This window comes from Dialister succinatiphilus YIT 11850, assembly GCF_000242435.1.
GTDB lineage: Bacteria > Bacillota > Negativicutes > Veillonellales > Dialisteraceae > Dialister > Dialister succinatiphilus.
Window position 1 is genome coordinate 941,092 of record NZ_JH591187.1, and the last position, 57,671, is coordinate 998,762.

Annotated in this window: 49 protein-coding genes, 1 tRNA gene and 1 riboswitch (1 of these 51 running past the window's edge); of the genes, 4 read left to right on the forward strand and 46 right to left on the reverse strand. The window is 47.8% G+C overall.

Translation table 11 applies throughout. The features are described from left to right. Positions 1 to 215 precede the first annotated feature (215 nt). From HMPREF9453_RS04100 to hslV, 21 genes are all read right to left on the reverse strand, one after another. Positions 216 to 755 (reverse strand): DUF2815 family protein, encoded by a 540-nt coding sequence (locus HMPREF9453_RS04100; protein ID WP_008859312.1) that lies wholly within the window; start codon positions 753 to 755, stop codon positions 216 to 218. A gap of 15 nt (positions 756 to 770) precedes the next feature. Continuing rightward, complete coding sequence (locus HMPREF9453_RS04105) at positions 771 to 1,034, reverse strand: hypothetical protein (RefSeq protein ID WP_008859313.1); 264 nt, start codon at positions 1,032 to 1,034, stop codon at positions 771 to 773. A gap of 17 nt (positions 1,035 to 1,051) precedes the next feature. Then, a complete protein-coding gene (locus HMPREF9453_RS04110; RefSeq protein WP_008859314.1) occupies positions 1,052 to 1,432 on the reverse strand; it encodes a hypothetical protein in 381 nt (126 codons plus the stop codon). Continuing rightward, positions 1,429 to 2,031, reverse strand: coding sequence for a GH25 family lysozyme (locus tag HMPREF9453_RS04115; RefSeq protein ID WP_008859315.1), 603 nt, complete (start codon positions 2,029 to 2,031; stop codon positions 1,429 to 1,431). The genes HMPREF9453_RS04110 and HMPREF9453_RS04115 overlap by 4 nt, the downstream gene beginning before the upstream one ends. A gap of 360 nt (positions 2,032 to 2,391) precedes the next feature. Beyond that, positions 2,392 to 2,865 carry a phage holin family protein gene (locus HMPREF9453_RS04120; RefSeq protein WP_008859316.1) on the reverse strand — a complete coding sequence of 158 codons (474 nt, stop codon included), beginning with the start codon at positions 2,863 to 2,865 and terminating at the stop codon, positions 2,392 to 2,394. Positions 2,866 to 3,624: 759 nt separating this feature from the next. Continuing rightward, positions 3,625 to 5,958: a virulence-associated E family protein gene (locus tag HMPREF9453_RS04125; RefSeq protein WP_187368040.1), complete on the reverse strand. Its 2,334-nt coding sequence runs from the start codon at positions 5,956 to 5,958 to the stop codon at positions 3,625 to 3,627. A gap of 1,035 nt (positions 5,959 to 6,993) precedes the next feature. Continuing rightward, positions 6,994 to 7,221 carry a DUF1659 domain-containing protein gene (locus tag HMPREF9453_RS04130; RefSeq protein WP_008859318.1) on the reverse strand — a complete coding sequence of 76 codons (228 nt, stop codon included), beginning with the start codon at positions 7,219 to 7,221 and terminating at the stop codon, positions 6,994 to 6,996. 112 nt (positions 7,222 to 7,333) lie between these two features. Next, positions 7,334 to 7,540: a DUF2922 domain-containing protein gene (locus HMPREF9453_RS04135; RefSeq protein ID WP_008859319.1), complete on the reverse strand. Its 207-nt coding sequence runs from the start codon at positions 7,538 to 7,540 to the stop codon at positions 7,334 to 7,336. Positions 7,541 to 7,649: 109 nt separating this feature from the next. Continuing rightward, a complete protein-coding gene (locus HMPREF9453_RS04140; protein ID WP_008859320.1) occupies positions 7,650 to 8,216 on the reverse strand; it encodes an RNA polymerase sigma factor in 567 nt (188 codons plus the stop codon). A gap of 780 nt (positions 8,217 to 8,996) precedes the next feature. Further along, entirely contained in the window at positions 8,997 to 10,646 is a 1,650-nt protein-coding gene (locus HMPREF9453_RS04145; RefSeq protein ID WP_008859321.1) for a nucleoside kinase, read from the reverse strand. 101 nt (positions 10,647 to 10,747) lie between these two features. Then, positions 10,748 to 13,216, reverse strand: coding sequence for a leucine--tRNA ligase (gene leuS / locus HMPREF9453_RS04150; protein ID WP_008859322.1), 2,469 nt, complete (start codon positions 13,214 to 13,216; stop codon positions 10,748 to 10,750). Between the two features lie 602 nt (positions 13,217 to 13,818). After that, on the reverse strand, positions 13,819 to 14,376 hold the full coding sequence (locus HMPREF9453_RS04155) for a gamma carbonic anhydrase family protein (RefSeq protein ID WP_008859323.1): 558 nt from the start codon (positions 14,374 to 14,376) through the stop codon (positions 13,819 to 13,821). Positions 14,377 to 14,583: 207 nt separating this feature from the next. Then, positions 14,584 to 15,861, reverse strand: a complete 1,278-nt coding sequence (locus HMPREF9453_RS04160; protein ID WP_008859324.1) for a diaminopimelate decarboxylase family protein — start codon at positions 15,859 to 15,861, stop codon at positions 14,584 to 14,586. 467 nt (positions 15,862 to 16,328) lie between these two features. Beyond that, a complete protein-coding gene (locus HMPREF9453_RS04165; protein WP_232217317.1) occupies positions 16,329 to 17,198 on the reverse strand; it encodes a transporter substrate-binding domain-containing protein in 870 nt (289 codons plus the stop codon). A gap of 249 nt (positions 17,199 to 17,447) precedes the next feature. Further along, complete coding sequence (locus HMPREF9453_RS04170; protein WP_008859326.1) at positions 17,448 to 18,293, reverse strand: transporter substrate-binding domain-containing protein; 846 nt, start codon at positions 18,291 to 18,293, stop codon at positions 17,448 to 17,450. Between the two features lie 30 nt (positions 18,294 to 18,323). Further along, positions 18,324 to 19,175, reverse strand: a complete 852-nt coding sequence (locus HMPREF9453_RS04175; RefSeq protein WP_008859327.1) for a transporter substrate-binding domain-containing protein — start codon at positions 19,173 to 19,175, stop codon at positions 18,324 to 18,326. Between the two features lie 205 nt (positions 19,176 to 19,380). Then, positions 19,381 to 20,160 (reverse strand): type III pantothenate kinase, encoded by a 780-nt coding sequence (locus tag HMPREF9453_RS04180; protein ID WP_008859328.1) that lies wholly within the window; start codon positions 20,158 to 20,160, stop codon positions 19,381 to 19,383. A gap of 314 nt (positions 20,161 to 20,474) precedes the next feature. Further along, positions 20,475 to 21,044 carry a biotin transporter BioY gene (locus tag HMPREF9453_RS04185; RefSeq protein ID WP_008859329.1) on the reverse strand — a complete coding sequence of 190 codons (570 nt, stop codon included), beginning with the start codon at positions 21,042 to 21,044 and terminating at the stop codon, positions 20,475 to 20,477. A 110-nt stretch (positions 21,045 to 21,154) separates the two neighbouring features. Then, positions 21,155 to 22,144 (reverse strand): biotin--[acetyl-CoA-carboxylase] ligase, encoded by a 990-nt coding sequence (locus HMPREF9453_RS04190; protein ID WP_008859330.1) that lies wholly within the window; start codon positions 22,142 to 22,144, stop codon positions 21,155 to 21,157. A 248-nt stretch (positions 22,145 to 22,392) separates the two neighbouring features. Beyond that, positions 22,393 to 23,748 carry an ATP-dependent protease ATPase subunit HslU gene (hslU, locus tag HMPREF9453_RS04195; protein WP_008859331.1) on the reverse strand — a complete coding sequence of 452 codons (1,356 nt, stop codon included), beginning with the start codon at positions 23,746 to 23,748 and terminating at the stop codon, positions 22,393 to 22,395. Continuing rightward, complete coding sequence (hslV, locus tag HMPREF9453_RS04200; RefSeq protein ID WP_008859332.1) at positions 23,748 to 24,278, reverse strand: ATP-dependent protease subunit HslV; 531 nt, start codon at positions 24,276 to 24,278, stop codon at positions 23,748 to 23,750. Before hslV ends, hslU begins: the two co-directional genes overlap by 1 nt. A 316-nt stretch (positions 24,279 to 24,594) precedes the next feature. Here hslV and HMPREF9453_RS04205 point away from each other — a divergent pair, with 316 nt between their 5' ends. Further along, complete coding sequence (locus tag HMPREF9453_RS04205) at positions 24,595 to 25,065, forward strand: PaaI family thioesterase (protein ID WP_008859333.1); 471 nt, start codon at positions 24,595 to 24,597, stop codon at positions 25,063 to 25,065. Between the two features lie 734 nt (positions 25,066 to 25,799). Here the strand turns inward: HMPREF9453_RS04205 and HMPREF9453_RS04210 are convergent. From HMPREF9453_RS04210 to HMPREF9453_RS04270, 13 genes are all read right to left on the reverse strand, one after another. Beyond that, on the reverse strand, positions 25,800 to 27,083 hold the full coding sequence (locus tag HMPREF9453_RS04210) for an O-acetylhomoserine aminocarboxypropyltransferase/cysteine synthase family protein (RefSeq protein ID WP_008859334.1): 1,284 nt from the start codon (positions 27,081 to 27,083) through the stop codon (positions 25,800 to 25,802). 557 nt (positions 27,084 to 27,640) lie between these two features. Further along, positions 27,641 to 28,261: a phosphoribosylanthranilate isomerase gene (locus HMPREF9453_RS04215; protein ID WP_008859335.1), complete on the reverse strand. Its 621-nt coding sequence runs from the start codon at positions 28,259 to 28,261 to the stop codon at positions 27,641 to 27,643. An 8-nt stretch (positions 28,262 to 28,269) separates the two neighbouring features. Next, the gene (locus HMPREF9453_RS04220) at positions 28,270 to 29,103 is read right to left on the reverse strand and encodes an Asp23/Gls24 family envelope stress response protein (RefSeq protein WP_008859336.1); all 834 of its coding nucleotides are present in this window, start codon (positions 29,101 to 29,103) and stop codon (positions 28,270 to 28,272) included. A 136-nt stretch (positions 29,104 to 29,239) separates the two neighbouring features. Then, on the reverse strand, positions 29,240 to 30,148 hold the full coding sequence (murB, locus tag HMPREF9453_RS04225) for a UDP-N-acetylmuramate dehydrogenase (RefSeq protein ID WP_008859337.1): 909 nt from the start codon (positions 30,146 to 30,148) through the stop codon (positions 29,240 to 29,242). Between the two features lie 204 nt (positions 30,149 to 30,352). Continuing rightward, on the reverse strand, positions 30,353 to 31,270 hold the full coding sequence (gene rbsB / locus HMPREF9453_RS04230; RefSeq protein WP_008859338.1) for a ribose ABC transporter substrate-binding protein RbsB: 918 nt from the start codon (positions 31,268 to 31,270) through the stop codon (positions 30,353 to 30,355). Positions 31,271 to 31,283: 13 nt separating this feature from the next. Beyond that, the gene (locus tag HMPREF9453_RS04235) at positions 31,284 to 32,222 is read right to left on the reverse strand and encodes an ABC transporter permease (RefSeq protein WP_008859339.1); all 939 of its coding nucleotides are present in this window, start codon (positions 32,220 to 32,222) and stop codon (positions 31,284 to 31,286) included. A 4-nt stretch (positions 32,223 to 32,226) separates the two neighbouring features. Continuing rightward, positions 32,227 to 33,708, reverse strand: coding sequence for a sugar ABC transporter ATP-binding protein (locus HMPREF9453_RS04240; RefSeq protein ID WP_040379579.1), 1,482 nt, complete (start codon positions 33,706 to 33,708; stop codon positions 32,227 to 32,229). 19 nt (positions 33,709 to 33,727) lie between these two features. Continuing rightward, positions 33,728 to 34,132 carry a D-ribose pyranase gene (gene rbsD, locus HMPREF9453_RS04245; RefSeq protein ID WP_008859341.1) on the reverse strand — a complete coding sequence of 135 codons (405 nt, stop codon included), beginning with the start codon at positions 34,130 to 34,132 and terminating at the stop codon, positions 33,728 to 33,730. After that, positions 34,120 to 35,010, reverse strand: a complete 891-nt coding sequence (rbsK, locus tag HMPREF9453_RS04250; RefSeq protein ID WP_008859342.1) for a ribokinase — start codon at positions 35,008 to 35,010, stop codon at positions 34,120 to 34,122. The genes rbsD and rbsK overlap by 13 nt, the downstream gene beginning before the upstream one ends. 287 nt (positions 35,011 to 35,297) lie before the next feature. After that, positions 35,298 to 36,683 (reverse strand): class II fumarate hydratase, encoded by a 1,386-nt coding sequence (gene fumC, locus HMPREF9453_RS04255; RefSeq protein WP_008859343.1) that lies wholly within the window; start codon positions 36,681 to 36,683, stop codon positions 35,298 to 35,300. Positions 36,684 to 37,157: 474 nt separating this feature from the next. After that, complete coding sequence (budA, locus tag HMPREF9453_RS04260; RefSeq protein WP_008859344.1) at positions 37,158 to 37,892, reverse strand: acetolactate decarboxylase; 735 nt, start codon at positions 37,890 to 37,892, stop codon at positions 37,158 to 37,160. Positions 37,893 to 37,953: 61 nt separating this feature from the next. After that, positions 37,954 to 39,321: a phosphohexomutase domain-containing protein gene (locus tag HMPREF9453_RS04265; protein ID WP_008859345.1), complete on the reverse strand. Its 1,368-nt coding sequence runs from the start codon at positions 39,319 to 39,321 to the stop codon at positions 37,954 to 37,956. Further along, positions 39,321 to 39,629 (reverse strand): YerC/YecD family TrpR-related protein, encoded by a 309-nt coding sequence (locus HMPREF9453_RS04270; RefSeq protein WP_008859346.1) that lies wholly within the window; start codon positions 39,627 to 39,629, stop codon positions 39,321 to 39,323. The genes HMPREF9453_RS04265 and HMPREF9453_RS04270 overlap by 1 nt, the downstream gene beginning before the upstream one ends. A 249-nt stretch (positions 39,630 to 39,878) precedes the next feature. Further along, positions 39,879 to 39,980: riboswitch (SAM riboswitch) on the forward strand. Between the two features lie 52 nt (positions 39,981 to 40,032). Between HMPREF9453_RS04270 and HMPREF9453_RS04275 the strand changes: the two genes are divergently transcribed. From HMPREF9453_RS04275 to HMPREF9453_RS04285, 3 genes are all read left to right on the forward strand, one after another. Next, positions 40,033 to 41,070, forward strand: a complete 1,038-nt coding sequence (locus HMPREF9453_RS04275) for a methionine ABC transporter ATP-binding protein (RefSeq protein WP_008859347.1) — start codon at positions 40,033 to 40,035, stop codon at positions 41,068 to 41,070. Next, positions 41,051 to 41,704: a methionine ABC transporter permease gene (locus HMPREF9453_RS04280; protein ID WP_008859348.1), complete on the forward strand. Its 654-nt coding sequence runs from the start codon at positions 41,051 to 41,053 to the stop codon at positions 41,702 to 41,704. Before HMPREF9453_RS04275 ends, HMPREF9453_RS04280 begins: the two co-directional genes overlap by 20 nt. A gap of 95 nt (positions 41,705 to 41,799) precedes the next feature. Next, a complete protein-coding gene (locus HMPREF9453_RS04285; protein ID WP_008859349.1) occupies positions 41,800 to 42,642 on the forward strand; it encodes a MetQ/NlpA family ABC transporter substrate-binding protein in 843 nt (280 codons plus the stop codon). A gap of 105 nt (positions 42,643 to 42,747) precedes the next feature. Here HMPREF9453_RS04285 and HMPREF9453_RS11030 read toward each other — a convergent pair whose 3' ends face one another. The 12 genes from HMPREF9453_RS11030 to miaB form a co-directional block, all read right to left on the reverse strand. Continuing rightward, the gene (locus tag HMPREF9453_RS11030) at positions 42,748 to 43,335 is read right to left on the reverse strand and encodes an SGNH/GDSL hydrolase family protein (protein ID WP_008859350.1); all 588 of its coding nucleotides are present in this window, start codon (positions 43,333 to 43,335) and stop codon (positions 42,748 to 42,750) included. A 231-nt stretch (positions 43,336 to 43,566) separates the two neighbouring features. Then, the gene (locus HMPREF9453_RS04295) at positions 43,567 to 46,704 is read right to left on the reverse strand and encodes an efflux RND transporter permease subunit (protein ID WP_008859351.1); all 3,138 of its coding nucleotides are present in this window, start codon (positions 46,702 to 46,704) and stop codon (positions 43,567 to 43,569) included. 9 nt (positions 46,705 to 46,713) lie between these two features. Then, the gene (locus tag HMPREF9453_RS04300; RefSeq protein ID WP_008859352.1) at positions 46,714 to 47,901 is read right to left on the reverse strand and encodes an efflux RND transporter periplasmic adaptor subunit; all 1,188 of its coding nucleotides are present in this window, start codon (positions 47,899 to 47,901) and stop codon (positions 46,714 to 46,716) included. A 157-nt stretch (positions 47,902 to 48,058) separates the two neighbouring features. Beyond that, positions 48,059 to 48,532, reverse strand: a complete 474-nt coding sequence (locus tag HMPREF9453_RS04305; RefSeq protein ID WP_008859353.1) for a NanQ anomerase/TabA/YiaL family protein — start codon at positions 48,530 to 48,532, stop codon at positions 48,059 to 48,061. Between the two features lie 94 nt (positions 48,533 to 48,626). Then, positions 48,627 to 48,703, reverse strand: a tRNA-Val gene (locus HMPREF9453_RS04310). Between the two features lie 344 nt (positions 48,704 to 49,047). After that, entirely contained in the window at positions 49,048 to 50,289 is a 1,242-nt protein-coding gene (locus tag HMPREF9453_RS04315; protein WP_008859354.1) for a methionine gamma-lyase family protein, read from the reverse strand. A gap of 9 nt (positions 50,290 to 50,298) precedes the next feature. Beyond that, on the reverse strand, positions 50,299 to 50,499 hold the full coding sequence (gene hfq, locus HMPREF9453_RS04320) for an RNA chaperone Hfq (protein ID WP_008859355.1): 201 nt from the start codon (positions 50,497 to 50,499) through the stop codon (positions 50,299 to 50,301). Continuing rightward, a complete protein-coding gene (gene miaA, locus HMPREF9453_RS04325; protein ID WP_008859356.1) occupies positions 50,484 to 51,413 on the reverse strand; it encodes a tRNA (adenosine(37)-N6)-dimethylallyltransferase MiaA in 930 nt (309 codons plus the stop codon). Before miaA ends, hfq begins: the two co-directional genes overlap by 16 nt. Continuing rightward, on the reverse strand, positions 51,410 to 52,189 hold the full coding sequence (locus tag HMPREF9453_RS04330; RefSeq protein WP_008859357.1) for a class I SAM-dependent methyltransferase: 780 nt from the start codon (positions 52,187 to 52,189) through the stop codon (positions 51,410 to 51,412). The genes miaA and HMPREF9453_RS04330 overlap by 4 nt, the downstream gene beginning before the upstream one ends. After that, positions 52,186 to 54,099, reverse strand: coding sequence for a DNA mismatch repair endonuclease MutL (gene mutL / locus HMPREF9453_RS04335; protein WP_008859358.1), 1,914 nt, complete (start codon positions 54,097 to 54,099; stop codon positions 52,186 to 52,188). The genes HMPREF9453_RS04330 and mutL overlap by 4 nt, the downstream gene beginning before the upstream one ends. Continuing rightward, a complete protein-coding gene (gene mutS, locus HMPREF9453_RS04340; RefSeq protein WP_008859359.1) occupies positions 54,099 to 56,660 on the reverse strand; it encodes a DNA mismatch repair protein MutS in 2,562 nt (853 codons plus the stop codon). Before mutS ends, mutL begins: the two co-directional genes overlap by 1 nt. A 112-nt stretch (positions 56,661 to 56,772) precedes the next feature. Further along, positions 56,773 to 57,671: the 3' portion of a tRNA (N6-isopentenyl adenosine(37)-C2)-methylthiotransferase MiaB gene (gene miaB / locus HMPREF9453_RS04345; RefSeq protein ID WP_008859360.1), read on the reverse strand. It continues 445 nt past the right edge of the window; the window shows 899 of its 1,344 coding nt (coding positions 446-1,344); its start codon lies off the right edge, out of view — the gene reads right to left on this strand; the stop codon is at positions 56,773 to 56,775.

The window sequence follows — 57,671 nt, forward strand, 5'->3', positions numbered from 1 at the left end:
AATGGCGCCGAAGGCGCCGTACCTCGCCAGCGCAGCGATACTATATAACTCCCGAGGGCGAGAGCCCTCAACCCGCCTGTAAGGCGAAGCCGATCACAGGCAGAACCCTTGGCGCCCAGGGCCGTCAGGCCCGGCGGCGCCATCAACCCTCGCGGCGAAGCCGCGTCAACCTTCGGGAATACCGGAAAGCACCGCCCAGCCACCAGCCACCATTCTCACCCAAAAATCTCATCCCCAAAATCTTCCTCCGGCGTACTCCAATTTCCCAGCACCGGTCCGTCTGCCAGTTTCTGCAGATTGTTCAGCCCGCAGGCGATGCCCATTTTCCCATCATAGTTGAAGGCATAGAAGTGAATGGAGGCCCTGCCGTAGCAGCCGGAATAAAAGCCGGATTTTTCGGTTATCCTGTTCAGGCTTCCATCTACAATGCCCGGCGGCATATCGCTTCTGGCGTTGATGTAGTAGGCATGGTGGTAAACGGAATCTTCCCTTTTATCCATATCGCCGTCACGAAGCGGGAGGGTTAGGCTGGAAAGGGCCGCTGTCTTTCCATTGACTGTCAGTTTTTCCTGTCCCTGCCGGTAGGCTTCGGCTATGGCTTTCTCCACTTTGGAAAGGGTCTCTCCGTCTTCTTTGGGAATGATGAGGCAGATGGAGTATTTTGCCCTGTCTCCCTTGAATTTTCTGGGTTCCCATACGTTGGCATAGGAAAATCTTGTTTTCGGTCCTGTCACCACTTTCGTCAAGTCTTTCATGTGTGCTCCTTTTCGTCATAATGCTTCTATCTTTTCTGCCAGCTCTTCATAATGCTCAGGCAATACATCCGTCAGTTTTTGGGCTCCGTATGCTGCCAGAAGGGACCTCACTTCGTCCTTTTTTCCCAGGTTCCATTTCTCTGCCATAAGCCGGCGCACATCCGCCATGGTGACTGGCGGCTTTTCTTCCTCTTTTTGTGTCATCATTCCGCGGATTTCCTTTTCCAGCTCGTCAAGCTGCACGCGGATGACTGCAAGCTGGTCTATGAGATTGTCCATTTTGTCTCCTTTCTCCTTTATTTCCCTGCTGCCAATGCCACTGCCAGAAGCCCTACCAATCCCAGGGCTGCATTTTTCTCTCTTCTAAGTCTCTTCTGTTTTTTCTGCTCCTCTCTGGCGTACTCTTCGAAGGATTTCCTTACCGTCTCTAAGGCTTTCTTCCTCTCTTCCGATTGATTCTCCAAGGTCCTGAGCTGTTTCCTGAGCCTCTCTGACTGTTCTTTCTGTTTCCCCTTCTCTTCCAAGGCTCTGTCCAAGTCCGATTCCAGCCTGGAAAGCTCTGTTTCCGTGATCCGGTACGTTTTCTCCGAGGAAAATGGTGAGGCCGCATCCACCGGCAAAGCCCAAAAGAAAAGTAAGAAGAAAAGGCAGAAGGCGGCGGCACAGTGTTTCATCATTCATCACCATCCGTCTTCTCCAGGATCCTGTTTCCGTCAAAGATCTGCCCTGCCACTTCCAGATGGTCCGTAAACTGCCAGATTCCCGCTTCCTTTACGGTGCATTCCTTCCACCACTGGGCCGCCCAGAGGGTATGTCCGCCAAATTCCGCCGCTTTGATGCAGCTTTGAAGCCAGCTGGCACTGGCGTAGATGCCAGCCCGATAGCCCGCATCCACCGTTCCTTCACAGAAGGCGTGGCACATCCGGTTAATCACCCCCGGCCTTGGAAACTCCCTTCCCCGATAAGAATCTTCTTCCACATCCCAGAAGACACCCAGGGGAAGATGTTTGGGCAGGAGACCGCAGTCCTTGAGGATGGAGAGGAGGAAATTTCTTTCCACCTCCAGCTCTCCCCCATGACGGGCATAGCCGAAGTGGTACACCCCCAGTTTCAGTCCCGCATCATGGGCTCCATTCACGTTCTCATAAAATCGGCTGTCAAGATATGCGCTTCCATAGCCTGCCCGGATGATGGCAAACCTTATGCCCTCTTCCGAAACTTTCTTCCAGTCGATTTCTCCATTGTGCTCTGATACATCTATTCCGAGTTGAGTCATTTGTGCTCCTTTGCTTTTGAGTCAATTACGTTGATAGGGTTGACGGCCCTACGGGCCGAAGGTTCTTAAGGTTCTAAAGTTTGACGGCCTTTCAGGCCGAGGGTTGTGGATAGCCGCCTCGCGGCAATGCTTATAAAGTCAGCGTTACGGGAATGCCTTCCGGTTACATAACCCATTAACCATAGCGATGCGTTAGCCACCTCCGGTGGCTTTTTTTCCCCCCGCCCGCCAGGGCAGTTGTACGGTTTTATACAAACTGGCGGCGCAGCCGCCTACCACAACCCTCACAGCCGCAGGCTGTGTCAAACCTGAGAACCCTCAGGGCGTCAGCCCTGTCAAACCTCGGCCCCTCAGGGGCCGTTAAACCTTTTTGCGCAGCTTGTCTGCAAGATGCGCAAAATCCCCGACTCCCGCTTCCGACAAATTTTCAATAATGGACAGGATTTCCGTTACGCTCATATAACCTACGATGAAACTGGTCATCCAGGCCGGTGTGCCAAGGACACCGAAAATCATATCGCAGGATGAGGCGGCCAGTGTGCAGAGAAGGTAGAGAAGAAGTTTATCCATCCCCTTTCTCATGTCGAAACTCCGTATCAGCCCTTTCCTCCTGGCTGAGGGTATGCCCCAGAGAGCTGCCGCCAGCGTTGCTTTTCCGTTCTTTTCTGCCAGGCTTTTGAAACTGATGGCTGTCCATCTTGTGAGGCAGTCAATCACCACCAGCAGGGCAAAACAGAGGAAGAGGACTGTTCTTGCATCCATGAGGAAAATCAGCAGCACCGTGCTTACGGTTTTCAAAGGGTATAAATCAATCAGTTTTTCAATGTGATCCATATCGGCTCCTTTCGTTGCGTAAATGCTTTTGTGCCACTAACGGTCAGTGACTGTAATCCCATGGGTTGACGGCCCTTCGGGTCGAAGGTTCTTAAGGTTCTTAGGTTTGACGGCCTTTCAGGCCGAGGGTTGTGGTATCGCCCTCTCGGGTGATGCTTATAAAGTCAGCGTTACGGGATTGGCTTTCTTTGTCATATAATTCACCCTAAATATGGAGGTGAGTCAGCCACCTCTGGTGGCCTTCCCCCGCCCGCCAGGGCGGTTGTACGGTTTTATACAAACTGGCGGCGCAGCCGCCCACCACAACCCTCACAGCCGCAGGCTGTGTCAAACCTAAGAACCCTCAGGGCGTCAGCCCTGTCAAACCTCAGCCGCAAAGCGGCTGTCAACCTTCCCTCCATGACTTCGTCATGGAGGGTGCCAGCACAAAGGCATGACTCTTAACAGCACCGGCCCATGGAACAAGCTCCTCGCGCGCGTATATATATATCGTACATATGCCATTTACACCCCTCTTTTCTTTTGTATATCTCTATAGGTAATATCTTGTTCCACTTGTTCCATTGGCCTGTTTTACACGATGGTGACTGAAAAATTCGGTGGAACAAGCGGTGGAACAAGATGGGACAAGCTGGAACAACTTCATAAAATCACATAGGTGAAAATCTGTTCCTGTGGAACAAGCTGGAACGAGTTGGAACAAGCTGGAACAAGAATATATGTTGTCTTGTTCCACTTGATTCAGTAAACAATTATTCCTTATTCCTTTGCATAAAATCTCTGCCGTCCATAGGGTGTGCACTTCTTGCTAGCTGCTTTCTTCCATCCCTCCATTTTGCTCATGATGGAAGAAATGTCGTAGCTGTCCTGTTTCCTCATACGGGCAGGATCCAGCCCGAAGCATTCCGCGTAGATTTCCATATGGGTGACAGTATCCCTTACCATGGCGCCCGGTTCTTCCGGCAGGCCTTCTGCGCCGGAAAGGTAAAGCCTCCTTTCTGTTAAATCCATGGTGTCCCATTTCCTGGGCAGTTTGGTTTCCAGATATTTTTTGACCAGTCCTTCCCTGTCGTCTGTTTCCATGGCGGCCTGCTGCTGTTTCCGGGCAGCGGAAAGGAGTTCATTTTCAAGATACAGCGGTTCCCTGGCTTTCCATATGGTTATGGCCTCGGCCCAGATCTGGCAGATTTCATTCATCGTCAAATGCCAGGGCTTTTTCATGGTCATTCCGCTGACCGCCACGGGCCAGAAGCGCCGGTTTCCTGTGACGTCACGCAAAAAGCCGTTTTCAGCGTTGGTGGTGCCCACGATGACGCACTGCCTTGGATGGCTTTCCACGGTAATACCGTAGCTGGCCCGGTACTTGTCGTCCCTTCTGGAAATAAAGGATTTCACCGTTTCAATATCCGCTTTTTTCATGCCCGCCAGTTCTCCCAGTTCCAGAATGAAATAGCCCTGCAGCTTTTCCGCCGCGGCCTTGTCCCTCATGTCCGTCAGTGTGAGGCTGTCGGAAAACCATTGTCCCCCGAGACGGGAAAAGAGGGTGGATTTACCGATCCCCTGGCTCCCGTTGATGATCAGGACAGAGTCAAATTTCACCCCCGGCTCATACACCCTGGCCACGGCGGCGGCCAGAGTTTTCTTTGTAACCGCCCTTGTGTATTCGCTGTCTTCTGCGCCCAGATAGTCCACCAGCAGCGTTTCCACCCGCTTGACTCCATCCCAGGGCGGCAGGGATGCGAAAAATTCCCTGATGGGATGGAACTGGCGCTCGCTGGCCACGGTAATGAGGGCGTCTTTGGATTTCATAGGCGCGTAAATGCCATAATGGCTGGAAATATAGGAATTGAGCTGGGCCATGTCATTGTCCGACCAGCCCGGTTTGATCCGGGGCCATGGAAGGGAGCCTCTCACGTCTACGGAGTCCGTCAGAAGGTTGTAGGAAATGGGCCACAGCTTCTCATCCATGCGAAGAATGGTCAGAAAATTGGTAAGGCAGTTGTCCACGGTGCCGTCAGACCGGAATTTCAGCCTTGCCGTAAGGCTCTTCACTGTCCCTGCTTTCGCTGCTATGGGCACAGGCACCTTGAAATCCTCTTCCGCTTCCCGGGCCTTCTCTTTCAAAATCTCTTCCCGAACCCGCTCATCCTTTTTAGCAAAGTCAATCATAGCCCTGTATGATGGCAGACGATCCACCTGAGTGCCGGCATCGGTATCGGCATCGAGATGCCCAAAACGGGTAAGCCGCACGGCGTCAAAAGCATTCAGAAGCCTTCCCGAAAGGGGATCCGTGGCGTGGAAGGAATACATGAATTTCCCGTCATACACCACCAGCCCCGCCGATGAATCAGCAGGCTTATAGTCATAGCGGCCCGGAATGACAGATGGCTCATAAAGGTCGGAAAGGAAGGTACGGATTACATCGTCCATGGGCCAGGCACGGCAGAAAGCGCCTACCAGTCCCCTCTTCCCACAGGGATCCTCCGCTTTGGCCAGGGTGGCGGCTGCTTCTTTTCCCTCTGCACATGGCCACGATGAAACGTCCGTCCAGTCCCTGTACTCCTTCAGCACAGTATCCGGATCCAGCAGCTCCCTTTCCTGCCCTTCCGCCACATACTCCCCGTCCTTTGAAACGGATCCCCAGTACATCAAACGCTCCGGCTCAAAGGTGGTTGGGTCAAAAAGCGCCATGCCCAGTTTCTCGGCCACCTTCCGCGAAATGGCTCCATATTCCGCAGCGCTCACATCACGAGAAAGAGGAATCACCAGACGAAGCCTTGGCTTCTCAGGACTGCTCTTATGGGTGGAGTAAAGAAAACAGGTACAGGAAAGTTTTCCTAATACATCCTCCACAACGCCGGGATACCCATAGTCCATGTCAAGGGTCAGAAGGGATCTTAAAAGCACATGGCTCTTCTTCCGGAGCCCGTCCTTCAGCGCCCCGCCTACAAATCCGCCTACATCCTTCACATCCGCCTGCCGGGCCCTCGGCATCTGCCGATACTCCGCCGCCGTCTCCCCCGTCCTCACAGGGCGGATCATCCGCTCCACCAGCTCATGCCAGGTCATAGACCGGTTTTCCCAAATTCTCACTTTACGGTTCGAAGCTAAGGCAATTTGATAGGATCTTTCCATGGTGATAACCTTTCGTTGTAATACAGGAATTATTGAGAAATAAATAGAATATGAAAGTTAACATGCAGCAGGCAGAAACTGGAATCCAGCGGCATAGGACAGCAGCCGGATCCAATCACTCCCCAGTTATTCTGTCAGATGATATGACTACCTATCCCCCTTCCTTAACTTCCGCAGGAAAATCCCACAGGAAGATATTAAAAGAAGGAGAAGCAGAACTTGTTTTTGCCGTTGTCTCTTTACATTTCTGCCATTAGATGCTATTGTCAAATTTTTGTAGAAATCATTAAAGTACCTCATAGACCAACTCCTTTTCTGACTGATATATAACAGGAAAGTACTCCGGTTCCATAATTGGAATGAGTCCAATCCAAAATAAAGACAAAAAATTGCAAGAAAAAGACCGGGCACAAGCCCGGTCTTTATAGGTCTATAACAAGAGCCAGGCATGTAAAAATCTTTTCTGTTTAACAACAGCGATCTTACATGCGGCATTTGAATTGTAAAGAGACAGATGTATTTAATCGTATCCCCTTCTCATGGCAGCTGAGCCGGAAACGGCAATAACCGGCATTTCCAGTGCCCAGGGCACGAAACATCATAATTATTTTATCAGATACATAAATGTTATGCAATAATAAAATTGAGTTTATCAAATATATTTTTCGCATGAATAAATACCATTTCCTCAATAAAAGTAGATAATAAATTTATACTTTAAGCTGGTTAATGATATGAAATATATTTGAAATAAATCTCTATCCATTTACCTACTAACTCACAGATTGATACAAATACGGATATCATAAAATGGAATAACAAAAATTACCTTATTAAAAAACAGAACTGCCTTGAAATCTCTATCGGACATCAGCAAATCTGGAAAGGTTTTATCTAAATGGCACCGTTTAAATGTTAGGCACCTGCCAAGCTCTTTGCTCCTATAAAATCCAAAAGCCGTCCCATCAGGGGACGGCTTCTGGGATCACCTCCTTAACCGTTATCACTCATATCATTAGTCAGTACGCAGCGGATTCCAGCCAGCGGGTAATTGGTCATACCCACAATCGCCTTGCCTGCATCCATCAGCTCCTGGTCAGTAGCATCCAGTTTGATATTGGAATAGCTCAGGCTTTTGATTTTTGCTGCCCCTGCAGATGTAGTGCCATCTGCTACACGAATCTGGAGTTTCAGGTCCGTAAGTTCCTTTGCAACAGCCATAGGTTACCTCCTTTCTTTATTCTTATACTCATGGGATATGATTTCTGTAGAGTCATTTTCGAGAGTGACCCGGCAGCTAGTGACTAACTGCCAGCCACTCTCTCCATCCCCTTTACTCTAATTCCTCTTCCGTAGTGTTCACGATGACTGCTTTCTTAAAGCCGGTAAGCGCCGCGCCGGAGCGGGTCACCATGATGGGCTGGATCTTTGCCACAGCCGCTTTCACTTCATCCAGTGTCAGCCCGTCTTTCGGATTGGCAATGGTGAGAGTGGAAGTTGCATTGGATCCTGCCGCAAACACAAGCTGCAGTGTCTTCATTCACATTCCTCCTTCCAGGGCACTTCGGATTTTTCATCCCGGGCCCTGGGATGTTCCGTTCATTTCACCCTCTACTATATAAATAACGGCAGGTTCCATTTTTTGAAAATCAGGCAAAAAAACTTTCTCGAAATTCCTGATTTCCTGCACATATAGACTGGATCCTTCCCATGTGATAGTAGATATTACGCAAAGATTCCCTGTTTTCAGAAGCCATATCCTTATAGCTTTTTCCGGAAAGGCGCTGCCTCACCATATGTCTCTGTTTATTTGAAAGACTGCATTTCTCCAGCACTGACTCCGTTTCTCTTTCCGTCAGCTCCTCTCCCCTTTCCAGCCGGCTTGAGCGGCAGGGCAGTTCTGTAAACTCACTGGTATACTTTTCATCCAACTTTCTGGAACGGTAAAAATTCAGCAGTTTCCATCTCAAATATTTCAGCGCATAGTAACGGAAATGGATTTTCCTTTCTTTCCGGTACGCCAAAAGGCATTCCAAAAAGCAAACCCATAAATCCTGCTCCGCGTCTTCCGCATCCCAGCCCTGCTGGTAGGAGCGGGACAGGTTATGGATATACTTTCTGAAATGCCTGCATAAAACTTCTTTCGCTTCCGGATTTCCTTTTCCGGCCTGCACTGCCAAATCATCAAAACAGCTATTCATGTCAATTTTCTGCATAAGGAACACCCTTTTCCCCGATAAGTATCGGAAAAACACCGGTGGTCCGCTTTTTTCATCTAATCAGCAGTGTCTCTATTCATCTCAAGCGTACCGGTATTCAGTTGTATTTAAATTTATTGTATACGATAATACAAGAAATTGGCAAGAGCCAAGCAGCTTGGCTCCCACCACCACAAAGAAACCCGGTGCCTTCCCATCCCCTATGCCCAATGAGTTCGGTGTCTGCATGGTCTACGGCCGCTGCTGTACGAGGTACGACGGCGCGCGCCATACATGAGTCTCCCGTCATTTCTGCCGAGATAGATGTTAAGTCCTGGATTTCTCTGCTATTTTTTCAGTTTACACTGATTTTTTACCATTTTCCGGAAATGGTGAGGGAGAAAAGCGGTACCATTTTCTTCTTTCCATCACTCCATAGAATCATTTCTTATGGCCAACTGGGAAACATATGGAGTGATATCCGGTAGAACCGCGGGCTTTTCGTGCCCCTCTACTATATAAATAACGGCAGGTCCCGTTTTTTGAAAAGAGTAGAAAATATTTTACTAAGAATCTTAAGGAAGCACTGATTAATTCATAGAGTTTTCTTTTATAAGAATTTTTATGCACTGTTTCGTCATGGGCTTCCTTAAATAGCTCGCTATTCGCGTCAGCCCATTCCTCGCATTGCATAAAAATTCAAGAATAAAAGCAAACAATGATTTAATCAGCGCTTCCCTAAGGATTAAATCCAAAGCCAATACAAGATAGGGGTTGGGAAGCAAACAGCTGGCGTCCCTACCGGTTCAGGAAGGATTTCCCCAGCCCTTTATATCCCACGAATTCACGGAGGAGGGATTCTCCCGGCACGATGGAGCTGTCCAGTTCTCTGAAGGGCATAAGGAAGGAGAGCATTCTTTTGGCTTCGGAATAGGCAGGACTGTCCCTTCCTATACTTTCCAGAAGAGGCCGGGCCAGTTTCTTGAGTACCGGGATTTCATAAAGGAGGGCCGTATTGAAAACCACATTGGCCCTGTCCTGGTACTGAAAGATATTGCGTTCTTCCCCCTGTCTTACATTGTCCCACACCATAAGGGTATGCTCCGGACCGTTGCCGCGGAACTGGAAGTCCCGGACTAGGCGGCGAAGAAGGCGGCTGTCGGAGGTGGAGATGCGGTTGTGATCGTTGATGGTGAGCTGGGTTAATGCAGAAAGATAGACTCGTATGCACTGATAGCCTGGCACGAAGTAGGTCAGTCTGGGGTTCAGGGCGTGGAGACCTTCAACCAGAATAGGCTGTTCTTTTCCCAGACGGATAGCCTTTTTATCCCATTCTTTTTTGCCGGTAATGAAATTGAAATGGGGTAGATGCACTTCCCTTCCTTCCAGAAGAGCAGAGACCGTATCTTCAAAAAGGGTTAAGTCCAACGCTTCCAGATTTTCCCAGTTTTCATTTCCCATTTCATCGCGATTTCGGAAATAATCATCCAGCGAAAGCATCACCGGTTTCACACCGTTGACCCAGAGATGAACGATAAGCCTTTTCATGAAAGTCGTTTTGCCGGAAGAAGAAGGGCCTGCCATACAGACGAGACGGATAGACGGTTTCTGGCGGCAGATGGTATCTGCCAGTTCAGCCATTTTCTTTTCCTGCAGCGCTTCCGCTGTGGCCACCAGGTCGTAAATCCGTCCGGTGTCAATGGACCGGTTCAGTTCTTCCAGGTTATGGCAGCCAATGAGTTCACTCCAGTTCTGAGACTCCAGAAAGACCCGGGCATAGAGGGGATCGTCTTTTCCGGGAGTCAGCTCTGTTTCTCCAGGTCCCGGCAGCTGCAGGAGGAAACCGGGTGCATAGGAATGAAGAGCAAAGGCATGAATAAATCCCATGTCCGGCAGCATGGGGCCGAAATAGTAATCAATCAGACTGCCGCACTGATCCACATTCAGTTCAGAAAAATCAAGCTGGGACAAGAGCTCTGCATCTTCATTTCTTCCTTTCATACGCAGGAAAGCAATGGCCCTGTTTCTTCCTACCACCAGTTTTGTAATTTTTCTTCTTTCTGATACAATCTCCTTCATTTTATTCTCCAGGATGGAGAGTTCTTTCTGCAGCGGTGTATGACCGTCCTTGAATTCGCAGTAAATGGATTTTCCAAGGGAGTGTTTCACTTTCACATCAGCTTTTTCCCCATAGATTTCCTTCACGCCGCATACCAGAAGCATTATGGCAGTGCGGCGATAGGCCTGGTAGGCCTGTTTAGACGACAGAGGAATCCATCGAACAGTACAATCTTTTGAAAAAGGGGTCTGGAAATCGAGGATATCCCCGTTGCAGTCTGCAAGGACTGCGTCATTTCTTCCCCGCTCTCCCCTCACAATGTTCCAGAGGTTCTGGGGCGAAGCGCCGTCAAAGAAATCAAAGCTTCTTCCTTCACAGGTAATATGCATAGAAGTCACTCCTTTAAAGCCAACCAAAAGCCATAGCACTCTTTTTTATTTTAACACAGCCATAAAAAAAGAGTCCCCGTGAGGACTCTTTTTCATTTGGATTATTTGACTACGATGTTCACAATGCGCTTGGGAACTACGATAATTTTCACAATCTTCTTTCCGTCGGTGAATTTTTTCACTTCCGGCAGTTCCTTTGCTTTTTCTCCGATTTCTTCACGGCTCATAGCTACAGGAACAGTGATGGCAGCACGGACTTTGCCGTTTACCTGTACACCCAGTTCCACTTCATCCACCACCAGGGCCGATGCATCGCAGGAAGGCCAGGAAGCTTCGTGAACACTCTTTTCCTTTTCGCCCAGTCCCTGCCACAGTTCTTCGGTAATGTGGGGAACGAAGGGAGCCAGCAGGATAAGAAGATTCCGCAGCAGTTCATGAGCCAGACTATCTTCAATGGCATCATGGCTTTCTACAAAGCGGTACATTTCATTCACCAGTTCCATAATGGAGGAAATCGCCGTATTAAAAGCAAATTTTCCATCCAGGTCTTCGGTCACTTTGGAAATAGTCTGGTGCAGTCTCCTGCGGAGTGCAAATTCATCTTCCGACAGCTTGCCTTTGTTTTCCTTCTTGAAATCCTGGTATTTACCGGTAATGGCCCATACTCTCTTCAGGAAGCGGTAGGAGCCTTCCACACCCTGGTCAGACCATTCCAGATCCTTCTCCGGAGGAGCAGCAAAGAGGATGAAGAGACGGGCGGTGTCAGCGCCGTATTTCCCTACAATTTCTTCCGGGGAAACTACGTTTCCTACGGACTTACTCATCTTGCCGCCATCTTTCAGCACCATACCCTGGCAGAGCAGGTTGGTGAAAGGTTCCGGATAATCTACCATGCCTTCGTCCTGAAGTACTTTCATAAAGAAACGGGAGTACAGCAGGTGGAGAATGGCATGTTCAATACCGCCGATATACTGGTCCACCGGCATCCAGTAATTTGCCTTTTTCTTATCAAAAGGCTCTTTTTCGTTGTGGGGATCACAGTAGCGGAGGAAGTACCAGGAAGAATCAATAAATGTATCCATGGTATCCGTTTCGCGGGTAGCGTCAGCACCACACTGCGGGCATTTCACATGGAGGAAGGTTTTGCTTGTTTCCAGAGGAGAGGTAGCACCGGCCACAAAATTTACATCCGTAGGAAGTTTGACAGGCAGATCTTTTTCCGGTACCAGTACATTGCCGCAGTGAGGGCAGTGGATAATCGGAATCGGGCAGCCCCAGTAACGCTGACGGGAAATCAGCCAGTCACGGAGACGGTAATTAACCTTACCCTTGCCGATACCCATATCCTCAAATTTCTTTGTAATGGCTTCCCTGCCTTCTGCAGAAGTCAGGCCATCGAATTCACCGGAGTTAACCAGGTATCCGTCGGCATCATAGGCTTTATCCATATCTTCCAGCTTCAGGTCATGAGCTTTGTTCTGCACCACCAGCTTCATGGGAAGATTGTATTTCTTTGCAAATTCAAAGTCGCGCTGATCATGGGTCGGAACAGCCATGACAGCACCGGTACCATATTCATAGAGAACATAGTTGGCAATCCAGATAGGCACTCTTTCGCCGGTCAGGGGATGGATGGCATAGCTTCCGGTGAACATACCCAGCTTCGGTGCATCTTCTGCCGTACGGACAATGTCGTTCTGGTTTCTCATTTCTGTAATGAAAGCTTCCAGTTTATCCTTTTCTGGGTTGCCGGCAATCAGCTTTTCCACCAGCGGATGTTCCGGAGCCAGCACCATGTAGGTCACACCGTAAACAGTATCTACACGGGTGGTATATACAGGAATGGAATCATCCATGCCTTCCACTTTGAAGGAGAACTGGGTACCGGTGGAGCGGCCAATCCAGTTTCTCTGCATGGTCTTAACTCTTTCCGGCCAGCCCGGCATATGGTCCAGATCGGCCAGGAGACGGTCAGCATAGTCGGTGATTTTCAGGAACCATTGGGACAGGTCCTTCTTTACTACCGGATTCTTGCATCTCCAGCACCGGCCTTCTTCTACCTGTTCATTAGCCAGCACAGTATGGCAGGTGTCACACCAGTTTACCTTGGCTTCTTTCTTGTATGCCAGACCTCTCTTGTAGAAAATTTCAAAGAGCTTCTGGGTGTGTTTGTAATAATCTTCCCGGCAGGTAAGAACCTTCCTGTCCCAATCGTAGGACAGGCCCAGTTCCTTCTGCTGACGAGTCATATTGTCAATGTTGGAATAAGTCCATTCTGCCGGCGGAGTGCCATGCTTAATCGCTGCATTTTCTGCAGGCATGCCGAAGGCATCAAATCCCATGGGATGGATAACGTTAAATCCCTGCATTTTCTTGAAGCGGGCCACCACATCACCGATGGAATAGTTTCTTACATGGCCCATATGAAGGTTACCGGAGGGATAAGGAAACATCTCCAGAACATAGTATTTCTTTTTAGAAGGATCCGAGTGAGTCTCGAATGCCTTTGTATCCTCCCAGATTTTCTGCCATTTTTTCTCAATCTGCTGAGGAACATACTTTTCACGCATAATTTCACCTTCCACAAAAACAATGATACATCATCATTTTTTATATAGTTGATACTTATTATATAGCTCATAGTGGGAAATAGTCAAATGTGACCGTGATACCGGTAAGCATGCAATGGATTCAGCCCCTCCTGGAGACGCAAGAGGCGTCAGCGGCGGCCGCTTTCATACTGCATCCTCTGGTGCCGCCGGCATACAGGATTTTAAATCTGCTCACTCCTTTTCGCTGCTGCATGACTCTCTTTCCCACTAAAGGACGAGATGGTGTATTACCATGGAAGTCCTGATTTCAGCCTCAATTTCAGGGAAGCACTGATTAATTCATAGAGTTTTCTTTTATAAGAATTTTTATGCACTGTTTCGTCATGGGCTTCCTTAAATAGCTCGCTATTCGCGTCAGCCCATTCCTCGCATTGCATAAAAACTCAAGAATAAAAGCAAACAATGATTTAATCAGCGCTTCCCTAACAGCACCAGAGGTGCTCCTGTTTTCTCATGTGGCACCTTGTTATATTATGACCCATGACTGACCATTTCCCATTCCATAAAAAATCACCCCGGGAAAAATTCCCGGGATGATTTTTGTATCATGATTCAATTCATTACACAATCTTTTCGCCGTGATAAAGTTCACCGTCAATATCCGGTTTAGCGCCATAGCCGATAGCCCATTCGCATTTATACTTGATGGCCTGGGCATGGATATTCTTTACACGGTCAATGGTGCGAATCACTTTAGCAGGAACACCGGCTACCAGAGAGTTTGGTGGAATGACAGTTCCTCCCAGTACGACAGCTCCGGCTGCTACAATAGATCCTCTTCCAATCACAGCGCCATCGAGTATAGTAGCATGCATACCGATGAGCACATGATCTTCTATGGTGCAGGCATGAACCACTGCGCTGTGTCCAATGGTTACATAGTCGCCAATAATACAGGGATGATCATCGGCTACATGAAGGCAGCAGAGATCCTGTACGTTGGAGCATTCTCCTACGGAAATATAGTTCACATCACCTCTGGCTACCACACCTGGCCAGATGCTGGCATACTTACCGACTCTGATATCGCCGGAGAGGAATGTGTGGGGAGCTACAAAAGCATTAGGATCAATCTGCGGAATTTTTCCATTAAATTCTACAGTAGATAAAGTATACATATGAATGCCTCCTAAAATATTAAATGCATTTCGATACTTCTATATTGATATTATACAATAACCCGTTTTTTGGCGCTATGATATTTTTAGATTTTTCTCAATCCATATAACCTGAATACATAATTAGATAGATTTGCCGCCGGAAATCAAAAAACCGCAGGATAGATACCTGCGGTTTCATACATATAATATCTTATTTCTGACTTATTATTCCTTTGTTACCTTGGCCGTATTTTCTTTCAGGTTCGGGAAATCGAGGGTAGCAAACAGGTCAAAGAGGGTCTCATTACGGCGGATCTGCTGTACGCTGCCGTTTTCATGAACCAGAATCTCCTGATGGCGAAGGCGGCCGTTATAGTTATAGCCCATGCTGTGACCATGAGCACCGGTGTCATGAATGACGATGAGGTCTCCCGTTTTAATTTCCGGAAGAGGCCGCTGAATAGCAAATTTATCACAATTTTCGCAGAGGGAGCCTACCACATCATACACATGGTCCTTAGGTGCATCAGCCTTACCAAGTACGGTCACATGATGGTAGGCACCATACATACCTGGACGCATGAGATCCGCCATGCAGGCATCCACGCCGATGTAATCGCGATAAATATGTTTATAATGGATAGCTTTGGTCACCAGGAATCCATAGGGACCGGTAATGGCGCGGCCGCATTCGAAGCAGATACGAGTATGGTCAAAGCCTTTCATCTTTTCTTCAAAGAGCTTTCTTGCGCCCTCTCCAAGGCCTTCAATGTCCACGGGATTCTGTTCCGGGCGATAAGGAATGCCGATGCCGCCGCCGAAATCGATGAAGCTGACAGTCACGCCCTTTTCATTTCTGATTTCATTAGCCAGATCAAACATCATGGCAATGGTGCCAAGAAGCCCCGGCAGTTCCAGTTCTGCGGAAATCACCATGGTATGGATGCCAATGTAGGAAATGCCCTTTTTCTTAGCCCAGTCCACGCAGGTCATGAGCTGTTCTTTAGTCATGCCGTACTTTGCTTCTTCCGGCTTGCCGATGATGGCATTGCCCCTTGCCAGTTCAGGGCCCGGATTATAACGGAAGCAGATTTTTTCAGGAACAATATGAAGCCTATCCAGGTCATCCAGATTGGATACATCATCCAGGTTGATAATGGCTCCCAGTTCATTGGCTTTGATAAATTCTTCATCAGGCGTATCATTGGACGAAAATACGATTTCTTCTCCTCTGATGCCCACGGTTTCGGAAAGTACCAGCTCTGCCATGGAACTGCAGTCAGAGCCTACGTTTAAAGTTTTAAGGCTTTTCATAATCCAGGGATTCGGTGTGGCTTTCACTGCAAAGTATTCATGGAAATTGGGGTTCCAGGAAAAAGCTTTCTGCAGCCTCTTTACATTATCAAGAATCCCCTTTTCATCATAAATATGAAAAGGTGTGCCATACTTGGCTGCTATATCACGGATTAATTCATCGGAAAACGGAATAGTTTTTTTATTCATGGATATAAGCCCCTCTTTCTTTAAGAAAGCACTGATAGAATCAGACCACTGAAGTATCGGCGCTCCCCTATCAGGTAAAATCATCTGAAGTTAGCTAATTATAACATACACTCATATTCTTGACCATATCTATATTCATATCTTTCTTTAAAAGTTAATTAAAACCTCTATTCAGAATTTCCAGTAGTAAGACCGGAGTCACTCATAGGTATTAAGGAAGCACTGATTAATTCATAGAGTTTTCTTTTATAAGAATTTTTATGCACTGTTTCGTCATGGGCTTCCTTAAATAGCTCGCTATTCGCGTCAGCCCATTCCTCGCATTGCATAAAAATTCAAGAATAAAAGCAAACAATGATTTAATCAGCGCTTCCCTAAGCAGTCATAGGCTGGAGAAGTCTGTATTTCTAAATCAAAACCCTGCCGTGTCTCAATGACACTGCAGGGTTCTTTCACTTATTTCTCACTTATTTATTATCTGCATTGGATACAGCTTTCTTGCTGTATTCTTCTGTCCATTTCTTGAAGTTGCCATTATCTGTGTTTTCTTTAATCACTTCATTAATCACAGCCAGCACATCTTCATTTCCCTTCTGTACGGCAGCAGCAGAGTTCTTGACAGCTCCCGGGAACTTGATATCTGAGAACATGAGATCATCATTGAAGATAACGTACTGCTCACCTACAATGCCTTCTACCACCAGGCCGTCTACCTTGCCCTGCTTCAGTTCCAGTACCACCTCCGGTACATGAGCCAGACCTACGATTTTTGCATCTTTAATCTTTTCCTTGGCCAGGGCTTCCTGGGTGGTGGACTTCTGTACGCCGATAGTTTTCCCGTAGAGATCTTCTACGGTCTTATACTTATCAGCATCCGCTTTACGGATAATCACCTTCTGTTCCGTGGGCAGATAGTCAGCGGAGAAATCCATGGATTTCTTTCTTTCATCTGTGGGGTTGATTCCTGCAATGGCCACATCCACCTTGCCGCCGGTCAATGAAGAAAGGAGGGCCTGGAAGTTCATATCCTGTACTTCCAGCTTCACACCCAGCTTATCAGCCACCTTCTGGGCCAGTTCCATATCGATACCGATGACTTTCTTTTCACCGGCAGATGTATCTACGAATTCATAGGGAGGATAGCCCGATGCAGTGCCTACGACCAGCTTACCGCTGGATTTAATTTTCTGCATGAGGGGACTTTCTTTCTGGGTCTGGGAAGAAGCGCTCTGACTCGAGCCAGAACCACCGCCGCAGCCTGCCAGTCCGAATACAGCAGCTGCTGCCATACCTAATGCCATCATTTTCAGTAAATTTTTCTTATTCATCATGTTCATACACCCTTTCGCCTTTAAGAATGGAGTTCTTTTCTTAACTTGCATAGAGTTTAGCATATTTATGCGTTAGTGTCAATAATTATTCATAAACTTTTTGGGAATTTTCTTTTTAATCTTATTTCAAAATGTTCTGTAATCATAATATGCTCGACAGTTACTATATATTTCCTGCTTCCTCATTGGAATATGAGGCATTTAATAATATGCATAAAAAAACAGCAGGCCATGAGTCTGCTGTTTTTTGAATTCTTATTTTCCTGCCTTTTCAATGGCAATCCTGCTGTATTCATCCACCCACTTGTCAAACTGCCCGGACTCTGTATCCTGTTTAATCACATCGTTAATTATTTTCAGCACATCATCATTCCCCTTCTGAAGAGCTACGGCAGATACCTTCTTGGCACCATCAAACTGTACATCAGCCAGGGCCAGATCATCATTGTATACCAGATACTGCTTCGATACGACTCCTTCCAGAACGATGCCATCCAGTTTGCCGTTCTTCAGCTGAAGCACGGCGTCGGGCACACTGGAAAGACCAATAGCCGTAGCTCCTTCCACCTTCTGGGCTGTAGCTTCCTGGGTGGTGGATTTCTCTGCACCCAGGACTTTGCCTTTTAAGTCTGCCAGCGTTTTAAATGTATGCTGGTCTTCTTTTCTTACTAAAAGCTTCTGCTCCGTAGGAAGATAGAGGTCTGAGAAGGCCATGGCTTTTTCCCTCTCCGGTGTAGGAGATACACCACCTACCGCAATATCCACCTTCCCGGCAGTAACAGAAGACAGGAGAGCAGAGAAGCTCATATCCTGTACTTCCATAGGAACACCCAGTTTATCGGCAATCTGTTTACACATTTCCATATCAAGGCCGATGACCTTTTTATCCGGAGACTCTGCATCTACAAATACATAGGGCGGATAACCGGAGGACGTGCCTACAATCAGCTTTCCTCTCTGTTTGATCGTCTGCATAAGTTTGCTCTGGGACGAACCGGAAGCAGCACTGCTTTTGGAGGTAGAAGAATCTCCGCAGCCGGCAGAAATCATGGCAGCTGTCAAAGCCGTTCCTAAAAGTATGACTTTCATGGTCTTATTCATAACAGATTTCCTCCTTCAGGAAAAAGGCAGTTACTTGGACTGCGCGTTGGCCACTGCTTTCTTTGTCATTTCATCCACCCATTGATCTATGTTTCCATTGTCCTGGTTTTCCTTTATGACCTCATTAATCACAGCCACCACATCATCGCTTCCCTTAGGTACTGCCACAGCAGAACCTCCACTGTATTTGTCAAAATAAATATTCGTAGGTGCCAGGTCCTCATTAGTGACCAAATACTGTCCACCTACAATATTCTGCACCGGTACAGCATCCACTTTCCCCTGTTTCAATTCCAGCAGGGCATCAGGCACCTTGGCCAGAGCCACGATCTGGGCATCCGGAATCTGCTCTGAAGCCAGTTTTTCCTGAATCGTGGATTTCTGCACTGCAATCTTCTTACCGGAAAAATCTGCCAGTGATTTATACTTTCCCTCATCCCCCCTGCGAATAAGAAGGGTCTGTTTTCCCTCCAGATAGTTATGGGAGAAATCAACAGTCTTCTTTCTTTCATCAGTGGGATTGATGGCAGAAATAGCTATGTCCACCTTCCCTGTAGTAATGGAAGAAAGAAGGGACTGGAAGGTCATATCCTGCACCTCCAGCTTCACCCCCAGCTTCTGCGCCACCGCTTCTGCCAGCTTCATGTCGATACCATCGATCTTCTTCTGATCCTTTACAGAGGTATCCAGAAATTCATAAGGTGGAAATCCGGAAGCTGTACCTACAACCAGTTTACCATCCTTTTTGATTTTCTGCATGAGCGCACTTTGAGATGAATTTCCTGCCGAAGACTTCGCCGGCTGGGAACTTCCGCAGCCCCCTGCCATTACCATACCTGCCGCTGCCAGTGCTAAAATCGCCGCTTTCATCATTTTCTTCATATGCCTTTCCTCCTGTAACGATGATTTATTTTTTATAAATATACATCCTTATGTATTAAAATGCAAGAGGAAAAATTTTATCTGTCCGATTTCTGAAGTGTGTTTCATACCGGCAGGAATCCGTTTACAAGTGTTTTCATTTTATAAAACAACGACGTGCTTCCTGCAGCAAAAAAGCGAACCGGTTTCCCGATTCGCTTTTTTCTTACCTTCTGTCATTTTTATTTTTTTCGTAAAGCACCAGAAGACCTTTCAGCGTAAGCATAGGATCTACTACATCAATAGTTTTGGAAGACTTGGCAATCAGAGTAGCCAGACCACCGGTAGCAATGACTTTCACATTGGGCTCATTCAGTTCTTCCTTAATACGATTTACGATTTCATCAATCTGGCCTACAAAGCCGTAGTAAATGCCGGCCTGCATGGCAGATACAGTGTTGCGGCAGATAATTTTTGGCGTTTTCACCAGTTCAATCCGAGGGAGCTTGGAGGCTCTCTGGAAGAGGGCTTCCATAGAAATACCGATGCCCGGCGCCACGGCGCCGCCCAGATAATTGCCCTTGGTATCTACCACGCAGAAAGTGGTAGCAGTGCCCATATCAATAATAATAAGGGGGCAGTCATATTCCGCAATAGCGGCCACAGCATTGACAATACGGTCGGCACCCAGTTCCTTTGGATTGTCATACAGGATATTAAGACCTGTCTTGATCCCAGGACCTACCATGATGGGTTTCGTGTGAAAATAGCGCTGGCTCATGGTTTCCAGAATCGGAATGATTGGCGGAACCACGGTGGAGATGATAATGTCTTCCACGTCCTTAAAGGCAAGTCCACTCAGCTGAAACAGCGTACCCAGAAGGGCTGCATACCCGTCAGCGGTCTGCAGGGTATCTGTAGCTACCCGCCAATGACGGATCAGTTTCCTTTCTTTGTATACACCGCATACAATATTCGTATTTCCCACATCAAAAGCAAGAAGCATGTGAATCTCCTCCGGAACCGGCTCCCCTATGACTTCTCAAATTCTATTCCATCAGCCATACATTGAGGTGCCTTTAAAATTTCATCAAGTGTATAATGCAACAAAGTTTCCATTCTGTCAAGGGAAATCATAACAAATAATAGAATTTTTACAGATAACCATATGAGTGGGCCTATTCATATATTTTAAGCTATAAAGAAAGCGCCGCCCTAAAAGCAGCGCTTTCTATCCCCTTTATAAGGAATCTACTGATGAAGCAGCATATAAATATTTTAATATCAGTACTTATGTACGAATCAGTTCGTTTGGGAACTTCAATGTTCCATGGTGGGATAATAGCCTGCCTGATTCAAAGACTGGCGAATCCGGGTACCGCAGATAACACCCAGAATGACTTTGATGAGGTCAAAAGCCACAAAGGGGAATACGGTAAGAGTCAATGCCGTCCACAGGGGCATTTCTTTTCCAAGGCCAAAGTGGAAATATCCCATGAACCAGACCGTGCCCAAAGCGTAGCAGCAAATGAGGCCAAGCACGGCGGAAGAAACCTGGCGGAGAAAATGACCCTTTTCTGCCAGACGGAAGCCGGATACCCAGGCCATAACCACAAATCCCAGATAATAGCCGCCTACAGGGGAGAAAAAGATGCCGGCACCAGCCTTGCCCATGGTAAGGATAGGAATGCCAAGAAGTCCCAGTAGAAGCCATACGCCGATGGAGATAGCCCCCCATTTCCTTCCCAGCACACCGCCTGCCAGGGCGCAGACAAAACTCTGCAAAGTAATGGGAACCGGTCCGATGGGGAACGTAAACTGCGACAGCACTGCCATGATGGCTGCAAATATAGCTGCACTGATAATATTGTGCATTTTTCCTTTTTCCATAGTTATCCTCTTCTCCTATTCCTATAACCGTCCGTGTATCAGACATGAAGAGAGAAATGCCCGGAACGGCTGAAACATAACTTCCAAACGCTCAAAGAAATGAAATGATCTTATCTCTTTGGAAGGGGCGCATCAATGGGACGAATAGATACGTCACCGGCAATGACTCGGGTTACATGGGATCCTGTATCTACCAGAAGGCATCCATCCTTATCGATATCGACAGCCTTGCCTGTGTAGCTGTCATTTCCGAAAATGACCCGTACTTCCTGTCCCAGAGTAACGGAAAGGGTCTTCCAGTCTTCCAGCACCTTATCAAAACCTTCAGTCTGAGCCATATGATATTCCTTCTCCAGTTCTGCCAGAATGGCCGCCAGAAGATCTTTGCGGGATACGTCGATGCCTTCATTGAGGAAGGATGTGGAAGTCTCGCGGAAAGCCTCAGGAAATTCGCTTTTCTTCATGCCTGTATTGATACCGATACCCATGATAATATAATCAATTTTTTCCATGGATGCAGACATTTCTGTAAGAATACCTACCATCTTTTTGCCATGGTAAAGGATATCATTCGGCCATTTGATACCGGCATCTTTCAGTCCCAGACGTCGGATGCCCCGGCATACGCCAATGGCAGCAAGAAGGGTACATTTGGATGCTTCCATGGGGAAGAACTTCGGCCGAAGAATAAGGGAAAACCAAATGCCCTTGGCAAAGGGGCTGTAGAATCCGCGGGTAAGCCGCCCATGACCGCCGGTCTGCTCCTCTGCCACCACAATGGTCCCTTCCTCCGCCCCTTCCCTGGCGATTTTCTTTGCTTCCTCGTTAGTGGAACGGGTGGAAGACATGTACACCACATGACGTCCAAAAGTTTCCGTATGGAGGGCACTGTCGATTTCCAACGGCGTCAACAGATTGGGAGCATAAATGAGCCGATACCCTTTTCGTGTACTGGACTCAAAAATATAGCCCCTCTCCTTTAGTACTTTGATATGCTTCCAGATGGCTGTACGGGAAACGTGGAGATCTTTGGAAATCTGTTCTCCTGAAACAAATTCCCCATTCGCCTTCCTGAAGTAATCCAGGATTTCATTTCGCATAAAAGCGCCTCCTATGATAAACAGCGACAGAATGTTAGAAAAAACAGACTTGTAAACTGCCTTTTCTGTAATGCCTTGGAACAATACTTCCTTAACTCTTTTCCTATTATAGCCAGTTGTAAACCATTCGTCAACCTACATATATTATTGTATTGACATTTTAGGGCATAAAAGTTTTTTCCACCCTGGTCCTATTGAAATCCCGCCAAAAAACAAAAAGCCGGCGGCTTCAGCCGTCGGCCTTATACTTATAGAATATAGTTGGAAATATCGATATTTTCCCTGATTCTGCCCAGTTTCTCTCTTACATAGTCACTGTCTACCACCATTTCCTTTTCTTCCATATCCGGAGCATCAAAGGAGAGGTCTTCCAGCACTCTCTCCAGTATAGTGTAAAGCCTTCTGGCACCAATGTCTTCTGTTTCCAAATTAACCTCCGAGGCAATTTCTGCAATGGTATCCAGTGCATCTTCTGCAAAGGTTACATGAAGGCCTTCCGTATCCAAAAGGGCGGTATACTGACGAATCAGAGCCTGCCGAGGTTCTGTCAGGATTTTCCGAAGATCTTCTTTCGTAAGACTGGAAAGCTCTACGCGGATAGGGAAACGGCCCTGCAGTTCCGGAATCAGGTCACTGGGTTTGGACACATGGAACGCACCGGCCGCCATGAAAAGAATATGGTCTGTTTTCACCTGACCATACTTCGTTTTCACCGTAGCTCCTTCTACAATCGGAAGGATATCCCTCTGCACCCCTTCCCGTGATACATCAGGGCCGCCGGAAGCACCGGTTCTGCCGGCAATCTTATCAATTTCATCAATAAAGATAATGCCTCTTTCTTCCGCATAATGGATGGCCCTGTCCTTCACCACTTCCATATCCACCATTTCATCGGCTGCCTCTTCTGTCAGAATTTTCTTTGCTTCCCGAACGGTAACCTTCTTTTTCTTCATCTTTTTGGGCATCATACCGGCAATCATGACGGAAATCTGGTTTGCCTGCTCATTATCCGACTGGGGCGCATTGCCTTTGTCTTCCACCTTGATCTCAATCTGCCGGTCATCCAGTTCGCCGCTTCGGATTCTTTCCACCAGTTCTTTGCGCCGCTGTTTTTCTTCCTGATTTTCCGGCTTATCGGCCTGCTTTTCACCGAAAATAATATCCATGGGGCTTCTTGTCTCCGGCTTTTTAGAAGGCCACATAACTTCGGCAATGCGATGCAGCGCTTCTTCCTCCGCGTCCCTGCCGTGGCGGGCGGATTCCTCTTTCTTCACAAGACGCACCGCTTCTTCCACCAGGTCCCGCACCATGGACTCTACGTCCCTTCCCACGTAACCTACTTCGGTGTACTTGGTGGCTTCCACCTTCACAAAAGGTGCATGGGTCAGGGAGGCAATCCGCCGGGCAATTTCTGTCTTGCCTACGCCGGTGGGGCCAATGAGAAGAATATTCTTGGGGCTGATTTCCCTGGAAATATCCGGTGGAAGCTGTCCTGCCCGCCAGCGGTTCCGAAGAGCTACTGCCACAGCCCGTTTGGCATCCTTCTGCCCGATAATGTAATGGTCCAGATATTCTACAATCTTACGGGGTGTTAATTCTTCCATCAGATTTCCTCCACAATAACATTATGATTGGTGTATACGCAGATATCTGCTGCAATATGAAGTGATTTTTCCGCTATTTCACGGGCAGAAAGATCCGTATTCTGTGACAGTGCACGGGCAGCAGAAAGAGCATAGTTGCCGCCACTTCCAATGGCCAGAATACCATCATCCGGCTCAATCACTTCTCCGCTGCCGGAGACAAGGAAAAGATGCTCTCCATCGGTGAGAATCAAAAGGGCCTCCAGTTTCTGGAGCACCCGGTCACTGCGCCAGTCCTTGGCAAATTCCACGGCCGCCCGCACCAGATTGCCATTGCAGTCTCGAAGTTTGGCTTCAAATTTATCAAAAAGAGAAAAGGCATCTGCCACGGAACCGGCAAATCCTGCAATAATCTTCCCATGATACAGCCGCCGCACTTTCCGGGCCGTATTCTTCATTATTACCGCATTTCCCATGGTGACCTGCCCGTCACCAGCCATGGCTGTATGGCCGTCCTTCTTCACCGCCAATATGGTTGTCGCTGTAAACATAACTCCTCCTTCTATTTGAATGCTATAAAAACACCGCCTTTCGGCAGTTCTCCATTTCTACTTATATTATACGTTACAGAGAAAACAATGGGTAGAGGAAAGCGCCCGGCGGATTTAAAAGTTCCAATGGGCCCGGCATTGATGCTCCTAAACGAGATCCATTTCTATAAACAGCATTTCCTGCCTGACCCTGGTATACGGGGTTGTAAAGAAAAATGGGAATCCCTGAGAAATCTATTCCGCCTCCCATCTTGCAATCTTTCGCTATCGCCGTTATCATGAGGAGTAACAGAACAATTGAGAAAAGGATGGGACCATGATGGATACCAATATAAAACAGCTGAAAGATCCGGAGGAAATCCGGCAGCACATCCGGAACATTTATAAGAAAAACCGGTTCATGGAAGATTATTTCCATATCCACATTGATGAAATTCACTGCGGTAGTGTCACCGTCAGCCTGAAGACAGACCCACTGAAGCACAACAATCACAGGGGCCGCCTCCATGGCGGTGTGCTGGCTGCCCTGGCCGATTCCGTCACCGGTGTCACCAGTGCATCCGTAGGAGCTTCCGTGGTTACTGTAGCCATGACCATGAATTTCATCCGTACTGCCAAACCGGGAGAAACCATCCGTGTCACCAGCCATATCACTCACAACGGTCACTCCACCATTGTCATAGAAGCGGATATGTTTGACGAAGAGGATCATCTCATGTCTAATATACTGGCCACCATGATGGTGGTGGACCGGTTCACAGAAATACCGCGGCGCTGGAATGGTTGATCGGAACTGCCGCTTCGCGTCTCTAAGGAAGCGCTGATTAAATCATTGTTTGCTTTTATTCTTGAATTTTTATGCAATGTGAGGAATGGGCTGACGCGAATAGCGAGCTATTTAAGGAAGCCCATGACGAAACAGTGCATAAAAATTCTTATAAAAGAAAACTCTATGAATTAATCAGTGCTTCCCTAATATAAAAGATGTCGAAGGCAGCGGCAGTTTCACTGTATTTTTTCCCTTTTATCCCAAACAGGAAAATGAAACTATCCTTTGGCAAAAAAATAAGACCTTTCCATATAGAGTTCAAGAGTCATTGGCAGTCGCCAGGCGCAGCCTGCATACTGACAGTTCTAGGGAAGCGCTGATTAAATCGTTGTTTGCTTTTATTCTTGAATTTTTATGCAATGCAAGGAATGAGGCGACGCGAATAGCGAGCTATTTAAGGAGCCTCATGACGAAGCAGTGCATGAAAATTCTTATAAAAGCAAACTCTATGAATTAATCAGTGCTTCCCTAGGCACCTTTCACCATGAATCCTGCTTTACAGGCTTTTCCTGGTATAACTTGAAACCTTCAGTGGATATCACTGCTTCGTCAACGATATCGGCTCCAGCAGGAAGGCAGTTTCTTTCCTTCATAAACTCCAAGCCCAATCAAAAACTCTCCCCAGTTCGGGAGAGTTTTTGATTGAGGCCGCCCCATTTCCAGGCAGCTCCTTTTATGAAGTTTCTAAAAGATCAGATTTTGGAAAGTGCCTGTTCCACATCTTCCAGAAGATCGTCAATATTTTCAATGCCCACAGAAATACGGACAGTGCCGGGAGTAATGCCGGCTGCACGCTGGGCTTCTTCATCCAGCTGCTGATGGGTGGTGGAAGCAGGATGTACCACCAGGGACTTGGAATCCCCTACATTGGCCAGGTCCGAGAAAATATCCAGGTTATCGATAAAGTCTCTGGCTGCCTTGAATCCGTCCTTCAGCTCAATGGAGAAGATAGAGCCTGCGCCTTTGGGCAGATATTTCAGCTGGAGCTTATGATAAGGAGAGGATTCGAGGCCCGGGTAGTTAACCTTGGCTACCTTCGGATGTTTTTCCAAAAATTCTGCCAGTTTCTGGGCATTGGACACATGACGTTCTACGCGGAGAGACAGGGTTTCCAATCCCTGGATAAAGAACCAGGCAGAGATGGGGGAAATGGCTGCACCTGTATCACGAAGAACCTTGGCACGGATGCGGGTTACAAATCCTGCGCCTGGTACATCGGTGGCAAAGTTGATACCATGATAGGAAGCATCGGGGTTAGCAAAGTGAGGATATCTTTCCGGCTGATTCCAGTCGAACTGTCCGTTTTCGATAATAGCACCGCCCAGGGTAGTTCCATGACCACCAATAAATTTAGTGGTCGAATGAATAACTACATCAAGGCCATGTTCCAATGGCCGGAAGAGGTAGGGGGTGGCAAAAGTATTGTCGATAAGTACCGGCAGATGATGGGCGTGAGCAATGTCGCGGATTGCATCAAAATCAGGAATATTGATAGCCGGGTTGCCCAGCGTTTCAATGTATACAGCCTTTGTCCTGTCGGTGATGGCTGCTTCAATTTCTTCCGGATGATCAGGATTTACGAATTTGGTATGAATACCCAGCTGGGGAAGTGTATCGGTGAAAAGTTCATAGGTACCGCCATAAAGAGTGGATGCAGAAACGATTTCATCACCGGCACCGGCAATATTAAGGATAGAATAGGTTACTGCCGCTGCGCCGCTGGCCACTGCCAGACCTGCAGTGCCGCCCTCCAGGGCAGCCAGTCTCTTTTCCAGTACATCCTGGGTCGGGTTGGTAAGACGGCCATAAATAAAGCCCGGTTTACGAAGAGCAAAGAGATCTTCCCCTTCCTGCGCATCGTGGAATACATAGGAAGTGGTCTGATAAATAGGAACAGCCCTGGCTCCTGTGGTGGGATCCGGTACCTGTCCTGCATGCTGCTGAAGAGTTTCAAAACGATATTTTTTGTCTGCCATAATAATTGCCTCCGTATTTTGTATTAAGTAAAGTTAAATGCTGATTTCTCTATCATGCTGCACATTCGACATCGTATCCCTGCCATATCCTATTCCTCCTCTTTTCAGGAATTTTTCAGGAAATTTTCCTGTCCGGACTCTGCCGTGAAGGTACGTTCCTGTACCCCTGCGCTGTATCGGGCGTCTCCCGGATATGTACACACGGTCTCTCAGAAAAGACGGTTAATAAATAAAAAAACTCCCGTCCTTACCAGGACGAGAGACTCGTGTTTCCACCTAATATTTCCGCCTATGTCTCCATAGACAGCTCATGAAGTACTTGGTTATGCCGCATACCCGCGCTCTATATCGGGAGTTCCCGGGAAGGCCTACTATATCTTTCGGCCCGCCAAACTCAGAAATGCACTTCACGTCCCTATCCATATCCGCTTCCACTCTCCGGACTCGCTTTGCTGTATTCAGGACCCTACTCTTTTCTTCCTCGTTTGAAGTTGAATTAACTTTACCATGAGATTTTCATTTTGTCAAGAATAAATAGGGCCTTAGGAAAGATTATTTCATGATGACTTTTCGTCTGCTTCTTTCACTGCTTCAATGAACGCCTGGATTTTGACAGGATCTTTTCCTTGTTTATCATCATATTCTACACCGGAAGATACATCCACCATCCAGGGATGCACCTGCCTGATAGCCTCTCCTACATTGAAAGGATGAAGGCCTCCTGCCAGTATGAATTTTCTTCCTTGTGCCGAAATATGCGCCAGACATGACCAGTCAAAGGATTTGCCGCTGCCCGGTGCTGCCGCATCAAAGAGATAGGCAAAAATCCAGGGATAGGACTCTATAACAGGCACCCTGCCCTTCACATTCACAGCACGGATGATGGGGATATCCGCTTCTTCGGGGATCTCCTCTGCCAGATGTCCATGAATCTGCAGCACATCAAAACCTGCCTCTTCTATGAGTTTCACCTGCTCTGAGGTAGGAGAGACAGTTACCGCGGTTTTTTTGATTTCGGGCGGCAGAACCTCCATGATTTCCCTTGCCTTCTCTATGGTTATGTTCCGCCTGCTCTTTGGATAGAAGAGCACCATACCTGCATAGTCCACCTGATTGGAAGGCAGAAAGGCTGCTTCCTCCGGTGAGGTAAGACCGCATATTTTAATCCTTGTTCTCATAAAGCCTCCTACCAGGCTACACCGGTAGTAATATTAATCTTCATAGACTCCAGAGACATGCCGGTGGTATATTCGATTTCCCGCTGCACCTTATCTCTCATCGTGTGAATCACGTCCCGGATTTCCTGAGGCGTACCTGTGCGGACCGTTACATCCAGATAAAGAATAAGACCATTCACCTGGCTATCGCTTTTTTTGCTCCGCACATGGCGGATTTTAATCCTCTTAAGTCCTCCGGCAGCATAATTAACCAGACTTTCTATGACTTTGTCCGAAAAGGTAAGTTTGCCGTAATAACTGAATACAGGACGCACCACGGACCTTTCATTCCATTCGCTGAACCGCTTCGGCTCCTTTTTTCTGTTTCTCAGGAAGCGGAGGGGATCCACCATATACCCTTTAAAATAGGGCTTCAGTTCCATGGTGGGCACAGGGATGACATGCTTTCCTTCCTTGTGCCTGGCTTCGCTGGCTTTCAGCATATCTTCCGGTTTAGCCACATCTTCAATGCGGATGTACTTGGCCGGCATAGGGAGATCCAGAGCCTTGGCAATGGTGACCACCATACGATCCGATGTGCCCAGGATAAGCACCCGTTTGGGGTTGATTTTTTGGAGGGCCGCCCGCACTTCATCCCTCTGCTCTTTATCCCAGAAAATGGCTCTCCGCACTGCTTTAAGACGACTTTCTTCTCTTTTAGCCGATTTCCCTGCCACAATGCGGCTGTGATAGATAAGAATGCCGTCATCAATAATACAGGACGCCTTATTTTCATAAGCAATCACAAGCGCCCTATCACTTTTCCCTGTACCCGGCGGCCCGTAAAATCCGATTACTTCCATAGCCCTGCTCCTTTCATCATTTCTTTTTCCCATTATACCATGGAGATATAGAAAAAAGGCAGGTTCCCCTGCCCTTCTGAACTATCACTGCACTCTACAGCCCAATCCCACTTTCGGGACATGAATGAAATGCCAATTATGCTTCCCCTACAATCTGTACTTCCGTATGGAGATCCACGCCGTATTCCGCTTTGACCTTCTTCTGCACTTCATGGATGAGGGACAGCATATCCTCGCAGCTGGCGTGGCCGTTATTAATGAGGAATCCTGCATGCTTCTCGCTAACCGCTGCATCTCCCACAGCAAAACCTTTGAGACCCAGCTCTTCAATCATCTGTCCCACGAAGTGACCGTCAGGCCGTTTGAAGGTACTGCCGGCGCTCCGCTTCTCCAAAGGCTGCTTCGTCCTTCTTCGGTTGTTCAAATCGTCCATAAGCGCCTTGATATCTTTTTTATTTCCTGGCTTCAGGGACAGTGTAATATCTACAATCACTTCCCCATTTTCCATGAAGAGGCTGTGTCTGTAGGAATAGCGGATATCGCGACTGTCATAGGTAATGAGGTCCCCTTTCCGATCGCAGGTGGTAGCAGAAACGATGATTTTTGACATTTCTCCTCCATAGGCACCGGCGTTCATGTAAGCTGCACCGCCGATAGTTCCAGGGATACCGCTGGCAAATTCCATGCCCGACAGTCCACTGTCATAGGCTGCCCGCGCTGCCTGGGCCGTAGATACACCGCTGGACACCTTCAGAAGATTGTCATTCTGTTCGATTTTCTGCAATCTGCCGGTAAAAATCACCACGCCCCGAATCCCTTTGTCACGAACAAGGAGATTGGCACCTCCACCCAGCACAAAAACAGGCATGCCATACTTATAAGCCAGCCTGGTCACAATGCAGAGTTCTTCAGCTGTTTTTGGAATCAGAAAACAGTCTGCCGGGCCGCCAATGCCGAAAGTGGTATGGCGGCTCATTGGTTCATTGATTTTAATCTGGTTTTCGCCAAGAACCGTGGCAAAAACGTCAGCATATGTATTATTCATAGATCTTCTCTTTCCCATTGAATTAGTCACTCATATTATTATAAATTTGACTATCATGACAGTCAATGGAATTTATGAAATACTTTGATTGTAACCTCAGACCGTGATCCTGCAGGAAGAGAGACCGTATCATTCTTTTCCTCCATAAAAAAATCCGCAGACCCAGGTCTGCGGATTTTTCCAGGTTGTCATATTTTGCGGTAATTATTTCTTTTCTACCAGTTTCAGGTCAACGGCAATATTCTTGTCTACATTTTCGCCTTTAGCCAGTTTGAGTGCGGTTTCTACACCGATTTCACCCATCTTATCAGGCTGCTGGGCAATGGTAGCTGCCATGGAACCATCGTTGACTGCCTTGATGCCGTCATCGGTGCCATCGAAGCCGATGATGAAAATCTGCTTGTTAGCAGCTTTGGCAGCACTTACAGCGCCGAGAGCCATTTCATCGTTCTGTGCGAAAATAGCCTTTACATCAGGATTAGCCTGGAGAATGTTTTCAGAAACGGTGAGGCCTTTGGAACGGTCGAAATCTGCGCTCTGTTTAGCCAGAACCTTAAGTTTGTTGTCAGCGATATTATGGAAGCCCTGTCCTCTTTCGCGAGTAGCAGATGCACCGGGAATGCCTTCCAGTTCAGCCACCGGTGTACCTTCGCCCAGTTTGGAAACGATATATTCAGCTGCCATTTCGCCGCCTTTTACGTTGTTGGAAGCGATGTGAGCTGCTACTTCACCTTTATCAGCGGAGCGGTCGATGGTAATAACAGGAATCTTTGCCTTGTTGGCTGCCAGAACGGAGTTAGAAATAGCTGCAGAGTCTACCGGGTTTACGATGAGGACAGAGATATTTCCCTGGAGCAGGTCGGCAATATCATTGGACTGCTTAGCCGGGTCATTCTGGGCATCTACGATTTTCACATTTACGCCTGCTTTGTCAGCTGCAGCTTTTACACTGTTAGCCATAGTAACAAAGAAGGGGTTATTCTGGGTGGAAACAGAGAAACCAATGGTGACTTTCTTGGAACCGGAAGCTGCACCGTCAGCTTTCTTGTCAGAAGAGCCGCAGCCTGCTGCGGAAATGAGAGCTGCGCCGATAAGAGCAGCCAATGCGATTTTCTTTAACAACTTGTTTTCCTCCTTAATTTTTCTTGCGGTCCATAAGCACTGCGAGTAAAATGACAACACCTTTGACAACCTGCTGATAGAAGCTGGAAACATTTAATATATTAAGACCATTATTCAGGGTACCAATAATTAATGCACCGATAAGGGTACCGGAAATACGGCCTTTACCGCCGGCAAGAGATGTGCCGCCTAAAACAACAGCAGCAATAGCGTCCAGTTCATAGCCCATACCGGCTGTAGGCTGAGCACTGTTCAGGCGGGCAGTGAGGATAGCGCCAGCCAGGGCACAGAGGCATCCGGTCAATGCATAGGCAAAAATCTTGATCCTGTCGATTTTAATACCGGAAATATAGGATACCTTTTCATTACCACCTACAGCATAGGTCTGACGGCCAAGGGGCGTTTTTTTCAGAATGAAGAAAAGAATAAAGAATGCAATAAGCATGATAATAGCCGGTACAGGAATATCAAGGATAAATCCCTGACCGAAACCGGTGAAAATGGGGTCATCGGAAAGGCCGGAAATCGGGTTGCCATTTGTATACACCAGGGTAGCGCCGCGGTAAATCGTCATGGTAGCCAAAGTGGCAATGAAGGGTGCCACCTTGCCATAGGAAATGATCACACCATTCACAGTTCCCAGAAGGATGCCGATTACAGCAGAAAGGACAATGGCCAGTTCCGGGTTGGTGCCCTTAGTAATCATGCTGGCCATCAGGGCACTGGAAAGAGCAAGAATACTGCCTACAGACAGGTCGATACCGCCTGTAAGAATGACAAAGGTCATACCAAAGGCGATCAAAGCGTTAATGGAAATCTGACGAGCCAGATTTTTCAAGTTGGACGGATCAATGAAGCTGTCATTCAATACAGAAATGACAACAAAGAGAAGGACAAGACCGATGAGCGGCCCCATTTCCCTGATTATATTTTTTACTTTTGCGGAACTCATGCTTTTACTCTCCTCCGGTTGCAAGTGTCATAATGCGTGTTTGGGTGGCATCTTTATGCTCAACGATGCCTGCGGCTCTGCCTTCATGAATAACAAGAATACGGTCGCTCATGCCGATAACTTCCGGCAGTTCAGAAGAAACCATGATAATGGAAACCCCCTTGGCGGTAAGTTCATTCATCAGGTCGTAAATATCTTTCTTTGCGCCGATGTCGATTCCTCTGGTAGGTTCATCCAGAATCAGAAGTTTCGGATGCATGCCTACCCATTTGGCGATAACCACTTTCTGCTGGTTGCCGCCGGAAAGAGTGCTGGCCGGAAGATTAATATCCTGCGCTTTGACTCCCAGGCGTTTGGAAAGCTCACTGGAGAAATCAAACTCTTTCTTATCGTTAATCACATGACTCTGGGCCAGCCTCTCTTCGCTGGGGAGTGCAATGTTTCTTTCAATGGAAAAATCAAGGATTAGGCCTTCGGTCTTCCGGTTTTCCGTAATGAAGCCGAAGCCATGGCGGATGGCATCTCTAGGATTTTTGATATGGATTTCTTTGCCCTCAAAATACAGCTTTCCCGATTCATGGGGATCCACGCCAAAGATAGCACGCATGATTTCCGTGCGTCCAGCACCCATAAGGCCTGCTACCCCCAGGATTTCTCCTTTCCTCAGGTTGAAGGAAATATCCCGGAACACGCCGGGCTGGGTAAACCCTTCCACGCGGAAAATCTCATCACCCGGCACATTGGTGCGGGCCGGATAGTATTCGCTCATGATGCGGCCCACCATGTCCCCTACGATCTGGTCCATGTTCGTTTCTTCCGTAGGACGGGAGCTGATGGTCTGACCATCCCGCATGACGGTAATAGTGTCGCAGTTGGCAAACACTTCTTCCATGCGGTGGGAAATATAAATGATGGACACCCCTTTGTTTTTCAGCTTTTTCATTACTTCAAAAAGGCGGTCTGTTTCCCTTTCCGTCAGGGCAGCGGTAGGTTCATCCATGATGACAGTCTTGGCATCCAGCATAAGGCTTCTGGTGATTTCCGTCATCTGCTGCTGGCCTACGGAGCATTCCCCCGCGATTTCATCCAGGGGCAGATCAATGCCGATTTCCTGGCATTTTGCTTCGGCCATTTCACGCATTTTTTTGAAATCAATGGTACCAAATCTTGTTTTCGGCTGGTTCATAAGGAATAGATTTTCCAATACCGACAGGTTCGGCCAAATGTTCAGTTCCTGGTGGATAAAGGCAATGCCATGCTCTTCGGCATCTTTATTATTCTTAAAGGTAACTTCCTTTCCGTCCACCATAATGGTGCCGGCATCTGCCCTGTGAATCCCGGTGAGAATGTTCATAAGGGTGGATTTACCTGCCCCATTCTCACCCATAAGCGCATGTACTTCGCCGGGACGGACATGAAGATTGACCCCGCCCAGGACCTTATTAGCGCCAAAGGATTTGCAGATGCCTATCATATTAATATCCATGTACTTTCAGATACCTCTCTTAGAAGATGACTCCGGACTGGAGAATCACATTGGAGAAAGGAGTGATTTCGCCGGTCCTGATGACCGCTTTGCAGTCTTTTTCCCAAGCCTTCAGTTCCTCATGGCTTTCCAGCATCACCCACTCCACTTCGCTTTCAGGAAATACTTCCTGCAGCGCTTTCCACTGGGCGGGATTCTGAATCTTCGTTTCCGGTGCCAGATAAATTTTTTCAATCTGCATATATTTTGCCATTTCTTTGATGACTTCAATGAATGGCGGCTCCCCAAGACGAAGAGCCAGATCGATTTTCTGAACCCCTGCCGGAACCGGAAGGCCGCAGTCTCCTACACAGATTTTATCCGTATGGCCCAGGTCGGCCAGAACTTTTGCAATGCTGCTGTTAAGGATTCCTACTTTTTGCATGAGAGCATTTCCTCCACTTCATTTCGCCAGGGCATTCCTCCCTGGGCACCAATCTTCCCAACTGAAAGAGCTGCTGCTGCATTGGCAAACCGGATAGATTCCCTGATGGAAAGTCCTTCTGCCCTGCCGGCAGCAAAGGCACCGTTGAATGTATCACCGGCGCCTGTAGTATCTACGACAGGCACATGGAAACCGGGTACATGGACTACTTCGTTTCCTTCTCCATAAAGAACGCCTTCGCTTCCCACGGTCATAATCACTTTTCCTGCATGAGACTTCAGGATTTCATCCCTGTCCATGCCCTGGAACATAAGGGCTGCCTCATGTTCATTAGGCGTAATATAGGTCACCTTATCTATCCATTCCTTCGGAATGTCCATGTAGGGCGCCGGATTCAGCATGACCGGCACCTTTTCCTCATAGCAGCGGTCAATAATGTAGCCAATGGTATCCATGGGAATTTCATGCTGCAGCATAACCAGGTCAGAGGTTCTGATAATATCAAAGGCTTCATCCACCACCTGGGGGCTCACTCTGTCATTGGCTCCTTTGAGAACAATAATGCTGTTGTCTCCTTCCGCCAGAATGATATGAGCCGTACCTGTATCCACTCCGTCCAGTACCGATACATAGTCCGTTTTCACGCCGCTTTTCTTCAATGCATCCAGCATGAGGCTGCCATAGGCATCGCGGCCTACACAGCCCACCATATAGACTTCCTCACCCAGCCGGGCAGCCGCCACGGCCTGGTTGGCACCTTTGCCGCCGGGAGAAACAATCAGACGTTTTCCCATCACCGTTTCGCCAGCTAAAGGCCTTCTGTCTGCTTCCACCGTGAGATCCATATTGCAGCTTCCGATTACAGAAATGTGCCCCATATAACCTCCCAATTGTATATTCACAAGTATATACTTTTCAAAACCAACTCAAAGTCAACGCTATTATTTTACCACACCACTGCTGGAGATTAAAGGAGGAAGAAATAAGAAACTTGTAAAAATTTAAAACAGTCCCCTGCCTTTCCCATTTTACCATCTATCCTTTTTACCATCTATCCTTATTATACTGAAAATAAAAGAATTCGTTAAGGATGGAAGCATTGATTTACAGACTGAAGAAATAAAGCAAAAAGCAGGGTTTGAAACCCTGCTTATGCATGTATCAATTACCGATCCACATGGGTCATGTCTTTAGGAACAACCCACTGATCATATTCTTCCGGTTTCACATAGCCCAGAGCCAGTGCCGCTTCCCGAAGGGAGCTGTTGTCTTTAAAAGCCTTTTTTGCAATTTCCGCCGATTTTTCATAGCCGATATGAGGCGACAGGGCAGTAACCAGCATCAAAGATTTCTCCACCAGTTCTTCCATTCTCTCTTTATTGACCTTAATACCCCGAGCACAGTGGATATCGAAGGAATGAATAGCAGCTCCCAGAAGTTTCACTGATTCTATGAAGCTGTCTGCCATAACCGGTGCATATACGTTCAGTTCAAACCGTCCCTGGGAAGAAGCCATGGAAATGACCGACTGGTTGCCGTGCACCCGGCAGGCCACCATGGTAAGAGCTTCGCACTGGGTAGGATTGACCTTGCCCGGCATAATGGAAGAGCCCGGTTCATTGGCAGGAATTGTCAATTCGCCAAGGCCTGCCCGTGGGCCGCCGGCCAGAAGACGGATATCATCAGCAAACTTCATGCAGTCTCCACCCAGCGCATCCAGAGCGCCATGGGTAAAGACCATGTCATCCCGTCCCGTTAAAGCATAGAATTTATTAGCTGCCGAAGTAAAGGGAAAACCCGTTTCTTCGGAAATGGCCTTTGCCACTTTATCCCCGAAATCCTTCGGACTGTTAAGGCCTGTACCTACAGCTGTGCCGCCGATGGCAAGCTCATGAAGATATTTTTCTCCATCTTCAATCATGGACCTGGATTTCTTCAGCATTTCCACCCACCCCGATACTTCCTGACCAAAGGTGAGGGGTACCGCATCCTGCACATGGGTACGGCCGATTTTTACAGTGTGCATGTACTCTCTGCTCTTGGCTTCAAAAGTAGCCGTCAGGTCATTTAAAGGCCCGTAAAGGTAATGATGAAGGGAATACACCGCTGCCACATGGAGAGCCGTAGGGAAGGTATCATTGGAAGACTGAGCCATATTGACATCATCATTGGGATGGACGCGGAGAGTGCTTCCTTCCTGTTTAAGCTTACGATTAGCAATATGAGCCACCACTTCATTCATATTCATGTTGCTCTGGGTGCCGGATCCGGTCTGATAAACCACCAGCGGGAATTCACCCTCCCACTTTCCTGCCAGAATTTCGTCGCAGGCGCTGCGGATGGCTTCTCCTTTTTCTGCAGCAAGAGCCCCTCTTTCCTCATTTACCTTGGCAGCGCATTTTTTTAGGATGGCAAAAGCACGAATAATCTCCTTCGGCATTACGTGGCCGATTTTGAAATTTTCAAAAGAGCGCTGAGTCTGGGCGCCCCACATATGATCTGCCGGAACACGGACTTCGCCTAATGAATCATGTTCAATACGATATTCCATAGTGCTCTCCTTCATGAAAAAATTATCCACTGAGTTGTTGAAAAAAGGAAGGAAGCCGTCATGCCTGCTTCCATTTATTCATTGTAGCATGTTGCCTTTATGTAGAAAATTACCAACTTGGTATAGAAAAAAGCCAAATCATTGCATGGAAAGCATACAAGGTTTCTTCTGAAAGCCCCGGTTCAGAAAATCGAATTTTTTGAGGTTCTTACTCTTCATAGGCCTGCACATTCCGCGGAGCACTTGACAGCCGCCTTTAGGGAAGCACTGATTAATTCATAGAGTTTTCTTTTATAAGAATTTTTATGCACTGTTTCGTCATGGGCTTCCTTAAATAGCTCGCTATTCGCGTCAGCCCATTCCTCGCATTGCATAAAAATTCAAGAATAAAAGCAAACAATGATTTAATCAGCGCTTCCCTAGAACTCAATCCGGAAAGAGATTTTCCAGTGTAATCAGCCCGACTGCTGCCTTCTATTTTCCACCTTCCACCTTTTTTACTGCATCCTCCAGATTCTCATTAAAATCAATCTTCCCAAAGCCGGAAGAACGGGGCAGTTTCAGTTTGAAATCCGAGAGAAGACAGAATTCTGCTTTCCCTTCCTTCATGCACACATCGAATACATGCCCTCCCTCTTTCCTGTCATCAGAAAGATAGTGGAAATGGTAACCCGGCATGTTAAGGCCACCCATGAAGGAGGGGCAGTAAAGTCCGATGAGAGTCCCTTCCGTATGTTCAAACTGGAATTCCACCTGGTCTTTTTTCATCACTTCATCCAGCCGGACATAAGGCTTTTTCTGTGCTTTTTCGCTTCTAGCATATACTTTTTCAAAGGTCCCATGAATTCGTATACCATAAAAATAATTAGGACCCCAGTTCTTTATGAATCCGTCCGCTTTTTCACGCAGTTCATCCAGTGAAGAAATGTCTTTCATCGGAAGGGTTCTGTCTGTTTCAAAGAAGAACACATCGGCAAAAGGTACCTTCCAGCGGTCATCCGCTTCCTTCACTTCACCCCTGCCGTTCACCTGGTACACCCTGCCCCGGCACATGACAAGCTCGCCGTCCAGAGAGTCAAAGGTACCGATGCCGAAATCCCCCTGTCTTTTCAGTTCCTTCACTTCCACAGATCCTTCATAATGACCCAATACCAGGGACTGCAGAAGTGCTGCCTGGAAAAGAGGTCTGCTGTTTAAAGAGGAATTCATTTTTCCTGTCTCCTTTCCAAAGAGAATTGCCGGGAAAAATCCCGGCAATAACCAATGAAAATCATTCTAATGAATGGATAAAATCCATAATTTCCTTTTTCTTATCTTTCAAAAGTTTCCTGTCCCCTTTCGTTTCCATATTGAAACGAATCAACGGTTCCGTATTGGAGGGGCGCAGATTGAAACGCCAGTTATCATACTCTATGCCTACACCGTCAATCAGATCTACCCGGCTGGCACCTTTTCCATATTTTTCTTTCACCTGTTCCAGAATAAAATCACTGTTCTTCACGGTGAGATTGATTTCACCGCTGCAAGGGAACTCCTCTTCCATTTCCTCCACCAGTTCGCCTAGATGTTTCCCTTTTTCACTCATAATCTCTGCCACAATAAGCCAGGGAATCATGCCGGAATCGCAGTAGGAAAAATCGCGAAAGAAATGATGGGCTGAATTTTCTGCTCCGTAAATTCCCTTGACCCGGCGCATGGTTTCTTTCATGAAGGCATGACCGCCCTTAGATTCCACCGGTTTCCCACCAAGTTCATGACAGATTTTTTCCGTACACCAGAAGACCCGGGGATCGTGGACAATCGTTTCTCCCTTATGACGTTTGAGAAAATATTCTGCCAAAAGGCCTACCATGTAGTAGCCCTCTACAAAGTGTCCCTTTTCATCGATAAAGAAGCAGCGGTCAAAATCACCGTCCCAGGCAATACCCAGGTCCGCCTTTTCGGAAAGTACCGCATCCACAAGGGGTTTCCTGCATTCCTCCAGCATGGGATTAGGTACACCATGGGGGAAGGAGCCGTCAGGATCCATATACAGTTCTGTGAAATGGAAAGGAAGATGCTTTTTTAATTCAGAAAAGGCAATATTGGCACAGCCATTTCCTGCATTCACTACAATATGAAAAGGTTTCATAGCCTTCACATCTACAAAACTCAGAAGAGAAGCTATGTAGTCGGAAAGGATTTCTTTATGAAATAAATTTCCCTTTTTACCGCATTCCGGAAAATTGCCGGAAAAAGCGAGCGTTTCGATATCCTTCAGGCCTGTATCGGCACTCACCGGAATTCCTTCCTCCCTCACAATTTTAATGCCATTGTAATCAGAAGGATTATGGCTGGCCGTAATCATGAAGCCCCCATCCATGCCATAGTGAAAAGTACCGTAATACATCATTTCCGTGCCACAGAGACCGATATCATATACATCGCTGCCGCCATCCATAAGGCCTCTGGCTGCAGCTTCGCTGATTTTTTTTGAACTGGGCCGAACGTCAAAGCCGATGCACATGGCTTTGGGATGGTACAGCGCCGCATAGGCACGGCCCACCCGGTAGGCCAGGTCCTCATTCACTTCATCCGGCACAATGCCTCGAATATCATAAGCCTTAAATCCTTTATGAGACATCGGTAAAGGTTCCATTATTTATTTTCTCCCTTCTCCTTCAGACGGCCAAGCACGGTAAGATAACCATCAGCGCCATACTTAAGGCACCGCTTCACCCTGGAAATGGTGGCCGTACTGGCGCCGGTTTTCCTTTCAATCTGGTCATACTTTTCCCCGTTTTCCAGCATACGGGCCACCTCCAGCCGCTGGGACATATCCCGAAGCTCGTTGATGGTGCATAAATCTTCAAAGAATTCATAGCATTCATCCCTGGTCTTTAAGGAAAGGATGGCGTCAAACAATGTATCTGTCAGAGGATTGACAAGTCTCTGGTTTACACTCATAGGTATCCCTCTTTTCATTTCAGAAACCGGCTTTTCAGTCAGCTTTTTTACTTTAGTATATTATAGCATTACAGGCTGACAGGTGCAAAGTGCAAGGCTGTCTCGTAAAGCGCTGGCCACCGACGGCTCCCCAGCCTGACCGCCATGACTTTTACGAATCTTATATCCCCTATTTACTATTTCTATTGACAAGACTTCTGAATCAGAGTACTATAATCTCAACCCTTGCATATAGGGTAAATACATATAGATTCATCATGAGTGGCGGAGGGACTGGCCCTTTGAAGCCACGGCAACCATTCTTTTAGAAACGGTGCCAATTCCAGCGGGTATATACTCGAAAGATGATGTGAAGCTGACTTTCATCTTTCGATGAAAGTTTTTTTTATTAAAGGAGTTCCCAATGATTGAACTGAAGCATATAACAAAATTATATGGTAATTTCAAAGCACTGGACGACATCAACCTTTCTATTAAGGATGGAGAAATCTTCGGTATTGTCGGACAGTCCGGCGCAGGCAAATCTACATTGATTCGCTGCGTGAATATGCTCGAGCCTCCCACATCCGGTGAGGTCATAATTGATGGAAAAGACATGACGAAGCTGTCCAAAGCCCAGCTTCGGGAAGAAAGAAAGAAAATCGGCATGATTTTCCAGCATTTCAATCTTCTTTCCAACAGGACCGTAGCCGGCAATGTGGCATTTCCACTGGAGCTGTCCCATGTGCCCAAGGCAGAACAAGCGAAGAGAATCAACGAAATTCTGGAACTGGTGGGCCTTACGGAATACAGGAACAAGTATCCTTCCCAGCTTTCCGGCGGCCAGAAACAGCGTGTAGGTATTGCCAGGGCTATCGTTTCCAATCCTTCCGTCCTTCTTTCCGATGAAGCCACCAGTGCCCTGGACCCGGAAACGGTAAAATCCATTCTCCAGCTTCTGAAGGATATCAACAAAAAAATGGGCATTACCATTATCATGATTACTCACCAGATGGAAGTTATTAAAGAAATCGCCGAACAGGTGGCAGTCATTGAAAAGGGTAAAATTATCGAACAGGGTTCCGTAGTAGACCTCTTCACCAATCCCCAGACCGAAACACTGAAGAAGTTCGTAGGCTCCGTCATGTCCTCCGATGTACCGGAGCAGCTGTCTCACATGAATATTTCTAAAGTAAAGCAGAAGGACAGCGACCAGACCATTGTGAGCCTGAAATTCCGAGGCGATGTAGCCAACGAACCAATTATTGCTAATCTCATCAGAAAATACAATCTGGACGTAAGCATTCTTTACGGATCCATCGACTACATCCAGAACGTTTCCTTCGGCCGCCTTATCATCATGATCAATGGTCACGAAGAGGACATGAAAAAAGCCCTCGGCCATTTACAGTCTTTACCAATTACAAGTGAGGTAATCGGATATGTCCCCAGTGATAACTAATCTTCTTCTGAAAAGTCTGGCTGAAACGCTGTACATGCTTTCTGTTTCAGCTATCATTGCCGCTTTAATCGGCATTCCCCTGGGTATTCTTCTGGTGGTTACAGAAAAACATGGCATTCTTGCCTGCCCGGTATTGAATAAGCCTCTGGCTTTCATTATCAACCTCATCCGTTCCATTCCATTCATTATCCTCATGGTGGCCATCATCCCTTTCACCAGGCTGGTGGCAGGCACCTCCATCGGTACCACGGCAGCCATCGTCCCGCTGACCATCGCTGCCATCCCCTACACCGCCCGCATGGTGGAAACTTCCATCCGTGAAATCCCCTTCGGCCTCATCGAGGCAGCGGAATCCATGGGTGCTTCTCCCCTGCAGATTATCTGGAAAGTTCTCATTCCGGAAGCCCTCCCCTCCATCATTGAAAGCTTGACTGTAGTCATCGTATCCTTAATCGGTGCTTCCGCCATGGCCGGTACCATCGGCGGCGGCGGCCTCGGCGATCTGGCCATCCGTTACGGATACCAGCGCTTCCAGGCAGATGTAATGATTGCTACCATCATTGTCCTGGTCATTATCGTGCAGCTCCTCCAGTTCATTGGCAGCAACCTGGCCAAGAAGGCAGATAAGCGTTAAATCTGTATATAATGGGATTCAAACCCTTATATAATATTTCCAGATTTCATATAGAAACATGAAATCTAATTCAAAAGAGAAAGGAAGTCCTATTTATGTTAAAGAAGTTAGCTATTGCCAGCCTGTGCGCCCTCTCCGCAGCAGCATTCATCACCGGCTGCGGTTCCAGCCAGAAGCCGGCATCCTCTGCAGCAGCTTCTGCGCCTGCAGAAAAGAAAGAAATTACCGTAGGTGCTACTGCCGGTCCCCATGCAGAAGTGGTAGAAGCAGCTGCCAAAGAAGCTGAAAAGAATGGTCTCAAAGTGAATGTTAAAGAATTCTCCGATTACATCACCCCTGACCAGGCACTGGCAGATGGCGACCTGGATATCGTAGTATATCAGCACAAGCCATTCATGGAAAACTTTAATAAACAGCATGGCACTCACCTTACCGACATCGGCAGAGCCATCCTCATGCGTATGGGCATTTACTCCAATAAAGTAAAGGACGTAAAAGACCTTCCTGAGGGAGCGACCATTTCCATTCCTAATGATCCCACCAACGAAGGCCGCGGCCTCCAGCTGCTGGAAAAAGCGGGCGTTATTAAGTTGAAAGAGGGCGTGGGCATGAAAGCTACCCCTGCTGATGTTGTAGAAAACCCGAAAAACATTCAGTTTAAGGAAATCGAAGCAGCCCAGCTTCCCAGAAGCCTTGACGATGTGGATGCATCGGTTATCACTATGAACTATGTCATGAGTGCAGGCCTCTCCCCTGAAAAGCAGGGTATCTTCCTGGAAGATAAAGATACTCCGCTGGCAGTTATGATTATTGCCGTACGTGAAAAGGATAAGGATCAGCCTGCCTATAAAAAATTCGTTCAGGCTTATCAGTCTGACGCTGTTAAGAAATTCATTGCTGAAAAATACAAAGGCACCATCGTTCCTGCCTGGGACTAATCGTCTGCTTAAACAAAAAGCTTTGGAAAAGTTTCCTTTTCCAAAGCTTTTTTATTGGGACAAACCAGATAAGCCGGATGTCCAAGGCATCCAGTCGTCTATACGCTATCTCCTCCAGACCTTCTCCGCCAGGAGAGCCATTCTTTCATGGCCTTCCCTGTTGGGGTGGACACCATCGCTGTACCATTTTTGTTCCGGCGGAAAGGCTTTTGTAAAATCAAGGACCGGCAGATCCCACGCCTTAGCCAGTGAGCGAAGGAATTTCTGATATTCCTGAAGGTCCCTTTTATTCCTTTTAAAGGAGCCTGCTTCCTGCCATCCCGTTTCTACACTCATTTCCGTAAAGAGCGGAGGAATGCCAAGGGTCAGCGGAATCCTTCCTGCCAGCCTGCCCAAAGACTTTTCTACCATATTTTCCAAAACCACAAGGCGAAGGCCAAAGAGGATATCATTGGTACCACCCATGAAGAAATACCCCTCCCCCTTCCGCACCCTGCCGGAAGCAGCAGAAAGTCTGTCCAGTATGTCGGAAGCCATAGAGCCTGAAAGTCCATGGTTATAAAGGGTAATCCCTTTCAGTGCATGATCTGCCAGAGCTACCCAGCCCTCGCCGGGAAGAACACCATAGCCTTCGGTAAGACTGTCGCCGAAACAGTGAATCATAGAAATGTTCTGGTTCCATAAAGCACTCATGGTTATCACCTCATTTTGATTGTATCATATGGCATGGACAGCAGGAAAGGCAGAAAAACTTATGGCTCTATCTGGAAATTAGACAAGCAGCACCGTCCTGCAGATGAAGGCATAGAAAGACCTTGCCGCTGAATGGGCAGGAAGATCCATGATTCATGGATGTCTCTTGATTTCTATGTCTCTTTTTATTACAACAAAAAAGCCTCCCGAAGGAGGCTTTTTGAATAGATATTATTCATCTACTGTAACCGTTTTCTTTGGTTTTCTGAACCCGTGAATTCTTTCAATAACGATGAACAGCATGGGAACAATGAAAATCTGGAAAAAGGTAGCAGACAGCACGCCGAATACCACAGCAATACCCATTTCAGAACGGGAATTGGAGCCGGCACCGGTGGACAGAGCCAGAGGCACGTTGCCCAGGATGAATGCCAGGGAGGTCATGAGAATCGGGCGGAGACGAATCTTTGATGCTTCAATAGAAGCCTTCACCACTTCCATACCGCTATCTACACGAACCTTTGCATATTCTACAATCAGAATTGCATTCTTGGCCGCCAGACCGATAATAGTCAGAAGACCGATCTGGAAGTAAATATCGTTGTACACATTAAACGCAAATGCACCAAGGCAGGCTCCGAAGAAACCTGTAGGAATACCAAGAATGACAGAGAATGGAATTTTCCAGCTTTCATAAAGGGCTGCCAATGAAAGGAATACGAAGAGCATACCTAAAGCCAGTGCATAGACAGTCTTGCCGCTGGCCTCCCGTTCCTGCGCAGAAGATTCAGCGAATGCATATCCATAGCCGTTTGGCAGGGTCTCCTTCGCCACTTCATCCAATGCATTCAGAGCCTGGCCGGAGGAGTATCCTTCGGCCTGGTTGCCGCCGATCTTAACGGCAGGGAAGTTGTTGTAACGGGTAATGACTGCAATGGCATTGGATTTCTTAGGTGTAATAAAATTGGAAATCGGCACCATGTTGCCCTTGTTGTCCTTTACCATAAGGAACTTATTGTCGTTAGGACTCATGCGGTACTGGGTATCTGCCTGGGCAACAACTTTGAAGTTACGCCCATAAATGGTAAAATCGTTAATCTGTACAGAGCCGTAGTAAGCCTGGAGAGCAGTGAAAATATCACCCACATTGACCCCGTTTCTGGCTGCCTTTTCTCTGTCGATATCGTAATTATAAGACGGAGCATCCATACGGAAAGTGGTGTAGGCCATCTGAATTTCCGGACGCTGGTTAGCAGCTGCCAGGAATTTGCCAATAACAGCCTGCATGTTTTCATTGGAATCACCGCTCTTATTCTGGATATAGAGGGTAAAGCCGCCGGAATTGCCGAGGCCGGGAATCGGCGGTGGGTTCAGCGCCATCAGAGTGACACCGGGATGTGTAGCGTTGAATGCAAAGGCCTTCCCCATAACGGCGGAAACCTGCATATCTTTGGATTTACGTTCATCCCAGGGTTTCAGTTTGACAAAGGAAAGACCGGCGTTCGGCTTCTCTCCGCCTGACAGGATATCCATGCCTACCACGCCCTGGGTGACTTCTACTGCCGGATTTTCTCCGATATATTTCAGGAATTCTGTCAGATACTGGACAGTTCTTACGTTCACCGCTCCTTCCGGCAGAGACATGGCATTAATGAAGAATCCGTTATCTTCCTGTGGGATGAAGGCTGTAGGCAGCTTCACAAACATGAAGACAGCCGCAACGAAGAGGGCAAAGAGCACCCCAAGAGGTACATAAATGGCATGAGCCATTTTCCGGAGAATTATGCCGTAGACTTCAACCATGTGGTCAAAGCCATCGTTGAAGCGGTCCCACATGCGGTCGATTCTTCCTTTATCCGCTTTCTTCTTGACCGGTTTCAGAAGGCCGGCACAGAGGGCCGGAGTCAGAGACAAAGCGGTAAACGCCGACAGGATAACCGAAACAGCAATGGTCAAAGCAAACTGTTTGTACAGGATACCCATAATGCCGCCAAGGAAGGCAACCGGTACGAATACGGCCGCCAGCACCACGGCTACGCCGATAACCGGGCTCTGTACCTTCTGCATGGCTGCCACAGTTGCTTCTTTCGGATTCATGTTATTGTAGCGCATTTCGTATTCCACCGCTTCAATAACCACGATGGCATCATCTACAACCAGCCCGATGGCAAGAACCATGGCAAAGAGGGTTAACGTATTAATGGTGAATCCAAGAATTTCAAAGGAAGCAAAGGTACCAAGAAGGGATACAGGCACCGCAATCATCGGGATCAGTGTAGATCTCCAGTTCTGCAGGAAGATAAACACAATGATGCCTACCAGAATGAAGGCTTCCACAAATGTTTCAATAACTTCCTTGATGGAAGCATAAATGAAATCGGTATTATCCATAATGATGACATATTTCATATCATCAGGGAAGGATTTGGCATCTTCTGCCAGTTTTGCCTTGATGGCACCGATGGTCTGAACCGCATTGGCATCATCGGTCAGGGAGAAGGCCACCCAAGAGGTTTCATAGTTGCCTGCTTTGGAAATAAAATTGTAATCCTTTGCATCCAGCTCTGTACGGGCCACATCCTTCAAACGGAGAAGGCTGCCGTCATTGTTGGTGCGAAGTACGATATTGCCGAATTCTTCCGCTGTCACCAGACGGCCTTTAGCGGTGATGACATATTGGAAAGGCTGGTCCATGGAAACAGGAGGCGCACCGATATTGCCGGCGGCAATCTGTTTGTTCTGATTGGACACGGCAGAAATCACTTCAGCTGCGGTGATATTATTCTGCGACATCTTGGTGGGATCCATCCAGATACGCATGGCAAAATCGGAACCGAATTCCTGTACTGTACCAACACCTTTAATAGACTTCAGTTCGTCCAGATAGTTCATACTGAAGTAGTTTTTCAAGAAATTCTTGTCATAGGTGCCGTTAGGAGAATAGAAACTGACAACCAGTGCCATATCACCGGAAGATTTTCTGGTTGTAACGCCAATGTTTCTGACCGTATCCGGCAGACCGGCATCGGAGGCGGTAACACCGTTCTGTACACGGACCGTAGCAAGATCGGAGTCCGTGCCCATGGCAAACTGCACATCAAGAGAATAGGAGCCGTTGGAGTTACTGTTGGAGTTCATACTGTCGAACCCTTCCACCCCTACTACGTTCTTCTCTATGACTTCCGCCACTGTCTGGGCTACGACTTCTGCATCAGCGCCGGGATAGGTGGCCCATACGGAAACCTGAGGCGGTGTAATGCGGGGGTAGCGGTCCACGGGCAGGGAAAATACAGCCAGCAGCCCTGCAATGGAAACCACCAGCGCCACAACGATAGCAAAGATAGGACGCTTGATAAAGAAATTAGCCATAGGTCCTCCTTACTGCTTTGCAGCAGTGCCGCTCTGGCCCTGGACAGAATCTCTGGCATCCTGTTCCAGTTTGTCTTTGGACGTTTCTTCAGGATCTACGGCCTGGCCTACCTGTACCTTGTTCTGACCGTCCACGACGATAACATCATTTTCATCGAGGCCGCTTTCAATAATGGTGTAGATACCATAAGTGCCGCCCACTTTTACGGGCTTCTGGGCAATCTTGCCGTCTGCTACCACGTCTACAATATCCTTATTCAGGAGCTGTACCAGTGCTTTGGTGGGAATGAGAAGAGATCCTTTGGCGATTTCATTATCCGAAACCACAGAGGCATACATGCCCGGTACCAGGAGATTGTCCGGGTTCGGGAAGGCTGCCTTCATGGAAAGCTGGCCGCCGTTCATGTTCGGATTCACCTGTACAATTTTACCGGTATAGCCGTAGATAGAGCCGTCAGACAGCCGGATTTTAAGATTATTCCCCAGCCCTGCAGTGCCGTTTCCATCATGGCTCTTGTTCAAAGCCAGATATTCATTTTCCGACATATCGAACTGCACATAAATGGGGTCGGAAGAGGAAATAGTAACAAGAGATGTAGTGCCAGCCGTGGCAAAAGTACCGATATTCACGTCATCCATAGAAAGCTTCCCATTGAAAGGCGCTGTCACAATGGTATCACTCAGGTTTGTGGAAGCAATATCCACCTGGGCCTGGGCAGCATCCATGGCTCCTTTGTAAGCATCGGCTGCTGCCTTCTGATTATCATATACTTTCTGAGAAATAGCACCGGCAGCAATAAGCTGATCGTAGCGTGCAAGGTCAGTGGCCGCATTCTCATAATTAGCAGCTGCCTGCGCTGCCTGAGCCTGGGCATTAGCCAGCTGGGAATTGTAATTTCTTGTATCCAGCCGATACAGAGGCTGGCCTTCGGTCACCTGCTGTCCGCCGGTAATATACTTTTCCATCACTGTACCGGATACCTTGGCTCTTACCGGTACCTCCTGCAGAGCCATAATGGAACCTGTATATTCTCTCATAATTGGCGTATCTGACTTAAAAGGCTTAAATGTAGTAACCTTAATAGCCTGCTTCTGCCCTGCTGCCTGCTGGGAAGAACCGCAGCCCCCCAGGAAGACGCCTCCCGATAAAAGGAATCCTGCTGCCATTACTGCGGCAGCAAACTTTTTATATCTCATACATAACCCCCTTGCAAAAGATGGTAGAGCAGATTTGGGCAATTTAAAACTATCCTGCTCTTTTGAATTGTTCTTATAATATCAGATTATTGACTAATAGTCAATCAAAAAGAACATGTTACCGAAGATAAATTTATAGAATATGGAAAAGCATTAATTATCTGACTTTATCCACCGGCACCTTCATAACCGCCTTTCGGAGGATTTCCTTTCCCTGCTTCCCCTGGCAGAGGGGACGGTGCAAGTCTTCCGGGAAAAATACGGCAAATCTGCCTTCTGTAAAATATACTTTCGATTCCTTTTCTTTATGGGATGCAAAGAAATACAAATCTCGGTCCTCATGGGATTCTACCACCCGGGGCGAATCAAAAATCGTTTCAACACCGATCCATTCTTCCTCCCCCCTGATTTCATACTGGATATCAATAAACTTTTTATGTCCCTCCAGCTTTCTGTCTTCCTCCGGTTCCGTAACGGGAGACTCCACGGACATGGTGCAGCCCAAAAGTTCATACTTCCCATCAGGAACAGAGGCAAAATCAAAATCCCGAACAGCCCTGAGACACTGACTGATAAAAGGCGGAAGCTGTTTTTCATAGGCTTCCAGATGATGAATATCTCCGGTAATCATATAATCCTCCTTATTTCTACATTGCTTAGCCAACTTATTATACCACGAACTTCCCCATTCAGGGGCACAAAAAAACCCGCTAAAAGCGGGTTCATGGTGGGACTATCTGGGTTCGAACCGGAGACCTCTTCGATGTGAGCGAAGCGCTCTGACCAACTGAGCTATAGCCCCATGACGAAAGTTATTATAACACAGAAGAAATGATTTGTTAAGCCTTTTTATCATTTTAGCAAATCGTCCGAAAAGATGGATAAAAGCCGGTGCCCGACGAACGCGAAGAGGCAGAAATACATGGCTCCATTTCCGAATGTATATGCACGGATGAAAGAGAAGGAAAAGAAAGCATAGAGCTGCCTAAGAAATCTAAGATTCAAAAGTACTCGTCATTCTTATAAAAGCAGACTCTATGAATGCTTTTTAAAAGATGGAATATCTGCCAATCACCGTTATTCAGTCCGTAAGCCTTTCAGCCCGGGAAGCGGAGATACCGCAGCCCCGGCCTGAATCAGTTCCTCTTATTTTCCCTGTGCTTCCAGCACTTTTTCTGCAGCCCCCATGATGGCCAGCTGGGCAGATTCAAAAGTCAGACCGCCCTGGAAGTACATGACATAAGGCGGACGGACAGGACCATCGGCAGACATTTCAATAGTAGACCCCTGCACGAAAGTACCAGCTGCCATGAGAATGGGATCCACATATCCCGGCATGGGCCCCGGTACCGGAGTGGCGTCTGAATCTACAGGAGACCAGTTCTGAATAGCTTCGGCAAAGCGGCACATGTTTTCTTCGGAATCCAGTGTCACCGTGGTAATGAGGTCGGTTCTGAGATGTCCCGGTTCAGGGCTTGTTTTGAAGCCAATGAGCTTGAAGACAGCCGCACAGAATTCAGCGCTCATCATAGCCTGTCTTGTCATATGGGGTGCCAGGAAGAGTCCTTCGAAGAAAGGGCGGTAGGAAGCGGCATAGGAACCCATTTCTCCACCAAGGCCCGGTGCAGTCCACACATAGGAGCAGCGTTCCACCAGGTCTTTTCTGCCGCAGATATAGGCACCGGTAGGAGCCAGACCGCCGCCGGCGTTTTTAATGAGGGAACCGGCTGTAATATCGGCACCCAGTTCGATGGGCTCTTCTTTATTGGTAAATTCTCCGTAGCAGTTATCCACAAAGCAGATGGTGTTCGGATTTTTAGCCTTCACTGTATCAATGATTTTTTTTATGTCACTGGGGAAGAGCGAGTCCCGCAGCATATATCCCCGAGACCGCTGGATTTCCACCAGTTTTGTATTTTCATCCACCGCATCCGCAATGGCTTGGAGGTCATAGGTATTTCCTTTTAAAGGAACTTCTTTATAGTGGACGCCTTTGGAAATCAGATTGCCCGGTGCGTTGCCCGTAATACCGATAACGCTTTCCATGGTGTCATAGGGCGCACCTACTGCGGAAACCATGGTATCTCCCGGTTCAAGAAGAGCCAGGAGGACCGTAGCCAGGGCGTGGGTGCCTGACACGAAATGAGGTCTGACCAGGGCGCTTTCCGCATGAAATATATCGCACCAGATTTCTTCCAGCTTTTCCCTTCCCGGGTCCCCGTAGCCGTAGCCGTTGGAAGGAGCAAAATGGTAGGCAGACAGGTGGTGTTTCCTGAAGGCACTTAAAACTTTTTCTGTGTTATAGAGAGAAATCTCTTCCATTTCATGAAAAACAGGCGCACAAAGAGCAAGCGCCTCTTTCTGTACCTGTTCAAGTTTTTTATTCATTTGTTGTTCTCAGATCCTTTGTATAGTAGATATAGCATGTTTATAAATGAGCTGGGAGCGGTTTTCACTCACCAGAAGCACAGTGAAGCTGTCGAAGGATTTGACCTTCCCCTTCAGCTGTACGCCGTTCATCAGGAATATACTGACCGGAACATTTTCCTTTCTGGCTTCGTTCAGAAATGTGTCCTGCAGATTCATTTTTCCTTCCATCTTGTTTCTCCTCCGAAATATGAAATGACATAGGCCTTGATTTCCCTGTACCATATGTCTTCCTCTGATGGGCCGCGTTCCACCCAGTGAATATATGGCATTCGTCTATACCAGGTCAGCTGTCTTTTGGCAAAGTGCCGGGTATTTTTCTGAATCAGCGCTTCCCCTTCCTCAAGAGTAAGCTCCCCCTTCACCACAGGAATCATTTCCTTATAGCCGATTCCTTTCAGCGACTGGGCTTTTTCAGAAAGTCCGGAGGCAAGGAGCTTCTTCACTTCCTCCGGGAGTCCTGCTTCTATCATGTGGTGGACTCGCTTATTTATTCTATCATATAAAACGGCTCTGTCCATAGCAATTCCTATAACCGGACCGTCATACAGGAGAGAATCGGATTTCAAAGGCTCCTTTTCTCCCTCTCCTGCCTCCAGAAGCTCCAGCTTCCGTATCATGCGCTGCGCATCGGGAGGAATATCTTTTTCTCCCTTTTCACGAAGCAGATTTTCCAGAGCTTCCTTTCCTTTCTCCTCCAGTATCCTTTCAAACTTTTTCCGCCCTTCCCCTCGGGGTAGAAAGGTATACCCCTCAAGGAGCCCCTGAATATAGAGGCCGGTGCCGCCGCAGAGGATGGGAATCCGTCCTGCTTCATTTTCCTCATGAATGATTTTCCTGGCCTTCTCCTGGAAATCAGCGGCTGAGTACGGCTCTGACGGCTCCAGCTCGTCCACCAGGAAATGACGGATACCCCGGGCTTCTTCCTTTGTCACTTTGGCGGTGCCGATGTCCATATGCTTATAAATCTGGAAGGCATCACCGGAAATAATGGAAGAGCCCAAAGCCTCTGCCAAATGCACTGCCAGGTCCGTTTTTCCTGAGGCCGTGGGACCCAGGATGGTGATAAGTCTTTCTTTTTTCATACATCAATCACCCCGTACGCCGTGGATTGTCCCTGATGGGAATAGATGGAAGAAAAGAGGCTGTTCTGAAATAAGAGAGAAAAGGGCCTTTCTTTAACTATAATTCTTTTTCTGGCAATATGCAAAGCCAAAGTCAGGATTTCCTCATCCAGAAGATCATAGGAAGCAGCCCGCCGGAAACCTTCCATCCGGTTGACGTCCCTTTTCACCGGAGCGCGGAACATGGTATCGAAATAAATCACATCAAAGCTTTTAGGGGCAGCCTTTTGAAGGAAGGTGCGAAAATCCTCATGAAGCAGATGGATATGCCGAAGGGCCTTCGTTATTCTTTCATTTCCACCATCAAAGGACGAAAGCCCGACCCGGCCGATTTCATAGAGGACGGTGCTTTTTTCCAGGCTGGTCACATTTCCTTCTTTCCCCAGAAACCAGCTCATGACAGTGGAATCACCCCCCTGGCCAAAGGTGGCATCCAGTACGGAGAGAGGTCTTTCTGGAGGAAGGAGACGACAGAGACGGTCGCTGTTTCCTCTTTCCATCTGAGCTGTGCGAAGTACGGCCGTGCCCAGATGGAAACGGTACTCTTCCCCGCCTGTCCAGAAGGAAGGCTGCTTTTTCCCGTAGATGAGAAAGCCCTCCATGTGGTTCATCGCTGCCATGTCTTCCAGGGTTCCCTCCCTGGGAACGTAGGGAAGGGCGAGGGCCGATGCTCTTTCTCTTGCCTCATCCCGCACCGGACGGCTGTAGTTTCTAATAGTGGTCACTCCTGTGTTCATGGCCGTTTGAAAAGCCTTCCCAATTCAACAGGCGTGAATTTTACAATGGTAGGCCGTCCATGGGGACATACGAAGGGGCGGGATGTATGAAAGAGATCGCGAATCAGTTCTTTCATCTGCCGGATATTCAAAGGGTCCCCCCTCTTGATAGCGCCCCGGCAGGCAGCATAGGCCATCATGCGGTGACGCATGGTTTCCGGCGAAGGCACATCCTTTTCATGGTATGCCTTTACAATATCCCCCATAACCCGTTCCATTTCAGCAGCGGAAAGATCTTCAGGAGATCCGGTAATGCGAATCACGTCAGGGCCTGCCTGTTCAAAGGTAATCCCCAGTTTCTCTATATCCGCCCGATGGTCCTCCAGAAGATTGACGTCTCCGCTGTCCACATGGATGAGATAGGGTATGAGGATTTCCTGCACCGGTATACCTTCCGCTCTTTCCGCCAGATGGTCGTAACGCACCCTTTCATGGGCAGCATGCTGATCAATGATGAGAAGATCTTTCCCATGCTGACAGAGGATGAAACAGTCCGATACCTGTCCTAAAGGGATGACCGGATCTTCCTGCTTTTCTTCTTCAAAAAGGGGATCCGTCTCCAGATGTTCCCGCTTCGGCTCTTCTTTTCGATATTCGTCAAAAACAGAGTGGTTTGTGAAAAGGTCCTTCTCTTCTGTGTCCGGCGCAAAGGAAGGAGCTCTTCTTTCTCCGAAATGATCAGCCCCTTGCCCCCGGCTTTCTTCATAAGAAGGAGACGGTTCTCCCCAGGAGCTTTTCGGTCTGGTTTCCTCGGAAAGCCCGATGTCCGGTTTGCCGAGAGGTTTGTCTTCCACTCTGATAGAACCGGGGTTGAAATCATGTTCTTTCACCACTTCATGACCGGGGTCATGAATCATTTCTCTGGCAATGGTATCGGCGGTGGACTGGGACGTCAGAGTGCCCAGTACGCCATGGTACACCAAGCGGAATACAGACTGCTCATCAGAGAATTTAATTTCCCTTTTCTGGGGATGAACGTTCACATCAATGCTTTCCGGCGGCACCTGGAATGAAAGAACCATGAGCGGATATCCGTTCTTCGGCAGCAGGGAATGATAAGCATTATCCACAGCCTTGGATACCACTGCACTATCCACCACCCTCCGGTTAATGATGATGGTCTGGTATTGGCGGCTGCTCTTCAGAAGAGAAGGCTTGGAAATCAGTCCTTCTAAGGCAATATGTTCCCCTTCTTCTTCCACCGGAAGCATTTCGCCGGCCGTCTTTGTGCCGTATAAAGCGGAAACCACATCCATCAGTCTTCCGTTGCCCGGCGTTTCAATGACGGTCCTTCCGTTATTAATAAGCCGAAAGGCAATATCCGGATTGGCCAGGGCCAGTTTTCCCACCATGCTGTTGATGCGGGAAGATTCGGTGCGTTCTGATTTCAAAAATTTTTTTCGGGCCGGCACATTGTAGAAGAGATCCCTCACTTCCACGGTGGTACCGGCAGGAGCACCGGCAGGCTTAACTTCGGTGATTTCGCCGCCGGTCATTTCCAATACTGTTCCCTCATTATCCTCGCTCCGCCTGGTGGTAATAGTGGCTCTGGAAACGGAAGCAATGCTGGGCAGTGCTTCACCGCGAAAACCCAGGGAAGCAATGTGGTAAATGTTATCTACAGAGGAAATCTTGCTGGTAGCATGGCGGATAACAGAAAGCTTGGCATCCTCTTCCGTCATGCCGCAGCCATCGTCGGTGACTCGGATATAAGTCATGCCGCCGTCAGCGATTTCCACCTCAATGGAAGAGGCGCTGGCATCCACTGCATTTTCCACCAGTTCCTTCACTGCATTCACCGGACGCTCCACCACCTCACCGGCGGCTATCTGGTTGGCGGTGACTTCATCCAGAATATGAATAACTGCCATTATCTGCCCTCCTTGGCTTCCTTGCTTAAGCGGAAGAGAATTTCCATAGCCTCAATGGGCGTCTTGCTCATAACGTCCATATGGGCCAGTTCATCAATAATAGGAGATGTAAAAAGATCGAGTCCCGAAGATGCCTGTTTTTCAGGCGCTGATTTCACAGGAGCCGGGTTGTTTCCCTCTTCCTCCAGTCCCTGAAGAATTTCATCAGCCCGCTTCAGAAGGGATTCCGGCAGTCCCGCCAGGCGAGCCACATGGATGCCATAGCTTCTGTCAGCACAGCCGGGGATGATGCGGCGAAGGAAGGTGATTTCCTTTCCCCTTTCCTTGACAGATACAGTATAGTTTTTAATATGACTGCTTTCATCAGCCATGACCGACAGCTCGTGATAATGGGTGGCAAAAAGGGTAAAGCCATGAATTTTCCTGTCAATGTACTCCACTACGGCCCGGGCAATGCTCATACCGTCATAGGTGCTGGTGCCCCGGCCGATTTCGTCCAGAAGAATGAGGCTGTTTCTGGTAGCATGACGAAGGATATGAGATACCTCCTGCATTTCTACCATAAAGGTACTCTGGCCTGTAGAAATATCATCGGTGGCTCCTACCCTGGTGAAAATGCGATCCACTGGCGAGAAGGACGCACTTTTCGCAGGAATAAAAGATCCTGTCTGGGCCATAATGGTCAGTACCGCCACCTGACGCATATAGGTGGACTTGCCTGCCATGTTGGGTCCAGTAATGACAAGGATTTCCTGATCATGATGGTTGAGCTCCGTATCGTTGGGCACGAACATTTCTCGTTTCAAGGCGTGTTCTACCATGGGATGGCGGCCATCTTGGATGGAAATCCGGCCCTCCCGGCTGTTTGTAATCCGGGGCCTGGTATAGCGGTCCTTCAGCGCCGCTCTGGCAAGACTGGCAATGCAGTCCAGGGCTGCCAGCGCCCTCGCCGTTTTCTGCATATCCGGAATTTCCGGCCGGATTTCTGCTTTCACAGCCTGATAGATTTTAAGCTCCAGTTCTTCTGTCTTTTCCTTAGCCGTCAGCGCTTTGGCCTCAAATTCCTTTAATTCCGGTGTAATGTAACGCTCTGCATTTACCAGAGTCTGCTTTCTCATGTAGTAGGGCGGAATAGGAATCTTATTGGCATTGGAAATTTCAAAATAGTAGCCGAATACATTATTAAAACCGATTTTCAGTTTGATACCGGTCTTTGTCTTCTCTCTTTCCTCCAGATCCGCAATATACTGCTGACTGTTTTCAGAAAGAGACCTCACTTCATCCAGTTCTGCAGAAAAGCCTTCCTTAATGTACTTGCCGTCCCTCACATTGCCAGTGCCATTTTCATTCATAGAACGGTCAAGCAGATCAAATACCGGACCATGAATGCCGATCTGGGCATTGATCTTCTTCAGAATCACAGAGCCTGCGCCGGACAGAAGTTTTTTGATTTCCGGAATCATGCGAAGGCTTGCCTTCAGGGCCAGTAAATCTTTGGGAGAAGTGGAATTGGCTTCGATGCGGGAAAGAATACGCTCGAAATCAAAAACCTGGGAAAGCATGTCCTCAAGGTTCGTGAGTTCCGTCATGTGATTCGTAAGCTCCTCTATGCCGTCCTGCCGCAGGATAATGCGGTTCACATCGGTCAACGGCCGTTCCAGCCACCGCTTCAGGAGCCTGGCCCCCATGGCGGTGTGGGTATAATCAAGAAGCTCAAGAAGGGTGCCTTTCCTGCCGCCATCCCTCATATTCCTGGTTATTTCCAGATTCCGAAGGCATTCCTCCGAAAGGGTCAGGGTATGATCTTCCCGAATGGGAAGGACTGAATGAAATACGGATACCTCCGATTTCATCACATCCCGGATATAGGCAGAAAGGCGGCGGAACACTGTCTTCACATTCTCATTGTCAATGGAAGCGCAAACTTCAGGAAGATTTTCTTCCTCTTCCCCTTCAGCCCGGGACATAAGGCAGGCCCCCAGTCTGGCAGATGCAAAACCAGTCAGTTTACTGTAAAAGTCATCGGATACACTGCATACCGCCTCGGCCGGAGAGTATACCGAAAGCATGTCGAAGAAATCGTCCCTCTCCTTCTTCTTATCCCATACACCCCACCAGCATTCACCGGTAGAAACGTCGGAAAGCACTGCGTCCAGTTCCTTATCCGTTTCCATAATGTAAATCAGATAATTGTTGGATTTGTCGGCAATGGAATTTTCAAAAAGAATGGTCCCCGGAGTAATGACCCGGATTACATCCCGTTTGACCAGGCCTTTGGCCTTCTTCGGGTCTTCCAGCTGCTCACAGATAGCCACCTTGTACCCCTTCTGGATCAGCCGGTAAATGTAGATTTCCGCCGCATGAAAAGGAACGCCGCACATAGGCACCCGTCCTTCGGCGCCTGCGTTCTTCCCGGTCAGCGTGAGCTCCAGCTCATGGGATGCAGTCACTGCATCATCATAAAAAAGTTCATAGAAATCGCCCAGGCGGTAAAAAAGAAGGCAGTCCCTATACTGGTCCTTCACCTTTTTGTATTGTTCCATTAAAGGCGTTTTTGCCATGTCATCACCCCGTTCTTTTGGTTTCTTTGTATGGAAGGATTATATATTAAAATATCCGGCATCCTTAGGTGTAAGGGTTTCTAAGCTTGACAGAGGCCTTTGTCCTTTGAGGTCAGAGAAGCTCCCCCTTCAGCACCCAGGTCTGGGCAGTGTCCACTTTGGCCATTCTGGTATCTCCTACCTTGATTCCCTCTTCATAGGGGAAGAGAATCATTTTATTGGTGGAAGTTCTGCCGAACCAGTGGTTTACATCCTGTTTGGAAGGGCCCTCGATAATAATCTCATAGTTTTTCCCTTCCATTCCCCTGTTCAGTTCCAGAGAAATTTCATTCTGGGTATCCATGAGCTCCTGGAGCCGGCGATGCTTGGTTTCATCATCAATCTGGTTTTCCATCCGCGCCGCCGGTGTACCGGTTCTGGGGGAATAGATGAAGGTGTAGGCGGAGTCAAAGCGCACTTCCTTCAGAAGCTTTATGGTTTCCTGATGCATTTCTTCCGTTTCACCGGGGAAGCCGGTAATGAGATCCGTGGTAAGAGCCACATCAGGCATTTTCTGCCGCACATAATTCACCAGCTCTTTGAAATGTTCGATCGTATAGCCCCGGTTCATCTGTTTCAGCATTTCATTGGAACCATGCTGCACAGGAAGGTGCATGTGACGCACCACCTTGGGAGAAGCAGCCATGGCATCAATCATATCAAAGGTCATATCCCTGGGGTGGGAAGTCATGTAGCGCACTCTTTCGATGCCATCGATTTTGTCAATAGCCCGAATCAAGTCACCGAAGTTAGTGCCGTTCCGGAAATCAAGACCATAGGAATTCACGTTCTGCCCCAAAAGGGTAATTTCCTTGTATCCCGTTTCTGCCAGTCCTTTGATTTCCCGGCAGATATCATCGATGGTACGGCTGATTTCCCGTCCCCGCACGTAAGGGACAATGCAGTAGGTGCAAAACTTGTTACAGCCCTGCATAATGGGAATCCATGCAAAAACCCTGGATTTCCGCACGG

Bases quoted from the DNA above. Each gene is read 5' to 3' on its own strand.
- HMPREF9453_RS04180 (WP_008859328.1), bottom strand. From the start codon at position 20,160: ATGCTTCTTGCTTTTGATGTGGGAAATACGAATATTGTATGCGGTGTA.
- HMPREF9453_RS04315 (WP_008859354.1), bottom strand. From the start codon at position 50,289: ATGAATAAAAAACTTGAACAGGTACAGAAAGAGGCGCTTGCTCTTTGT.
- rbsK (WP_008859342.1), bottom strand. From the start codon at position 35,010: ATGGGGCACATTTCTGTAATCGGAAGCTGCAATATGGATCTCACGGTG.
- HMPREF9453_RS04300 (WP_008859352.1), bottom strand. From the start codon at position 47,901: ATGAGATATAAAAAGTTTGCTGCCGCAGTAATGGCAGCAGGATTCCTT.
- HMPREF9453_RS04190 (WP_008859330.1), bottom strand. From the start codon at position 22,144: ATGCGAAATGAAATCCTGGATTACTTCAGGAAGGCGAATGGGGAATTT.
- mutL (WP_008859358.1), bottom strand. From the start codon at position 54,099: ATGGCAGTTATTCATATTCTGGATGAAGTCACCGCCAACCAGATAGCC.
- HMPREF9453_RS04270 (WP_008859346.1), bottom strand. From the start codon at position 39,629: ATGAGTGTAAACCAGAGACTTGTCAATCCTCTGACAGATACATTGTTT.
- HMPREF9453_RS04330 (WP_008859357.1), bottom strand. From the start codon at position 52,189: ATGAACACAGGAGTGACCACTATTAGAAACTACAGCCGTCCGGTGCGG.
- HMPREF9453_RS04120 (WP_008859316.1), bottom strand. From the start codon at position 2,865: ATGGATCACATTGAAAAACTGATTGATTTATACCCTTTGAAAACCGTA.
- HMPREF9453_RS04185 (WP_008859329.1), bottom strand. From the start codon at position 21,044: ATGGAAAAAGGAAAAATGCACAATATTATCAGTGCAGCTATATTTGCA.
- HMPREF9453_RS04160 (WP_008859324.1), bottom strand. From the start codon at position 15,861: ATGAATAAAAAAACTATTCCGTTTTCCGATGAATTAATCCGTGATATA.
- HMPREF9453_RS04215 (WP_008859335.1), bottom strand. From the start codon at position 28,261: ATGAGAACAAGGATTAAAATATGCGGTCTTACCTCACCGGAGGAAGCA.
- rbsD (WP_008859341.1), bottom strand. From the start codon at position 34,132: ATGCAAAAAGTAGGAATCCTTAACAGCAGCATTGCAAAAGTTCTGGCC.
- HMPREF9453_RS04165 (WP_232217317.1), bottom strand. From the start codon at position 17,198: ATGAACATGATGAATAAGAAAAATTTACTGAAAATGATGGCATTAGGT.
- HMPREF9453_RS04240 (WP_040379579.1), bottom strand. From the start codon at position 33,708: ATGGATATTAATATGATAGGCATCTGCAAATCCTTTGGCGCTAATAAG.
- HMPREF9453_RS04130 (WP_008859318.1), bottom strand. From the start codon at position 7,221: ATGGCTGTTGCAAAGGAACTTACGGACCTGAAACTCCAGATTCGTGTA.
- budA (WP_008859344.1), bottom strand. From the start codon at position 37,892: ATGAATTCCTCTTTAAACAGCAGACCTCTTTTCCAGGCAGCACTTCTG.
- HMPREF9453_RS04235 (WP_008859339.1), bottom strand. From the start codon at position 32,222: ATGAGTTCCGCAAAAGTAAAAAATATAATCAGGGAAATGGGGCCGCTC.
- HMPREF9453_RS04220 (WP_008859336.1), bottom strand. From the start codon at position 29,103: ATGGAAGTAATCGGATTTTACGGGCCGCCGGGTACAGGGAAAAGTGAT.
- hfq (WP_008859355.1), bottom strand. From the start codon at position 50,499: ATGGAAGGAAAAATGAATCTGCAGGACACATTTCTGAACGAAGCCAGA.
- HMPREF9453_RS11030 (WP_008859350.1), bottom strand. From the start codon at position 43,335: ATGAGTGCTTTATGGAACCAGAACATTTCTATGATTCACTGTTTCGGC.
- leuS (WP_008859322.1), bottom strand. From the start codon at position 13,216: ATGCGTGAAAAGTATGTTCCTCAGCAGATTGAGAAAAAATGGCAGAAA.
- fumC (WP_008859343.1), bottom strand. From the start codon at position 36,683: ATGGAATATCGTATTGAACATGATTCATTAGGCGAAGTCCGTGTTCCG.
- HMPREF9453_RS04265 (WP_008859345.1), bottom strand. From the start codon at position 39,321: ATGGAACCTTTACCGATGTCTCATAAAGGATTTAAGGCTTATGATATT.
- HMPREF9453_RS04275 (WP_008859347.1), top strand. From the start codon at position 40,033: ATGATTGAACTGAAGCATATAACAAAATTATATGGTAATTTCAAAGCA.
- HMPREF9453_RS04140 (WP_008859320.1), bottom strand. From the start codon at position 8,216: ATGCAGAAAATTGACATGAATAGCTGTTTTGATGATTTGGCAGTGCAG.
- HMPREF9453_RS04305 (WP_008859353.1), bottom strand. From the start codon at position 48,532: ATGATTACCGGAGATATTCATCATCTGGAAGCCTATGAAAAACAGCTT.
- HMPREF9453_RS04105 (WP_008859313.1), bottom strand. From the start codon at position 1,034: ATGGACAATCTCATAGACCAGCTTGCAGTCATCCGCGTGCAGCTTGAC.
- HMPREF9453_RS04115 (WP_008859315.1), bottom strand. From the start codon at position 2,031: ATGACTCAACTCGGAATAGATGTATCAGAGCACAATGGAGAAATCGAC.
- HMPREF9453_RS04210 (WP_008859334.1), bottom strand. From the start codon at position 27,083: ATGGCAGACAAAAAATATCGTTTTGAAACTCTTCAGCAGCATGCAGGA.
- HMPREF9453_RS04110 (WP_008859314.1), bottom strand. From the start codon at position 1,432: ATGATGAAACACTGTGCCGCCGCCTTCTGCCTTTTCTTCTTACTTTTC.
- HMPREF9453_RS04170 (WP_008859326.1), bottom strand. From the start codon at position 18,293: ATGAATAAGACCATGAAAGTCATACTTTTAGGAACGGCTTTGACAGCT.
- miaA (WP_008859356.1), bottom strand. From the start codon at position 51,413: ATGAAAAAAGAAAGACTTATCACCATCCTGGGTCCCACGGCCTCAGGA.
- hslV (WP_008859332.1), bottom strand. From the start codon at position 24,278: ATGTTTACAGCGACAACCATATTGGCGGTGAAGAAGGACGGCCATACA.
- HMPREF9453_RS04280 (WP_008859348.1), top strand. From the start codon at position 41,051: ATGTCCCCAGTGATAACTAATCTTCTTCTGAAAAGTCTGGCTGAAACG.
- HMPREF9453_RS04135 (WP_008859319.1), bottom strand. From the start codon at position 7,540: ATGAAGACACTGCAGCTTGTGTTTGCGGCAGGATCCAATGCAACTTCC.
- HMPREF9453_RS04155 (WP_008859323.1), bottom strand. From the start codon at position 14,376: ATGTATACTTTATCTACTGTAGAATTTAATGGAAAAATTCCGCAGATT.
- HMPREF9453_RS04285 (WP_008859349.1), top strand. From the start codon at position 41,800: ATGTTAAAGAAGTTAGCTATTGCCAGCCTGTGCGCCCTCTCCGCAGCA.
- HMPREF9453_RS04205 (WP_008859333.1), top strand. From the start codon at position 24,595: ATGATGGATACCAATATAAAACAGCTGAAAGATCCGGAGGAAATCCGG.
- murB (WP_008859337.1), bottom strand. From the start codon at position 30,148: ATGAATAATACATATGCTGACGTTTTTGCCACGGTTCTTGGCGAAAAC.
- HMPREF9453_RS04295 (WP_008859351.1), bottom strand. From the start codon at position 46,704: ATGGCTAATTTCTTTATCAAGCGTCCTATCTTTGCTATCGTTGTGGCG.
- HMPREF9453_RS04100 (WP_008859312.1), bottom strand. From the start codon at position 755: ATGAAAGACTTGACGAAAGTGGTGACAGGACCGAAAACAAGATTTTCC.
- HMPREF9453_RS04175 (WP_008859327.1), bottom strand. From the start codon at position 19,175: ATGAAGAAAATGATGAAAGCGGCGATTTTAGCACTGGCAGCGGCAGGT.
- hslU (WP_008859331.1), bottom strand. From the start codon at position 23,748: ATGGAAGAATTAACACCCCGTAAGATTGTAGAATATCTGGACCATTAC.
- HMPREF9453_RS04145 (WP_008859321.1), bottom strand. From the start codon at position 10,646: ATGCATATTACCTGTGAAGGAAGAAGCTTTGATTTCTTTGACGGCGCT.
- mutS (WP_008859359.1), bottom strand. From the start codon at position 56,660: ATGGCAAAAACGCCTTTAATGGAACAATACAAAAAGGTGAAGGACCAG.